This is a genomic window from Pseudobacillus sp. 179-B 2D1 NHS (assembly GCF_045370945.1).
In the GTDB taxonomy this organism is placed as follows: domain Bacteria; phylum Bacillota; class Bacilli; order Bacillales; family Domibacillaceae; genus Pseudobacillus.
Map to the genome: position 1 here is coordinate 1 of NZ_JBIQDP010000015.1, position 57,671 is coordinate 57,671.

At 41.6% G+C, this 57,671-nt stretch carries 48 protein-coding genes, 2 pseudogenes and 2 riboswitches; of the genes and pseudogenes, 14 read left to right on the forward strand and 36 right to left on the reverse strand.

Translation table 11 applies throughout. The features are described 5' to 3' along the window. Nucleotides 1–115: 115 nt before the first annotated feature. Nucleotides 116–316: a cold-shock protein gene (locus ACH0BF_RS15065; RefSeq protein ID WP_049660218.1), complete on the reverse strand. Its 201-nt coding sequence runs from the start codon at nt 314–316 to the stop codon at nt 116–118. 192 nt (nt 317–508) lie between these two features. On the opposite strand from ACH0BF_RS15065, the gene ACH0BF_RS15070 reads away from it, so the two are divergent. From ACH0BF_RS15070 to ACH0BF_RS15080, 3 genes are read left to right on the forward strand one after another with little or no spacing between them, the layout of a single operon-like run. Then, nucleotides 509–1,045, forward strand: a complete 537-nt coding sequence (locus tag ACH0BF_RS15070) for a sigma-70 family RNA polymerase sigma factor (protein WP_406909578.1) — start codon at nt 509–511, stop codon at nt 1,043–1,045. 2 nt (nt 1,046–1,047) lie between these two features. Next, on the forward strand, nt 1,048–1,470 hold the full coding sequence (locus ACH0BF_RS15075) for a PadR family transcriptional regulator (protein ID WP_406909579.1): 423 nt from the start codon (nt 1,048–1,050) through the stop codon (nt 1,468–1,470). Then, nucleotides 1,463–2,740: an FtsW/RodA/SpoVE family cell cycle protein gene (locus ACH0BF_RS15080; protein ID WP_406909581.1), complete on the forward strand. Its 1,278-nt coding sequence runs from the start codon at nt 1,463–1,465 to the stop codon at nt 2,738–2,740. The genes ACH0BF_RS15075 and ACH0BF_RS15080 overlap by 8 nt, the downstream gene beginning before the upstream one ends. 65 nt (nt 2,741–2,805) lie before the next feature. Here the strand turns inward: ACH0BF_RS15080 and hemG are convergent, their stop codons facing one another. Both hemG and ACH0BF_RS15090 read right to left on the reverse strand, forming a co-directional pair. After that, a complete protein-coding gene (gene hemG / locus ACH0BF_RS15085) occupies nt 2,806–4,188 on the reverse strand; it encodes a protoporphyrinogen oxidase (protein WP_406909582.1) in 1,383 nt (460 codons plus the stop codon). A 78-nt stretch (nt 4,189–4,266) separates the two neighbouring features. Then, nucleotides 4,267–6,306: a Na+/H+ antiporter gene (locus ACH0BF_RS15090; protein ID WP_406909583.1), complete on the reverse strand. Its 2,040-nt coding sequence runs from the start codon at nt 6,304–6,306 to the stop codon at nt 4,267–4,269. Between the two features lie 406 nt (nt 6,307–6,712). On the opposite strand from ACH0BF_RS15090, the gene ACH0BF_RS15095 reads away from it, so the two are divergent. The 3 genes from ACH0BF_RS15095 to ACH0BF_RS15105 all read left to right on the forward strand — a co-directional run bounded on the left by ACH0BF_RS15095 (nt 6,713) and on the right by ACH0BF_RS15105 (nt 11,851). Continuing rightward, the gene (locus ACH0BF_RS15095) at nt 6,713–9,763 is read left to right on the forward strand and encodes an efflux RND transporter permease subunit (RefSeq protein ID WP_406909584.1); all 3,051 of its coding nucleotides are present in this window, start codon (nt 6,713–6,715) and stop codon (nt 9,761–9,763) included. Nucleotides 9,764–10,095: 332 nt separating this feature from the next. Next, a complete protein-coding gene (locus tag ACH0BF_RS15100) occupies nt 10,096–11,295 on the forward strand; it encodes a NupC/NupG family nucleoside CNT transporter (protein WP_406909585.1) in 1,200 nt (399 codons plus the stop codon). A 40-nt stretch (nt 11,296–11,335) separates the two neighbouring features. Continuing rightward, complete coding sequence (locus tag ACH0BF_RS15105) at nt 11,336–11,851, forward strand: cupin domain-containing protein (protein ID WP_406909586.1); 516 nt, start codon at nt 11,336–11,338, stop codon at nt 11,849–11,851. A 68-nt stretch (nt 11,852–11,919) separates the two neighbouring features. On the opposite strand, the gene ACH0BF_RS15110 is transcribed toward ACH0BF_RS15105, so the two are convergent. Next, a complete protein-coding gene (locus ACH0BF_RS15110; protein WP_406909587.1) occupies nt 11,920–12,186 on the reverse strand; it encodes a hypothetical protein in 267 nt (88 codons plus the stop codon). A 195-nt stretch (nt 12,187–12,381) separates the two neighbouring features. Here ACH0BF_RS15110 and ACH0BF_RS15115 point away from each other — a divergent pair, with 195 nt between their 5' ends. Then, on the forward strand, nt 12,382–13,668 hold the full coding sequence (locus ACH0BF_RS15115) for an Nramp family divalent metal transporter (RefSeq protein ID WP_406909588.1): 1,287 nt from the start codon (nt 12,382–12,384) through the stop codon (nt 13,666–13,668). A gap of 81 nt (nt 13,669–13,749) precedes the next feature. On the opposite strand, the gene ACH0BF_RS15120 is transcribed toward ACH0BF_RS15115, so the two are convergent. Together ACH0BF_RS15120 and ACH0BF_RS15125 are read right to left on the reverse strand one after the other, a co-directional pair. Beyond that, entirely contained in the window at nt 13,750–14,091 is a 342-nt protein-coding gene (locus ACH0BF_RS15120) for a YusW family protein (protein WP_120036253.1), read from the reverse strand. Between the two features lie 75 nt (nt 14,092–14,166). Then, complete coding sequence (locus ACH0BF_RS15125; protein ID WP_406909589.1) at nt 14,167–16,110, reverse strand: GTP-binding protein; 1,944 nt, start codon at nt 16,108–16,110, stop codon at nt 14,167–14,169. A gap of 187 nt (nt 16,111–16,297) precedes the next feature. On the opposite strand from ACH0BF_RS15125, the gene ACH0BF_RS15130 reads away from it, so the two are divergent. Then, a complete protein-coding gene (locus ACH0BF_RS15130; protein WP_406909590.1) occupies nt 16,298–17,551 on the forward strand; it encodes an erythromycin esterase family protein in 1,254 nt (417 codons plus the stop codon). 765 nt (nt 17,552–18,316) lie between these two features. Further along, on the forward strand, nt 18,317–19,255 hold the full coding sequence (locus ACH0BF_RS15135) for an SDR family oxidoreductase (protein WP_406909591.1): 939 nt from the start codon (nt 18,317–18,319) through the stop codon (nt 19,253–19,255). 31 nt (nt 19,256–19,286) lie between these two features. Here ACH0BF_RS15135 and glsA read toward each other — a convergent pair whose 3' ends face one another. The 11 genes from glsA to ACH0BF_RS15190 all read right to left on the reverse strand — a co-directional run bounded on the left by glsA (nt 19,287) and on the right by ACH0BF_RS15190 (nt 30,366). Then, complete coding sequence (glsA, locus tag ACH0BF_RS15140; RefSeq protein WP_406909592.1) at nt 19,287–20,216, reverse strand: glutaminase A; 930 nt, start codon at nt 20,214–20,216, stop codon at nt 19,287–19,289. 308 nt (nt 20,217–20,524) lie between these two features. Beyond that, entirely contained in the window at nt 20,525–21,592 is a 1,068-nt protein-coding gene (gene mtnA / locus ACH0BF_RS15145; protein ID WP_120036248.1) for an S-methyl-5-thioribose-1-phosphate isomerase, read from the reverse strand. Next, nucleotides 21,549–22,832, reverse strand: a complete 1,284-nt coding sequence (gene mtnK / locus ACH0BF_RS15150) for an S-methyl-5-thioribose kinase (RefSeq protein WP_406909593.1) — start codon at nt 22,830–22,832, stop codon at nt 21,549–21,551. Before mtnK ends, mtnA begins: the two co-directional genes overlap by 44 nt. Before the next feature lie 14 nt (nt 22,833–22,846). Continuing rightward, nucleotides 22,847–23,851 (reverse strand): ABC transporter permease, encoded by a 1,005-nt coding sequence (locus tag ACH0BF_RS15155; RefSeq protein WP_406909594.1) that lies wholly within the window; start codon nt 23,849–23,851, stop codon nt 22,847–22,849. Continuing rightward, a complete protein-coding gene (locus ACH0BF_RS15160; RefSeq protein WP_406909595.1) occupies nt 23,852–25,348 on the reverse strand; it encodes a sugar ABC transporter ATP-binding protein in 1,497 nt (498 codons plus the stop codon). It lies immediately after the preceding gene. Nucleotides 25,349–25,431: 83 nt separating this feature from the next. After that, nucleotides 25,432–26,538, reverse strand: a complete 1,107-nt coding sequence (locus ACH0BF_RS15165; RefSeq protein ID WP_406909596.1) for a sugar ABC transporter substrate-binding protein — start codon at nt 26,536–26,538, stop codon at nt 25,432–25,434. A gap of 29 nt (nt 26,539–26,567) precedes the next feature. Then, complete coding sequence (locus tag ACH0BF_RS15170; RefSeq protein ID WP_406909597.1) at nt 26,568–26,951, reverse strand: VOC family protein; 384 nt, start codon at nt 26,949–26,951, stop codon at nt 26,568–26,570. Nucleotides 26,952–26,976: 25 nt separating this feature from the next. Beyond that, nucleotides 26,977–27,609, reverse strand: coding sequence for a methylthioribulose 1-phosphate dehydratase (locus ACH0BF_RS15175; protein WP_406909598.1), 633 nt, complete (start codon nt 27,607–27,609; stop codon nt 26,977–26,979). Nucleotides 27,610–27,673: 64 nt separating this feature from the next. Beyond that, a riboswitch (SAM riboswitch) is annotated at nt 27,674–27,776 on the reverse strand. 106 nt (nt 27,777–27,882) lie between these two features. Next, nucleotides 27,883–29,076, reverse strand: a complete 1,194-nt coding sequence (locus ACH0BF_RS15180; RefSeq protein ID WP_406909600.1) for a 2,3-diketo-5-methylthiopentyl-1-phosphate enolase — start codon at nt 29,074–29,076, stop codon at nt 27,883–27,885. A 44-nt stretch (nt 29,077–29,120) separates the two neighbouring features. Next, nucleotides 29,121–29,633 carry a 1,2-dihydroxy-3-keto-5-methylthiopentene dioxygenase gene (locus ACH0BF_RS15185; protein ID WP_406909601.1) on the reverse strand — a complete coding sequence of 171 codons (513 nt, stop codon included), beginning with the start codon at nt 29,631–29,633 and terminating at the stop codon, nt 29,121–29,123. Between the two features lie 67 nt (nt 29,634–29,700). After that, nucleotides 29,701–30,366: a 2-hydroxy-3-keto-5-methylthiopentenyl-1-phosphate phosphatase gene (locus ACH0BF_RS15190; protein WP_120036240.1), complete on the reverse strand. Its 666-nt coding sequence runs from the start codon at nt 30,364–30,366 to the stop codon at nt 29,701–29,703. 105 nt (nt 30,367–30,471) lie between these two features. Next, nucleotides 30,472–30,575, reverse strand: a riboswitch (SAM riboswitch). A 276-nt stretch (nt 30,576–30,851) separates the two neighbouring features. On the opposite strand from ACH0BF_RS15190, the pseudogene ACH0BF_RS15195 reads away from it, so the two are divergent. After that, a pseudogene (locus ACH0BF_RS15195) lies at nt 30,852–32,896 on the forward strand (molybdopterin oxidoreductase family protein). Between the two features lie 76 nt (nt 32,897–32,972). On the opposite strand, the gene ACH0BF_RS15200 reads toward ACH0BF_RS15195, so the two are convergent. Further along, nucleotides 32,973–33,680 (reverse strand): MOSC domain-containing protein, encoded by a 708-nt coding sequence (locus ACH0BF_RS15200; protein WP_406909602.1) that lies wholly within the window; start codon nt 33,678–33,680, stop codon nt 32,973–32,975. A gap of 228 nt (nt 33,681–33,908) precedes the next feature. On the opposite strand from ACH0BF_RS15200, the gene ACH0BF_RS15205 reads away from it, so the two are divergent. Further along, the gene (locus ACH0BF_RS15205) at nt 33,909–34,409 is read left to right on the forward strand and encodes a phosphatase PAP2 family protein (protein ID WP_406909603.1); all 501 of its coding nucleotides are present in this window, start codon (nt 33,909–33,911) and stop codon (nt 34,407–34,409) included. Between the two features lie 102 nt (nt 34,410–34,511). Here the strand turns inward: ACH0BF_RS15205 and ACH0BF_RS15210 are convergent, their stop codons facing one another. Next, entirely contained in the window at nt 34,512–34,844 is a 333-nt protein-coding gene (locus ACH0BF_RS15210; protein ID WP_406909604.1) for a hypothetical protein, read from the reverse strand. A 244-nt stretch (nt 34,845–35,088) separates the two neighbouring features. On the opposite strand from ACH0BF_RS15210, the gene ACH0BF_RS15215 reads away from it, so the two are divergent. Next, nucleotides 35,089–36,270, forward strand: coding sequence for a YeeE/YedE family protein (locus ACH0BF_RS15215; protein WP_406909656.1), 1,182 nt, complete (start codon nt 35,089–35,091; stop codon nt 36,268–36,270). 41 nt (nt 36,271–36,311) lie between these two features. Here the strand turns inward: ACH0BF_RS15215 and ACH0BF_RS15220 are convergent, their stop codons facing one another. The 7 genes from ACH0BF_RS15220 to ACH0BF_RS15250 all read right to left on the reverse strand — a co-directional run bounded on the left by ACH0BF_RS15220 (nt 36,312) and on the right by ACH0BF_RS15250 (nt 44,703). Beyond that, on the reverse strand, nt 36,312–37,880 hold the full coding sequence (locus ACH0BF_RS15220; protein WP_406909605.1) for an NAD(P)H-hydrate dehydratase: 1,569 nt from the start codon (nt 37,878–37,880) through the stop codon (nt 36,312–36,314). 75 nt (nt 37,881–37,955) lie between these two features. Further along, a complete protein-coding gene (locus ACH0BF_RS15225; RefSeq protein ID WP_406909606.1) occupies nt 37,956–38,810 on the reverse strand; it encodes an STAS domain-containing protein in 855 nt (284 codons plus the stop codon). A gap of 265 nt (nt 38,811–39,075) precedes the next feature. Beyond that, nucleotides 39,076–39,576, reverse strand: coding sequence for a PTS sugar transporter subunit IIA (locus tag ACH0BF_RS15230; RefSeq protein ID WP_406909607.1), 501 nt, complete (start codon nt 39,574–39,576; stop codon nt 39,076–39,078). Nucleotides 39,577–39,613: 37 nt separating this feature from the next. Next, nucleotides 39,614–41,053, reverse strand: a complete 1,440-nt coding sequence (locus ACH0BF_RS15235; protein ID WP_406909609.1) for a glycoside hydrolase family 32 protein — start codon at nt 41,051–41,053, stop codon at nt 39,614–39,616. Further along, complete coding sequence (locus ACH0BF_RS15240) at nt 41,053–42,012, reverse strand: aminoimidazole riboside kinase (protein ID WP_406909610.1); 960 nt, start codon at nt 42,010–42,012, stop codon at nt 41,053–41,055. Before ACH0BF_RS15240 ends, ACH0BF_RS15235 begins: the two co-directional genes overlap by 1 nt. A gap of 34 nt (nt 42,013–42,046) precedes the next feature. Next, entirely contained in the window at nt 42,047–43,447 is a 1,401-nt protein-coding gene (locus ACH0BF_RS15245; protein WP_406909611.1) for a sucrose-specific PTS transporter subunit IIBC, read from the reverse strand. Between the two features lie 260 nt (nt 43,448–43,707). Next, nucleotides 43,708–44,703, reverse strand: coding sequence for a LacI family DNA-binding transcriptional regulator (locus tag ACH0BF_RS15250; protein WP_120036232.1), 996 nt, complete (start codon nt 44,701–44,703; stop codon nt 43,708–43,710). A gap of 316 nt (nt 44,704–45,019) precedes the next feature. Between ACH0BF_RS15250 and ACH0BF_RS15255 the strand changes: the two genes are divergently transcribed. Further along, nucleotides 45,020–46,654, forward strand: coding sequence for a histidine kinase N-terminal 7TM domain-containing diguanylate cyclase (locus tag ACH0BF_RS15255; RefSeq protein WP_406909612.1), 1,635 nt, complete (start codon nt 45,020–45,022; stop codon nt 46,652–46,654). On the opposite strand, the gene ACH0BF_RS15260 is transcribed toward ACH0BF_RS15255, so the two are convergent. The 6 genes from ACH0BF_RS15260 to ACH0BF_RS15285 form a co-directional block, all read right to left on the reverse strand. Continuing rightward, nucleotides 46,647–46,937, reverse strand: a complete 291-nt coding sequence (locus ACH0BF_RS15260; protein ID WP_120036230.1) for a YxcD family protein — start codon at nt 46,935–46,937, stop codon at nt 46,647–46,649. The two genes, ACH0BF_RS15255 and ACH0BF_RS15260, sit on opposite strands and share 8 nt — an antisense overlap. Next, nucleotides 46,925–47,371 (reverse strand): hypothetical protein, encoded by a 447-nt coding sequence (locus ACH0BF_RS15265; protein WP_120036229.1) that lies wholly within the window; start codon nt 47,369–47,371, stop codon nt 46,925–46,927. The genes ACH0BF_RS15260 and ACH0BF_RS15265 overlap by 13 nt, the downstream gene beginning before the upstream one ends. Nucleotides 47,372–47,862: 491 nt before the next feature. Next, nucleotides 47,863–48,834, reverse strand: coding sequence for a cation diffusion facilitator family transporter (locus ACH0BF_RS15270; RefSeq protein WP_120036228.1), 972 nt, complete (start codon nt 48,832–48,834; stop codon nt 47,863–47,865). Between the two features lie 159 nt (nt 48,835–48,993). Further along, the gene (locus ACH0BF_RS15275; protein WP_120036227.1) at nt 48,994–49,809 is read right to left on the reverse strand and encodes a cytochrome c oxidase assembly protein; all 816 of its coding nucleotides are present in this window, start codon (nt 49,807–49,809) and stop codon (nt 48,994–48,996) included. Beyond that, entirely contained in the window at nt 49,802–50,305 is a 504-nt protein-coding gene (locus tag ACH0BF_RS15280; protein ID WP_406909613.1) for a DUF2243 domain-containing protein, read from the reverse strand. The genes ACH0BF_RS15275 and ACH0BF_RS15280 overlap by 8 nt, the downstream gene beginning before the upstream one ends. Nucleotides 50,306–50,501: 196 nt before the next feature. Then, nucleotides 50,502–52,031 carry a DHA2 family efflux MFS transporter permease subunit gene (locus tag ACH0BF_RS15285; protein WP_406909614.1) on the reverse strand — a complete coding sequence of 510 codons (1,530 nt, stop codon included), beginning with the start codon at nt 52,029–52,031 and terminating at the stop codon, nt 50,502–50,504. A gap of 192 nt (nt 52,032–52,223) precedes the next feature. Between ACH0BF_RS15285 and ACH0BF_RS15290 the strand changes: the two genes are divergently transcribed. Then, on the forward strand, nt 52,224–53,108 hold the full coding sequence (locus ACH0BF_RS15290) for a TetR/AcrR family transcriptional regulator (RefSeq protein ID WP_406909615.1): 885 nt from the start codon (nt 52,224–52,226) through the stop codon (nt 53,106–53,108). Nucleotides 53,109–53,258: 150 nt separating this feature from the next. Here ACH0BF_RS15290 and ACH0BF_RS15295 read toward each other — a convergent pair whose 3' ends face one another. The 4 genes and pseudogenes from ACH0BF_RS15295 to ACH0BF_RS15310 all read right to left on the reverse strand — a co-directional run bounded on the left by ACH0BF_RS15295 (nt 53,259) and on the right by ACH0BF_RS15310 (nt 57,388). Beyond that, nucleotides 53,259–54,272 (reverse strand): DUF1646 family protein, encoded by a 1,014-nt coding sequence (locus ACH0BF_RS15295; protein WP_406909616.1) that lies wholly within the window; start codon nt 54,270–54,272, stop codon nt 53,259–53,261. Between the two features lie 275 nt (nt 54,273–54,547). Beyond that, a complete protein-coding gene (locus ACH0BF_RS15300; RefSeq protein WP_120036223.1) occupies nt 54,548–55,255 on the reverse strand; it encodes an ABC transporter permease in 708 nt (235 codons plus the stop codon). Then, nucleotides 55,255–56,099 (reverse strand): annotated as a pseudogene (locus tag ACH0BF_RS15305) (ABC transporter ATP-binding protein). Before ACH0BF_RS15305 ends, ACH0BF_RS15300 begins: the two are co-directional and overlap by 1 nt. Nucleotides 56,100–56,272: 173 nt before the next feature. Further along, nucleotides 56,273–57,388 (reverse strand): LytTR family transcriptional regulator DNA-binding domain-containing protein, encoded by a 1,116-nt coding sequence (locus tag ACH0BF_RS15310; RefSeq protein WP_406909617.1) that lies wholly within the window; start codon nt 57,386–57,388, stop codon nt 56,273–56,275. Between the last annotated feature and the right edge of the window lie 283 nt (nt 57,389–57,671).

The window sequence follows — 57,671 nt, forward strand, 5'->3', positions numbered from 1 at the left end:
AGGGCTTTAAAACTACCGAAAAATCAAAAGGGGTTCGGAATAAGACTATTCCGAACCCCTTTTGTCGACAAACTGACAGGCTCATGTACATGAGTCTGTTTTTGTATGCAGTGAATTATACCGGCGTTACATTTGCCGCTTGTAGGCCGCGTTGGCCTTCCTCTACGTCAAATGTTACTTCCTGGCCTTCATCTAAAGTTTTGTATCCCTCAGTTTGAATAGCCGAGAAATGAACGAATACATCTTCTCCGTCTTCTCTTTCAATAAATCCGAAGCCTTTTTCACTGTTAAACCATTTTACTTTTCCGTGTTCCATTTTTGTTGCCTCCTAGCATGTAAATAACAATCAATCTTACGTACTTATTGTATCCAATTATTTATTTTTTAAACATAATTAACAAAGAAACTAACGCATAGAAGATGGAATGTTTTTGTTACACTGCTTTTTTCTTTTTAACTGAACCCTTTTGTGTTTTTGCTTCGTCTAATAATTAGGAGGGGAAATGATGTGGAAGAAATATTTGCTGAAGCACTTCAAGCCGATGATTATGATTCACTCTTTCATCAGGTGATGACCGCGTATGGACAAGACATTTTGGTGCTTGTCTATTCCTACGTAAAAAATAAAACGGTTGCCGAAGATCTAACCCAAGAAATTTTCGTTAAATGTTACCAGTCCATTCGCACCTTCCATCACCAGTCAAAAATGAAAACATGGCTGTGGAGAATTGCTATCAATCATTGTAAAGATCATTTAAAAAGCTGGCATACTCGTAACGTAGAAACAGTGGACACGGATACTATACATTCTCCTGTCTCTGTGGAAAATGTAGAAGGACAAGTAATAAAAAAAGACGAACAGTCGGGGCTGATGGAAGCTGTCTTGCAGCTTTCTGTTCCATACCGTGAAATTATCTATCTGCGCTATTATGAAGATTTGCCTTTAAAAGAAATCGAACAAATAACCGGCATTAAAATGAACACAGTTAAAACACGACTGCGCCGTGCCAAGGACTTGTTAAAAAAACAACTGGAGGAGCGATAATAATGGACGATCAATTAAAGAGCTTAAAAAAGCTCTCTCATGAGAAAGCTTTTCCGGGACTGCAGTTTACCTCTGAAATCCAGCAGAACGTATATAAAGAAATTCGAAAAAAGAAGGAAAAAGACGAGGATATTTTATTGGCCATTTTTCAGTTACTCAATGAAAAAAAGACGGGTTTCGAATTATTGTCTCACTTGCGCAGCCGTGGAGTCACCAAGTTCAATAAGAATGAGGGCTTTTTATATGCGCTTCTCCATTCATTAGAACAAAAAGGATACATCATGGCGGAATGGCAAGAAGACAGGGACAAATATTATATTCTGCACTCTAAAGGAAAAAAGATGCTGCAGAAGCTAGAAAGAAAATCTTCCGTCATCCCTCTATCCTTACAAGAGATTTGGAAAGGAGCGATGATGCATGGATAAACAGTCATTTATTGAACAAACGATAAGCGGTATACGTTCAAAAGAGACGAAACGTGCTGTTGCTCTGGAGTTAACCCAACACCTGGAAAAAAACATCAGCTACTATATGCGCCAGGGACTAACAGAAGCGGAAGCTGAAAAAGAAGCCATCCGACAAATGGGAGACCCTGTCAAGCTCAGCAAAAAAATGAAAAAAGTCCATAAACCCAAAATAGAGTGGGGGATGATTGCTCTCTTTACTACCGCTTTATGTCTCGGCTTTTTCCCCTTATTCGCGCTTGATCAAGAAAACCCACTCTTTATTACTAAAATAGTTGCTTCGCTGGCTGGTATAGTCGTTTTACTTGTCTGGATGCAGTTTGATTATAGAAAATTGCACAGATACAGCTGGTTCTTTTATTGTACCGCTACAGTAGCACTATTCCTTGTATTTGGGGAAGGTCTACTATCTGCCAGAATGGTAAATGGAACTTATTATTTGAGTATGGGCCCTTTTAAAGGTGACTCAACAATTGTGCTGCCTTTTTATTTTTTGGCCTGGGCGAGCTTTTTATCCGGCAGCTCTCTAAAGTGGTGGAAGACTGCAATCTTATTTATTCTTCCTCTCGTTCTCTTTCTGGAAGCCCTTAGTTTAGTCAATGCAATGATTTACACAAGCATGGTTCTTGTTATGTATGGCTGGTCCATTCGCAAGAAGCCAAAAGCTCTGGCACTTTTAGCTGGAAGTCTCCTTCTGCTTGCAGGGGGTGGTGGATCCGTTTTATGGCTCACCGCTAAGAGCTATCAGTTAGGAAGAGTACCATCCTTTCTTTATCCTGAAGAGAGTTACTTCTATACCCAATTAAAAAAAATCATTAGTGAGGCTGGCTTGTTTGGAAAAACGATTGACCCTTCACAATTTCATCTTTCCGTTCCAGAGGCACAGACAGACATGGTGCTTGTGACAACGATTTATGGTTTAGGCTGGCTTTTCTTTTTATTCCTTCTCTTGATTCTTATGGCTTTTTCTGTAAGAGTACTCTGGCTAATAGGCAAGATAAAAGATTCTTTTGGACAGTTTCTTTTAGTGGGCTGTTTCGTGCTTTACACATTGCCGCTCGTATTAAATACAGGAATGACATTGGGATTACTTCCTTATATGGGTATATTTGTTCCCTTTATCAGTTACGGGACGATTACTATTTTACTTTATTCGTTCCTCACGGGTGTCATTTTAAGCATCTACCGGCTGAAAGATTACCCGTTAAAAGAAAAACCAGTGAACGAATAAAAAAGTGGGTCTCCTAAAACTTTAGGAGACCCACTTTTTCGATAATGCGGTGAAATATAATCGTTTTAAAAAAGATCGATAATCCCTTTTGCCGTAGCTTCTCCATTCTCGATGCAATCTGGGATGCCTACACCGTAATAAGAACAGCCAGCCAACAAAATACCCGGATAAGAAGCTGCCAAGTCCTTCTCAAGTGCCTGGACTGTTTGCGGATGGGTGATTAAATAGTTCGGCATACTATCAGACCAGTTCGTTACTTCACTCACAATTGGTTCAAGCTCCATGCCAAGCCCTTGATGAATGTCTTTTATGGCCACTTGAAGCAGTTCTTCTTCGTTCATTTCCTGCAAGGAAGCGAATGCCGGGTGACTGCTTTTATAGAATAAACGCACGAGCAGATTGCCGCTTTCTGATGTATGCGCCCATTTGCGGCTTGTCCAGGTGCATGCGTTACATGATAACTCATGAGTATTCGCTGTAATAAAACCTGTTCCATCTGCTGGAAGCAAGCTGTCAGGCACGTTGAAACCGGCATATACACTAATCAAAGAGCTGGTTTTCAAGCGGGAAAATTCTCCAGCAAGCGCCTGGTCATTAAATAGCTTTTCTGCAGCTGTATGGGGAATGCTGAGTACCACGTAATCGGCTTCAACCACTTCACCATTTGCAAAAGAGACTTTATAATAATCCTTTATTTTTTTTATTTTCTCGGCCTTCATGTTCTTGCGGATTTCCGCTTCCTCAATCTTGCCTGCAAATGCCTCAATCAATGTATCTAAGCCATTTTTAAAAGAAAGAAACTTTTTCCCGCTGCTTTGAAACTTTTCCTTATTTGCTTCCAATCCTTTAATAATGCTTCCATACTTCTCTTTATAATCCAGCAAGTAAGGGAGCGTAGAAGCAATAGTCAAATCGCTGAGATTACCGGAATACACGCCGGAGAGAACGGGAGCAATCTGTTTTTCAACCAATTCCTTCCCGAAGAAGTGCTCCAAAAACTTGCCGATCGAGTCGTTTTTTGTAAAGGTATTATTTCTAATATAAAAATCTTTCAACGCCTCTACTTTTCCTTCTGCCGATACAAGTGTACTTTTGGCGAGCGACTCCACGCTTGCCGGAATACCAAATACGGCATCGGCAGGAATCGGTTTTAACTTTCCATCTGTATAAATAAACGAGCGTCCCGTCGCATTATAGACCATTTCATTTTGCAAGCCAAGTTCTTCAATAAAGGCCATGCTGCTCGCTTTGCGTGTGACGATGGAGTCAGCACCTGTTTCCATCATAAATCCGTTGCTCTTTACTGTGCGGATCTTTCCGCCGAGCTCACCAGCTGCTTCTGTAAGCACTAACCTTACATCTGATTGTGTTTGCTGTTTCCATTTGTGCAATTCATACATAGCGGACAGCCCTGTAATGCCACCGCCAATAACTAAGACCGTTTTCACTTGTGCACACCTCTGTTTATAATCCGTTTTCACTCTTTTCAAGTGTACCACAATGAGCTTTCAGCGAATCATTTCTTCTCATACATTTAAATTATTTTCCCCAATCCAGTAAGTCTCCCTTATATTGATTTGCTGGCGGATTTTTCTTGTTATGTCTAATGTAATCTTTCCTCTTTCATATAAGCTTTGCACTTCATCTCTTTCTGCCTGAAAGGCCTTCACCTGAAGTTCGCGCCCTAAGCGAGTAAAGTTTTTAGAGGTGCCATTGTTCCTTATTAATTTTAGCTTCGCAAGCAGCTGATTATATTCTCCCATCACAAGAAATGACACATTTTTATTGTTGGCGTTCATTTCGTTCTTCAATACTTCAACGGCGTATTCAACCATTTCGATTTTTAACTCGAGCATCTTTTTATACTTTGTTCTTTGGCGCTTTCTTCTCTCCTGACTGCCAGGCAGTAAAACTTGTATAAGCTGGAGAACACTCCGTCTTAATAACGTCCAGAAAATAAGCATTTTATACCTCAAACGGTTTATTACTGCTATTTCCCGCCGATGAATATATTCTTGAAGCAAATAAGCCATTTCCTTGCTTATTCTTTTTTCTTTTATGAGTTTGCCAAGGTATTGCGCTTCTGCTCCAAGCGCTCTTAGGCGAGTATCTGCTTTCTCTTTTTCCCACTCAGAAGAATCTGTTTCATCACTTTCAAAAATCAGCTCACTGATCGTTCGATTATAGGTGGCAATGACCGCTAAAGCAGCTTCTCGGTTTTCCTCATCGATCACTTCGCGAATGGCACGGATAGCCGCTTTTTGGGTTTGAATAAACGCCGACTTTTCCAGCTTTTCTTTATTCTCCTCTCCCTTCTCTCTCACTGGCTTAGCTAAAATCGGCAAGACAATACTCGCTGTCGTCAGCGTCATTAAAATAACACCAGCGGCAATAAAAACAATCAACGCACGTTCAGGAAAGGGGCTGCCATCGGCCAGTGTATACGGGATGGTGAAAGCACCCGCGAGCGTTACAGCTCCTCGTACTCCGGAGATCGTAACAATTCCCACAGATCTGAGCGACGGCCTTTCCACTTGCTGCTTCCGCAGTGTCCATCCGCCCCACCAAGAGAAATAGACCCAGATAAAGCGAAGTAGAAAAAGTGCTGAACCGATCAGGAGAATGTATGTAATAACTTTGACATTATTGAATAACGGGCTTTGGAAAATTTCATTTAACACAAGCGGCACTTGTAAACCGAGCAGCACAAACACTAGACCGTTCAGTATGTATAAAATGACAGTCCAGGTACTCTTTGATACTACTTGCAGCTGCACGGCCGGCGATTGCTCTCTGTCCCGTTCAATCGCATGAACAATACCGGCGGCAACTACAGCTAAAATGCCCGAAACATGCACATGTTCTGCAGCTAAATAAATGAGAAAAGGCGTGAGAATTTGAATGAGCATGTGGACTGTCACGTCTTCCATTCCAAGACGGCGGATAAAAACTCTGAGGCGGATAACAGCAAAAGCAAGGACCGCTCCGATAGCAAAGCCGCCAATAGCAATAACTAAAAAACTCCAAACGGCTTCTCCCAGCGAAAAAACACCCGTTACTGTTGCAGCGACTGCGAATTTGAAAGCAACCAGTCCAGATGCATCATTCATGAGGCCTTCCCCTTCAAGCAGATGCATGATTCTTTTGTTCAAGCTGACTCTGCTCGATACAGCGCCAACAGCTACGACATCCGTCGGTGATAAAATAGCAGCTAAGGCAAATGCAGCAGGCAGAGGAATGGAGGGGATTAACCAATGAATAAAACCGCCGATAGCAAATACCGTCACAAATACAAGCCCGAGGGCAAGCAGTAAAATTTGGTTGCGCATTTTCCATAAAGCTGCCCTTGGCACGTTTCTTCCGTCATTAAAGAGCAAGGGAGCGATAAATAATACGAAAAACAGTTCGGGTTCCATTGGTATATGGAGATTGGGCAGAAAAGCTACAATCGTTGCCCCCAAAGCAACTTGTACGAGTGGTACAGGAACAAACGGTATAAAATGATTCAATACATTAGAAAACCCAATGACTGCTAGAAGCAACAATACGACAAGAAAAAACTCCATCTGTTTCTATCTCCCTTATTAATTCAAATACGAAAAGGGCCAATATATTCCCCCTCGTATCATTCATTTCTTGCTCACACAAAATTTATCTAACGCTGTGCATTATTTCTAGTTTTCCCTTTTAATTATTTTTCAAAACGGCTGCCTTATTATCATTTCTCTCAGACCAAAGTCTGAGAGAAATATCTGTCTGTAGTTCATTATGAAGATCCATAAATGGGGATAATATGGAAATACAAATAGCGCTCTTTAAGGATACATACTGCCAACGCCTACCACCCTCCCTTGAAATTATTCATTCCCGTATTCCTTCCAAAGGAGTTTATCCTGAGTGGGTTATCCTCCTCATTTTTGAGCATAAGATCAGTACTTGGGATGTCTATTACCACATCAAAATAAAAGGAGAATGATTGTGAACCTTGTAAAATTTATTGTTCAAAGAAAAATTTTAATTGGGTTATTGACAGCTTTAGTGGCAATAATCGGAGCATATTCCATTCTAAAACTAGATAAAGAACTGCTTCCCTCCATCGGCATGGACGGTGCTTATATAGAAATAAGTGCTGGGGAAATGGCTGCTATCGAGGTCGAGCGGACCATTACGACCCCGCTCGAACAAAAACTTGAAGCTATCGACGGCATAGAGAGCACCCAATCAACAACAAACATTGGCCGCAGCTCCATTCAAATCACCTTTGAGCGCGGACGGGGAAAAGAGCTGTATAGAGAAGTCGAAGCGGCCGCTAACTCTTTAAAAACCGAAGTCTCCAGTATCACTGATATTTCGGCAGGTCAATATGGAACGAATCAGAGCTATGAGTTTTTCATGGATGTATCCGGTGGTGACATCGGGAAGATGACTTCTTTTGCAAAAAACGTGCTGGAACCGCGTTTAGAGGCGCTACCCGAAGTAAGGGATGTCTCACTTTCAGGCGTGGTGGAGTATGAAGCGGCCATTGAATTCGACCGGCAAAAAACGGTAAAAAACGGAGTGGATATCCAGCAAGCGATGGAAGCCATCCAACAAGCAAACAATGAAGCGTCTTTAGGTGAATTAAGCGGTGACAAGAACTCTCCTTCACTGCGCTGGAATACCAAGCTAACAAGTATAGAGGATATCCAAAATATTCAGCTTCCAACTCCAACCGGCTTCATTAAATTAAAAGAAATTGCTCATGTTTCACTTCAGCCGCTTGAAAGCTCCTCTTTCGTCTGGAAAAACGGTACAAAAGATTTTATTTTTGTCCAAATCGGCCGGTCCTCTGATGTGACACAAATAGAGATGGCAAAAGCTGTGCGGGCAGAGGTTGAGCGCATGAAAAAGGAGCAGCTTGTCAAAGGGTTTCAGTTAAATGAAATTGTAGCGCAAGCGGACTATGTAAAAGAATCTTTGGACGGAGTAACAGATAACATTTTAATCGGTGGAATAATCGCCATTGCCGTGCTTCTAATCTTTTTGCGCAACCTCCGGGCTACCTTTATTATCGGCTTGTCCATTCCGACCTCCGTCTTACTTACATTTGCTGCTATGTGGATGTTTGGTTACAGCTTTAACATGTTGACATTGATCGGACTTGGTTTAGGGATCGGCATGATGGTAGATTCTTCCATCGTGATTTTGGAATCAATCTATAGAAAAAAAGAACAGGGACTCACTAATCTTGAGGCAGTAATAACAGGCACAAAGGAAGTCGCTGCTGCTGTTATTGCCTCCATGCTGACAACCATCGTTGTATTTCTGCCAATTGGGCTGATTGGCGGTGAAATGGGGCAATTTATGATGATGCTGTCAGCAGTCGTCGCGATTACACTCATAAGCTCTGTGATTATCGCCTTTACCCTTATTCCTTCACTCTCGGAGAAATTACTAATGCTTCGAAAGCCGAAGAAAGATTTTAAAGAGGGACCTTTCATGCAGGGCTACAACCGGATAGTCACCTGGACAATTAAGAAAAAGCGACGCAGTTTCACAATCATCGTTCTCTTTTTCATTATATTTGCCGGTTCACTATCCCTTGCTGGAAAAATTCCGATGACCATTATGCCTGATATGTTTAATCGCTATACCGAACTAATGGTCAATTTAGAAACAGGCCTTTCCTCTGAAGAAAAAGAAAAAGCTGCTCAGAAAATAAATGAAAAATTAAGCTCTATTGAAGATGTTGATTCCAACTATGTAATGGATAATGGGGGAATGTTTTATGCCATTATCAATATGACAAAGGGAGATCAAATAAAAAAAGATCAAAAAACAGTCAATGAAGAGATTTTAAAATCATTGCGCGATCTTCAGAAAACCGAGCCAATCAAAAATGTACAAAGTGCCATGTCCGGCGGCGGTGGTTCCCCTGTTCAAGTAAATATTAAAGGAGAAGATTTTAACGAACTGCAAGCTGTAGCAGATGACTTTATTAAAGAGCTTTATTCCATTGATGGAATCGTCGGTGTAGAAAATTCTATGAACCGCACTTCCGAGGAACAAGTGGTTGCTCTTAATAACAAAGAAATTGAGAAGGCTGGATTATCCCAAAACCAAATTAAACAACTCATTGAACAGGCTCTTCTGCAGATACCTGCCGGTGAAATGAGAATTAACGATGAAAACGTCCCTATAATGATGAGATGGTCTGAAAAGACAAACACGCAATCTTCCCTTCTAGATTTAACTGTGCCAGGCAAAAACGGCGAACAACAACTGTCTGCTTTTATCGAGCTGAAGAGTGTGAAAACACCTAACGAAATTTCTCATATAGATGGTGAACGCTTTATGTCTCTATCGGCTGACATTGAAGGAAAGGATCTCGGAGCCGTTAACCGAGATGTACAAAGGCTAATCGAAGAGTTTAAAGCGCCTGCTGGATATACAATCGGCGTAGCAGGAGATCTCGAACAGCAACAAGAATTAATGCTGGATATGGTTCTCGTGTTAGCGATTGCTCTCTTCCTTGTATATGTAGTCATGGCTGTGCAATTCAACCATTTAGGCCATCCGCTTATTGTAATGTCAGTGATTCCGATGACAATCACCGGCGTTCTTTTAGGATTATTTATTACCCAAAGAGAATTAAATCTAATGTCTGGAATCGGAGTAATCATGCTTATCGGCATTGTATTAAACAACGCCATTCTGCTTATTGACCGCACGAACCAGCTTCGCAGAGAAGGTTATTCTGTTGAAATTGCCCTTGTCGAAGCAGGAAAGAACCGTATCCGCCCGATTTTCATGACCACCTTAACAACAGTAGGCGGCATGATCCCTTTGGCTTTGGCATCCGGCACTTCAGGAAATTATCAGGCACCTATGGCAACCGTTATCATATGCGGCCTCCTGTTTGCTACCTTTATCACTTTGCTGCTCATTCCAGCTGTGTATCGTTTGTTTACCGCTAGACGCCGGAAAACGAACAACCAAAGATCAAAAGACGATATGTCTTCCCTATCTAAACATATAGGTTAACCAACATCCCTTTCGACTCGGCAACAGTCGAAAGGGATTTTTTTGTAGAAACATTCGTCTTCTTCCCTCCCTGTCAGATGGAAATTTAAAACAGTTTGTCACTTACCTAGATTGAACATTCTAATAAGAAGTCCTATATCTCATCAGCTGTCAAATCAGGCAGGGCAACCAGGTTAAGCATGACTTAACTGCATCGTATAAACTAGCTTACCGAAAAACAGCACACTTTCCTTATTTATCGCTCTAAATCAATACAGCAGTTTATTAAAGAATAGGGCCGCGTTTTAAATTACGAGAAGTGTACACACTCACTAAGTAAAAGGAGTAAACCAATGTATTTTGTTATTAATGTAATTGGGATCCTGGCAGTATTGACTTTGGCTTACGTTTTCTCCCTTAATCGTTCGAAGGTAAATTTTAAACCAATCATTATATTGTTCGTTTTACAGTTAGGTGTTACCTGGTTTATGTTATCCACTGGCATTGGCGGGAAAAGCATTACATTCATTTCTGACTTTTTTCTTTGGCTGATCAACAGCTCCATGGTTGGGATTAATTTCGTATTTGGAAACTTGGCACCTGTTAATAGCTCGGCCTTCACTTTTTTCATGAATGTTTTGATGCCGATTATTTTTGTCATCACTTTTTTTGATATTTTAACTTACTTTGGAATTTTACCGCTCATTATTAACGGCATCGGCTGGTTCTTTTCCAAAGTTACACGAACTCCCCGCTTTGAAAGCTTCTATTCCATTCAAGTGATGTTTTTGGGGAACAATGAAGCCCTTGCCGTTACCCGTGAACAATTAAATAAAATGGATAACACAAGGCTGTTAACTGTCTCAATGATTAGTATGTCTTGTGTAAGTGCGGGAATGCTCGGCGGTTACTTGCAGCTTTTAGATGCAAAGTATGTATTAACAGCTATTCCCTTAAACGCGATCGGCGCTTTAATGATTACCTCGCTGCTAAATCCGTACACTGTTTCCAAAGAAGAGGATATCGTCTACGCTCCCTCTAAAACAGCAAAAGGAAATTTCTTTGATGTCATTTCAAACAGTATGTTAACAGGGGGAAAACTGGCCCTCATCATTGCCGTCATGCTTATTGGTTTTGTTTCCCTTATCACCGCTACCGATAGTGCATTAAGTCTGATTCATCATCAGCTGTCACTTGAGAATGCTTTTGCTGTAGTATTTTCCCCATTAAGCTTCTTAATGGGAGTGGAATGGGCTCACGTATTTAAAATTGCACAATTTATGGGGGAAAAATTAGCCGCTAATGAATTTATCGCAATGACGCATTTAAAACCCGAGCTTGCGACACTAAACGCCCATACAAAAGCGGTTATCTCCGCCTTTCTTATTTCCTTCTGCAATTTCCCGACCATCGGGATTATTCTCGGAAGCATTCGCTCTTTATTTGGGCAGGAAAGATCCGCTTTTATTGCCGACCATACATGGAGATTGCTATTTAGTGGTATTCTTGTCTCTAGTCTGACAGCTATGATTGTAGGGCTCTTTGTTTGGTAATTAAAAAGGAGTGGAATATATAAGGAGGTTTATCATTCATATGAGTACAATACAATCGTTAATTTCAAAGCTTGGACTGTCTCCCCATCCCGAGGGAGGGTATTACAAAAGGACATTTGCATCCGAAGAGCAAATATCCGCTAAAGAGCTCCAAGCAGCGTTTAGAGGTCAGCGAATGCTTTATACAAGCATTTATTTTTTGTTAACGTCCAATGCCGTTTCCCATTTTCACCGTCTTAAATCGGATGAATTATGGTATTTTCACGCTGGGAGCCCTTTGACGATTCATGTCATTCATGAAGATGGAGAATATGAAGAAATTCAATTAGGCATTGATCTAGAAAAGGGAGAAATCCCCCAGGCACTCGTTCCAAAAAATTCAATTTTTGGCTCTTCTGTTAATCAGAAAGATGCTTTTTCTTTAGTCGGCTGCATGGTTTCTCCGGGTTTCGAGTTTGAAGACTTTGAATTATTTACCCAAAATGTGCTTTTGCAAAAATATCCTCAGCACCAGGATATTATTATGAAGTTAGCCTACGAGAAAATCCCAGAATAAAATATAAGGACGGTTTCCCAATAAAGGTAAAACCGTCCTTTTTATTACCACTAGATCAGCTTTTTCTATTACTTATTGGACTCTAGCTGTTCCAGCTGCTGCTTATTCCGATTTAGCTGCTCCTGCAGCCTATGAATGGGCTCTAAATGCTCACTTTTTTCAAGAGCATTCGCTAGAGCGCTACCTGCCTGGTCAATCGTATTGCGCGCTTGCTGGATGGCCTGCTCTGTAGGGTTTGATTGTGCCTGGCCCATTGCCGCTATGACATTGTCTATAGAATTGTGCAATTGAGAAATAACATTTTCATTTTTCCAGCTGGCTTTCGTGTGATCCATCAGAAAGGTCCCCTCCTCTATCAAATAACTGTATGCCTCTACTATGGCAAAGCGGAAGCTGTTTTATTCAGCTAATCAGTTAGAAATAAAAATAATTTACATTTCTACATTTATTGCATAAAATAGACATAATTATTTTTACTTAAGGCAACTTTATTGCTATTCACTTACAATTAGGCAGGGAGGAAAGAAAAATTGGTTTACAAAGAAAGCAATCTAAAGGTAAATAAAACGACCCAATCTGCCGAAGCTGTCCTAAGAGGTGAGGCAAAAGGAATTAATAAAATACTTCCTTTTCTCGGTCCGGCATTTATTGCTGCCGTTGCTTATATTGACCCGGGAAACTTCGCAACAAACATTACAGCAGGCTCAAAATACGGTTATCTGTTATTATGGGTCATCGCTGTTTCCAATTTGATGGCTGTTCTTATCCAATCTCTATCCGCTAAACTCGGAATCGCCACTGGAAAGAATTTGCCTGAAGTGGCACGTGACCGCTTTCCGAAAGGGGTTTCGATTTTTTTATGGATACAAAGTGAACTTGTCATCATTGCAACCGATCTCGCTGAATTCATCGGCGCTGCCTTAGGATTGTATTTGCTTTTTCATATTCCGATGGTGCCAGCCGCCATTATTACAGCGATAGGTTCCTTTGCTATATTAGAATTACAGCGCCGGGGATATCGGCCACTTGAGACAGGGATTGCTGCTATGGTTCTGATCGTTGTGCTTGCTTTTGCTTTTCAGACCTTTTTAGCTAAGCCGGATATCAGTGAAGTGTTGGGAGGCATGCTTATCCCTAAATTTGAAGGAGTAGACTCGATTGTATTGGCTGCTGGCATTCTTGGCGCCACCGTGATGCCACATGCGATTTATCTCCACTCATCACTTACACAAAATCGGGTTGTCGGCAGAGATGAAGCAGAAAAACGCAAAATATTTAAGTTTGAATTTGTTGATATTGTCATTGCTATGATTGTGGCAGGAGCCATTAACATGTGTATGCTAATTGTGGCTGCAGCTTTGTTTTCTAAAAAAGGAATGGTTGTAGAAGACTTAGATGTAGCATTCCAGGGATTCCATGATTATATCGGTCCAGCAGCTGGTATTTCTTTTGGTCTTGGTTTGTTAATTGCCGGCTTGTCCAGCTCGGCAGTTGGCACAATGACTGGAGATGTAGTTATGCAAGGGTTTATCCGCAAGCATATCAATCTCTATTTGCGAAGAATGATTACAATCATTCCCCCGCTTGTCATTATTATCTCAGGCATAAATCCTACAGGGGCCCTCGTCATGAGCCAGGTTATCCTTTCATTTGGAATTGCGTTTGCCCTCATTCCGCTCATTTTGTTTACGAGTAACCGAAACATCATGGGAGGGCTTGTTAACCATAAGATTACAACTATTGCTGCTTGGGGAATTGCTACACTCGTTATTATTCTCAACCTCTTCTTGTTAGTGGAAACGCTAGGAGGATCCTAAGAAACAAAAAGCCCTTTCGGGTGGCAGCAGATAGCCGCGCGAAAGGGCTTTTCATATAGGACTGATGGCAAATAAGCTATTTTATCTCTCATCTTCTATTTCTAATTTGCTCCCATCTTTAAACACAATCTCAATTTCAAACTTTTTATAGCCGGCAGGCAAGCCGAAAGCGCCAAGTGCTTTTCTAATTGCTTGCCGTTTAGGTGTTCTATGCTTAATCTCCAGCTTCTTTAAACATGGGTAGAGAAGTCTAAACGCCTCTTCCCCCTCTACCTCCACACCATTTAATTCATCTTCAATTTTCACTTCAAATGTGTGACTCTTTTTATCTTGTTCAATTTCTGCTTCATACTCTTTATTTTTTCCATAGGATACTTCCAATTCAAATTCTTTGTAGCCTAGATCCGCCATTTTTCCTTTCATGCTTTCACTCCTGCTATTGTTTACTTTTTCCCTAACACTCTTTCCTTTTTTTCTTTTTTTAAACGGCAGAATATATTAGAGACCATGCATTTTTGCTTCTGCCTCATCCCAAGCAACGGTGTAACCCTGCCCTTTTGAACAAAAGATGGAGGACGAACTATATTCAGGATCAGCATTCTTATTATACCCGATTCGTTTAATGACTTCTTCTTCGTTATGACAACGGTAATAGCCTCCAACTATCATATTCATCACGCCTTTTCCTTGTGTAAAAGCAGCAAGCTCTGTACTGTAATTCATAAAGGTTGCTACCGGTGCTTTGCCGGTCAAAAGCGCTTTATTTCCCTCTGTTTGTGGCGGATCAAAACTGCCGTGGGCCGTCTGAATATCAGCAAGCACTTTGCCCATCTGATCCATTTCCACTTTAATTTTAAAATGGTAATACGGCTCCAATAGAATGTTTTCTGCCTTTTCTAATCCTTGTCTCAGCGCCCGGTAAGTCGCTTCTCTAAAGTCGCCCCCCGAAGTGTGCTTGTTATGGGCACGTCCGGTAAGAAGGGTAACTTTCATATCTGTTAGCGTAGAGCCCGTTAACAGACCTCTATGTTCTTTCTCAAAAATGTGATGGCGGACTAAGTTCTGGTGTCCTACTGCCAGATCATTCACATGACAGGCATTTTCAAATGCAATCCCGCTATTTCTTTCGGCAGGCTCAAGTTTTAAATGAACCTCTGCATAGTGTCCTAATGGTTCAAAATGGCCATATCCGTTGACGGTCGAATCAATTGTTTCCTTATAAATGATTTCCGGGTCTCCGAAAGCCACATCCAGTTGAAAACGTTCCTTTACTACTTGCTTTAAAATTTCGAGTTGAATAGCGCCCATTACGTGAATATGGATTTCCTGAACATTCTCCTCCCACGTAACGTTCAAAGCAGGGTCCTCAATATCCAGCATGTGAAAGCAACGCAGAGCTTCTTTTACATGAATAGAAGGATCAATGACCACTTTGGACTTTAAAGTCGGGACCATCTCATACACAGCTTTTTCTTGTAAGACACCCATTCCATCGCCGGCATGCGCCTCTGACAATCCAGTAACAGCAAACAGCTCCCCTGCCCCGGCCTGGTCAGCTGTATGAAACTTGCTTCCATTGTATTTTCTTATTTGAGTTACTTTTTCAATTATTCCATTTCCGTAATGTACTTCGTCACGGACGTGCAATGTACCACTTAGCAATTTCATGAAAGTAATTCTTGTTCCATTATGATCATGCTTTACTTTATAAACACGGCCGGCAAAAGCCTGATCATTTGAATAATGGGTGACAGTTAGCTCGTCCAGCTTTTCCAAAAAGGAGGATATACCAATGTCTTGAAGTGCTGAGCCGCTGGCGCATGGAAATATTTCTCTTTTCTTAATCAATTTAATCATAGTATGAAGCCATACATCTTTTTCGTAGCTGCCGTTTATATATTGCTCCAACAAAGCTTCATCCCGCTCAGCGATAAATTCAATCATGGCCTCGCTCATTTCACCTTTGTTAAACCCCTCTGTTAGATTAACAATGTCCTTTGACAGCTCCGCTCGAATTTCATCTAACACTCTTTCAACATCGGCTCCGATACGATCTATTTTATTGATAAAGAAAAATACAGGAATGCTATGTTTTTTCAGCAGCTGCCAGATTGTTTCCGTATGACCTTCCACTCCTTCGACAGCACTGATGATAATAATGGCATAGTCCAACACTTGAATCGACCGTTCCATTTCTGGAGAAAAATCGACGTGGCCCGGGTTATCAATCAAATAATAAGTAGAATCGCGATAATCCATAACCCCTTGATCCGCAAACACTGTAATGCCTCGCTGTTTCTCAATTTCATGATTATCCAAAAAAGTATCCTTATGGTCTACTCTTCCTCTTTGTTTAATGCTATTTGTATGGTAAAGAAGCTGTTCAGAAAAGGTCGTCTTGCCAGCATCCACATGTGCAAATATACCGATTGTTTTATTCATCCTAGCACCTCTGTTACATTTCTTCGAAACATACAAAGCATTATATCAAAAATCTTTCCTTCTAACTGTCTTCCTCTGTAATTTTGTAGAACTTGTTCGCTTTCTTTGCATAGTGGGTATTGTCCCTGTAAAGGTGCATAATAAATAGAACATGTCCATCAATTTCTCATGAAAAGGAGCTTTTCTGATGAATCAACCTCTTGTCAGTGCGGTAAAAAAATATGCCTTCCCCTTTGAAACGAATGAAGATTTAACTAGGCTTATTGAGGAAATTGGGGATGCCAAGATTGTTCTTTTAGGAGAGGCGAGCCATGGAACTTCTGAGTTTTATTCCGTGCGGGCTGCTCTGTCAAAACAGCTTATTGAGGAAAAGGGATTTTCAGTGATCGCGGTGGAGGGAGACTGGCCATCAGCCCAGCAAGTGAATCGTTATATTAAAGGCTATGAGACGGAGAAGAAAGAAGCCAAAGAGGTGTTGCACGCCTTTGACCGTTGGCCAACCTGGATGTGGGCAAATCAAGAAATCGTCTCTCTCATCGAATGGCTGCGTGCCCATAATGAACAAAGGCCGACAGAGAAGAAAGTAGGTTTCTACGGGATTGATGTCTATAGCTTATGGGAGTCCATGGAGGAAGTGCTGAGTTATTTATCACGGACAGAAACTGCCGGTGTAGATTTGACGCTGGCAAGAAAAGCTTTTTCTTGCTTTGAGCCTTTCAATCGCCAGCCGGAGAACTACGCAATCTCCACTTTAAATATTTCTGATGTATGTGTAGAGGAAGTATCAAGGCTGCTGGCATCTATACGGACACATGAAAAGCATTATAAGGGGAAAGAAGAAGCAGACCTCAACTTAAAAGTGAATGCACTAGTTGCCAAAAATGCCGAAGAATATTACCGTGCCATGGTACGAGATGATTCTCTTTCCTGGAATATTCGTGATGAACATATGGTAGAAGCGATTAATGAATTACGAAGTTACTACGGAGAAAATACAAAAATTATTGTCTGGGAACATAATACCCATATCGGAGATGCTTCTGCTACAGACATGAAGAATGAAGGAATGATTAACGTCGGTCAGCTCATTCGTGAACAAAATGAACCGGAAGATGTCTACGCCATTGGATTTGGCACTCATCACGGCACTGTGATCGCTGCAGAAGAATGGGGGTTTCCATTTCAAAGGATGGAAGTGCCGCCCGCTCAAAGAAACTCTTGGGAAGATGTCCTTCATCAAGCAGGAGCTTACAATAAATGTTTAATTTTTAATGAGCAAAACCGTCATCTGTTTGACAGCTGGATTGGCCATAGGGCGATCGGTGTTGTCTATCATCCTGAATACGAAGCCTATGGCAATTACGTTCCTTCTAAAATTAGCGACCGTTATAATGCCTTTGTATACATTGATCAAACCCGGGCGCTTGTACCGCTGAAATAGAGAAAATTATCACAAAAAGAACGATCCCCGTAAGACCGTGCAAATAAAAAGGGGGCAAAAAATTTCTTCCTTGGAGCCCCCTCTCCCCGACTATGAACCGGGAAAAATTGCCCCATTTAACTCTTTTATAAAAAGACTGATATGTGACCTTGTTCTAGAATTGAATGACGATTTTTTTGACAATGGCTTTACCTATCCAATGTAACTTCGCTTGTTCCGTCTTGTGAAAAACAACTTTCTCCTATTTAGGCTGCAGTATACTCAGTTGTTGATTGCCTCTGCCGGCGGACGCTTTTCCCTTCGGAGTCACCGCCTATCGCTCCAATCGACTATTAAAAAACAACCTTTCTCTTTAACAGAGCCTTTATTTAAAAAATAACTATACATGCGAATGGAATCTGCTGTATCTCCTTCCACTGTTTCGAAATGGGAAATCTAATTATAGAACCGGATAATAGGCCTGATATTTCGGATGACAATAATAAGGAGGACGAGGTCCTATCATAGGCATTTGCCAAGCATGTGGATTCGATGCATAGAGGACTTGCACTTTTTCTTGCGATTGGTTCACTAATAATAATCTTACTTGGGGACTAATATAATATCTCATGGTGCCACCTCCTCAGACTGTCTTATCTTCTTTAAATTATTCAACTCCCTTTAAAATAGAACCGTCTTTAGCTGCTGAAAAAACCCTATTAAAGTCATTGAATTGTCCTTTTTAACATAATGTAATTTGATATTATTTGAAGAGGAGGCTTGATCATGACCCATTCAGCTGATGACAAAAAGAAAAGGCAAGCTTCACAGCGATATCCAATGCATCCTAACTATGGAAAAATAACACGTTACGAAGAAATCGCTGTTACCGTTCCAGAACAACGCCAGTTTCACCAGCCTGGCGTAGAAAAATTCATGGTGCCGAGACCTATTATCGAAAATCCTAATTACAAAGGAAGCGGAAAATTAACAGGAAAGGCGGCGCTTATCACAGGCGGTGACAGCGGGATTGGAGCTGCTGTGGCTATTGCTTTCGCTAAAGAAGGCGCCAATGTAGCTATTTCTTACCTAGATGAACATGAGGATGCCAATCGGACGAAACTAAGAGTGGAGGAACTTGGCAGACGCTGTTTATTGTTGCCTGGAGATGTAAGAAAAAAACAACACTGTGTTAGTATCGTAGAAAAAACGGTTCAAGCCTTTGGAAAAATGGATATTCTCTGTAACCATGTCGGTATTCAGTTTCAACAACTCAGCCTGCTTGACATCACTGATGAACAGTTCGATGATACGTTTAAAGTAAACATCTATTCTCATTTTTACACGACACGAGCGGCGCTGCCCCATCTAAAAGCAGGCAGTTCTATCATTAATACAGCTTCTGTAGTAGCCTATGATGGCAACAAGCAATTGATTGATTATACAGCGACTAAAGCAGCAATCGTTGGTTTCACCCGGGCCTTAGCAAACAGCTTAGTCGGAGAAGGCATACGTGTAAATGCAGTCGCCCCTGGCCGGATATGGACCCCTCTTATTCCATCCAGCTTCTCTGCCGATCAAGTCTCATTAGCGGGTAATCCGATGGACCGCCAAGGCCAGCCGTTTGAACTAGCCCCCACTTACGTGTACCTGGCTTCAGATGACTCCCGCTTTGTAACAGGCCAAACTCTTCATGTGAACGGAGGGCAATGGATGTCTTCTTAAAAAAGAATGAAAAGCTTTGTCGCCTTTTACATTAAAATATACTTAAAGAATACTGTTCAGAAAGCATTTCCAACAATTTCAGTCCCGCTATGCTATTTCCTTTTTCATCAAGGGCGGGACCAAATATCCCAATGCCAAATCGATTAGGCACCGCTCCCATAATTCCACCGGAAACGCCGCTCTTAGCCGGAATGCCGATTCTGACAGCAAATTCTCCAGCCGCATTATACATTCCGCAGGTAACCATAAATGTTTTACATATCCGGACGATGTCTTTAGGGATTAACTGCTCTTTTGTAAGAGGGTCCACCCCGTTCATGGCAAAAATGAGTCCTATTCTCGCGAGGTCCAGGCAAGTCATTTCAATTGCACACTGCTTCGTATAAAGCTCTAAAAGTCCCTCTACTTCTTCCTCAATAATTTGGTGCTCTCTCATAAAGTAGCATAACGCCCGGTTAAGATCCGCCGTATCGAATTCCGACTGTGCCACTTCTTTGGAGTAGCTCATTTCCTGGTCCCCGGTTAATTTTTGAACAAAACTAAGAATACGGGCAAGACGAGCTTCAATCGAGGGCCCCTTGATCATGCTTGTCACAGCTAATGCTCCAGCATTGATCATCGGATTAAGCGGTTTTGAAGGGTTATACAGCTCTAATTTTACTATAGAATTGAATGGGTCCCCTGTGGGCTCATAGCCTACCTTTTCAAACACACGCTCTTCTCCGCAATCCATCAAGGCAAGCGCAAGTGTCAGTACTTTAGAAATGCTTTGCAACGTGATTTTTTGGTCCACATCCCCGGCAGAAATGCACCTTCCGTCGGGATGAAAGATAGCTGCCGACAAGTCATTGGGATTTTCTTTCTTTAGTGCTGGGATATAATCGGCTACTTTTCCCTGTGCTGTATACTTCTTTGCTTCCATTATTAGTCCGTTTAATTTCTCGCTTGAGTAGCAAGGCATGTTAATCACCATCTTTTCTTTCGTTTCGTAAAGACAATATTAGTCTCAGCTAAATAAATTCAGTTTATCCACGCGTCTTGATACAGGTGCCTTTTCTCCCTTTACCCTCTTATCATGTCATAACAACTAAAAGCAGCCGACTTTTCTCCAATAAAGTTGTTTATCGGGGATGACAAACTATTTATCCGGGATCAGTTATTGTATATTTGGAAAAATGATCAACTTATCTAAAGTAAGCGATCCTTTATTAAGAGCAACGTAAAAAAGCAGGTCTAAAGGCTGTAATTAAGCCTTTGACCTGCTGCTTATTATTCTTTCTCTATCAATTCAGCTAAACTTTTTTCAAAAGGTGCGTAAGCAATGCCTTTTTCTGTAACAATGGCAGTAATCAATTCATGATCAGTAACATCAAAAGCCGGATTGTACACTTTCACATTTTCCGGGGCCATTGGTTTTTCATACCATTGAGCACTCACTTCTTCTGCTTTTCTAAGTTCAATTGGAATATCATCGCCTGATGCACATTTTAAATCCACTGTAGACAGCGGAGCACATACATAAAACGGAATGCCATAATGCTTGGCCAGCACCGCTAATCCTGATGTGCCGATTTTGTTAGCTGCATCCCCATTGGCAGCCACCCGGTCACAGCCGACTAACACCGCTTGCACCTTGCCCTCTTTCATAACGAGAGAAGCCATGTTATCACAAATTAACGTGACATCTACTCCAGCTTGCTGTAGTTCCCATGCAGTTAAGCGGGCCCCCTGGAGAAGCGGTCTTGTTTCATCCGCATATACGCTGAAATTGTACTCCCGTTCCTGCCCCAAATAGATAGGCGCCAAAGCCGTTCCATATTTAGCTGTTGCAATCGTGCCTGCATTACAATGAGTGAGAAGCCCCCATCCCGGTTCTAATAACGAAAGCGCATGTTCGCCGATGGCCAAGCACACCTGTTCATCTTCCTCACGGATCGTTTCGGCTTCGTCTCTCAACGCCCGCTTAATAACGGCTACATCCTTATCTGCTTCAATGTGCAAGCGGTCTTCCATCCGCTGTAAGGCCCAAAACAAGTTGACAGCTGTTGGACGGGAGGATTCCAGATACTTTTTTACTTTTTCAAATTCAGTTGCCAGCTCGGTAAAGGTTACTGCTTCTAATCGCTTTACGCCCAAATAAACACCATAAGCTGCTGCAATGCCGATAGCAGGTGCTCCTCTCACTTTTAAATGATAGATTGCATCCCAAATCTCTTCTACCTTTGAAAGCTGAAGAAAAACCTTTTCATTTGGCAGCAACGTCTGGTCAAGAAGAACAAGAGCATCGTTATCATCATCTAACCGGACTGATTGAATGGCTGCTACTGGTGTTGTCATCGCTGATTGCCCCTTTACTAAACTGATTTACACTCTGGCGCAGTACCTGCACAAAATCAGTGCCTGCCCGAATACCTGCTCGCTGAAGGATAAATGCTTTTCCGGCCGTTAAGCAAATTTTCTCTGCTGTTGCCCGGTCTTCTGCATAAGAAATCGATGTCAAATCCTTCACGTGAGCAATACCGATTACTCTCCGGCACAGTTCAAGTCCAGCAACCGCAGCGGTATCTTCAAGAATGGAATCCAAATACCACTCTTTAAAGCTTGGTAGAGTTGCTGTCTGCTCTGTCACTGTCTCATCCCACAACTGGATAAACTTCTCTGCAAACAGCTCAATCACTTGAATAATTGTTTCTTCTAAATATTGCAGGTAATCGTTTCTTTCTTCGGTTTCTTCTATTGTATAGCTCGCATGAACATAGGCAAAGATAAGATTTGCTACTACATTCCCGATATCATAGCCAGCCGGCCCATAAAAAGCAAACTCAGGATCAATCATTTTCGTAGAATCTTCTTTAATAAAAATCGAACCGGTATGAAGGTCGCCATGAAGAAGAGATTGGGCCTTTGTCATAAAATCAAACTTTAGTTTTGCTGTCTCCAGCTTAAGCGTTTCATCATTCCAAATCACTTCACGGGCAAATTCCTTCGTTCCCTCAAATACATCGTTTTGCTCACAGTCATAAAATGGCTCTGTATAAACCAAATCTTCGCTAATTTCACAAAGTTCAGGGTTTGTAAACTGCTGTACCCTCTGCTTCTTTTCTTTATGTCCCATGACGACATCTGAGGTAAGCAGCAAGGTACGGGCAAGAAATGTCGTAATATGATCAGCGAATAACGGGAATTTTTTATGCTTTAAAAGAGCGGAACGCATGATTTCATGATCAGATAAATCATCCATCACACAGCAGTTCATAATAGGATCATAGGAATAAACTTTTGGCACAAAGCCGGGAGCCAATTCGCCTTGCAGCGCCAATATTTCACTTTCAATTCGATTGCGGTCCGGAGAAACCTTAAAGGCATCAGAAATACGAGCTACTGGTCCTGCCTGCTTAATAATGATGGACTGGCCGCTTCGACGGTCAACGACCTTAAAGACATAATTCAAATTGCCATCCCCGATTTCACGGCATTCCAAATCGGCATCCTCAGCAAAAATATCTAATCTTTTTTGCGCATATTCTACTGCATCTGCTTCATTCATCGTAAAATAAGCTGAAGTAAAATCTTTCAAATAAGTCCCCTCCATTATCTCTGCTTATAGTAAGTCAGCCCTAATGCAAAAGCCAAAACGGCTCCCTTAACAATGTCCATCGCATAATATGGAACAGACATCATCACAAGCCCATTTTGCAAAATTCCAATCAGCACAGCTCCAATAAATGTGCCAATTGCATTCGGCTTGCCGGCCCCGAATACAGCAAATCCAATAAAAGCGGCAGCCACAGCATCCATTAAATATGGAGCACCTGCATTAATTTCCGCAGTCATCACTCGGGCTGCAAGCACCGTCCCTCCAATGGCTGCACAAACAGCGGAAAGCAAGTAAGCAATCATTTTGTACTTATTAACCGGTATCCCTGATAATCTGGCCGCCTCTTGGTTGCCGCCGATCATATACATGTATCTTCCATGCTTTGTGTAAGATAAAAAGATGTGTACAAGAACAACAGCAAGGACCATAACGATGATAATCCAAGGCACCTGCCCTGCTTTTTCAAATAACGGGCTGATCGCTCCTGCGGCGAATGTGCCATCTGGCATAACCATGTTTTGTGTAATCGTTGCCCCTTTTGTGTAGGTGAGGGCTACCCCTTGAATAATAAACATCATAGCCAAAGTCGTAAGCATATCAGGAATCTTAAATTTCACAATCAATAAAGAGTTCAATGCTCCCACGATAAGCGCAGCAGCTAACACAGCAATCAATGCGATAAAGATGTTCTGGGAATACCAGACAAACATTGAAATTACAATGGCGTTCGCCAGAGATGCAGTCGAACCGACAGAAAGATCAAATCCATTGATCGACAGAGAGATAGTCACACCAATGGCAATGATCGTTACAATGGAGATCGACCGTAAGATATTAATAATGTTTTCCCCTTCAATAAAGGATGGGTTGGCCCAGGTAAAGATGACGATCAAAAGCCCGATCGTCACAATCGTGCCATACTTATATAACCAGTCAAACAATTGAAAAGACTGTTTCACGGACTGAGTTTTCACTGCGATGGTTTGTTCAGTGTCCATCTACTTTCCTCCTGTTGAATAATATAGAATTTCTGCTTCGTTTGTAGAACCTGTTTCTATTTCCTTGACCACTTCTCCGTCATAGACTACATATAACCGATCTGTCATTCCAAGAATATCCACCAGTTCACTTGAAGCGTAGATAATCCCTTTTCCTTGCTTCGCCAGCTCGGCAATCAGCCCGAAAATCTCCCGCTTCGCTCCAACATCCACACCCTTCGTGGGCTCATCGAAAATATAGACATCGGCGTCGCCCATCAGCCACTTGCCAATGACCACCTTTTGCTGGTTCCCGCCTGATAGATTTCCGATTGTTGTTTCTATAGATGGAGTGACAACACCAAGCCGTTGGACCATTTTTTCAGCTTCTCTTTTTTCTGCCTTAAAATCAATTAAGCTAAAAAGCTTGGAGAATCGCTTCATGCTAGAAACCGTTAAATTCGTTGTTACAGATTCAGAAACAACCATTCCCGCTTTTCTTCTTTCCTCCGGAACAAGAACCATTCCATGCCGGACTGCATCAGAAGGAGAAGTGATTTTCACTTTCTTTCCTTGGATGAACACATCGCCTGATGTTTGCGGAGAAGCACCAAACAACGCCTGGCAGATCTCCGTTTTGCCTGCGCCGACAAGACCGGCGATTCCAACAATTTCTCCTCTTTTTACTTGGATATTCAAGTTTTTTACCATGCCATTGTCAGACAGGCCTTTCACTTCAAGAATGGTTTCTCCTGTTGTTGGCTGATGAGGAGGATATTGCTCTTCTAATGATTTTCCAAGCATTTGTTCAATGACATGTTTAGGAGAAGTAACAGCCGTTTCCTCTTTCATCACAAGTTCACCATTTCTCATGACAGTTATTTCTTCACAGATAGCAAACAGTTCTGGCAGGCGATGAGAAATAAAAATGATCGCTACTCCGTCTTGCTTTAATAGACGGATTAAACGAAATAACTCTTCTGTCTCTGCCTGGCTTAATGGGGCTGTTGGCTCATCCAGCACCAAACATTTACATTGATCGGAAATCGCTCTGGCGATTAACACCATTTGCTTTTCAGCGAGTGTGAGTTCATCGACTCGTTGGTAGGTGGAAATGGCTACATGCAAACGGGTCAGGATAGCAGCTGCCTGCTTATGGATCGATTTCCAGTTGATGAGCTGCTTTCGGCCCATGCGATGAATCATTTGCTCCAACATGATATTCTCGCCAACCGTTAGATAAGGAATAAGAGCTGTGTCAACTTCTTGATACACCATTTGAACGCCTAATCGTTTAGCGTCTTTTGGAGAGCGAAGTGTCACTTCTTCCCCATGAAAATAAATTTCGCCCCGATAATGGTCGTAAGCTCCGGATAGGACTTTCATCAATGTGGATTTTCCCGCTCCATTGGCACCGATCAAGGCGTGGATTTTTCCTTTTTCCACATGAAAATTCACATTCTTCAAAGCCGCCACCCCTGGGAAATCAATGGAGATGTTTTTCATTTCAATCATCATGTTCGTTCCCTTCTCATGAAATGGGTATGGCAATTAGGAAAAACGGAAGCATCCGCTAAAAACTAAGCGAATGCTCTTTTTTCTTAATAATGTTCTTTCAATGTCTTCATCCACTCTTCTTCAAATTCATCCGATTTTCCCCAGTTCGGAACAACGTTCTTTAAGCTTTCCATATTCACCGTCTCTTTAGAGGAAGATAATTCTTTTTGCGAAATTAAACTGGCATCTAATGCATATTCTTGCGGTGTTTCTTCTCCTGCAAGTTTCTTCGCCAAAATTCTCATATCAATTTTTCCGATCAGCGCCGGATCTACTGCGGCTGTATACTTCCAGGAGCTTCCTTTTTCCTGCATGAGTTGTAAATCGGCATTGGAAACATCAATTCCATAAATTTTCACTTCATCGCGACCTGCTTCTTTAATTGCACGCGCGGCTCCGATGGCGAATGCATCCCATGTGGCATAAATGGCATCCAACTTTCCTTTCGGATATTTCTTCAGCATGGCTTGAACAGCATTTTGTGTTTGAACGGATGTATCAGCAGCCGCTACTCCGAATCTTTCTACCTCTTTAATGCCTGAATTTTTCTTTAAAGTTTCTTCATATACGGCATTCCGGCGAACCATTGGCGGGAAACCGTCTACCCACAGGTAAGCAATTTTTGCTTTGCCATTGAAATCCTTCACCAATTGGTCCAAGCTCAAAGTGGCCAATGCTTTATCATCTTGAGAAGTTAGTGTCACACCGTCTACGCTCTTTAAATCTTCCACAGAATCAAAGGTGACAACACTCTTGCCTTTCTCTCTTAGCTTTTTCACAGCATCTACTGTTGCTGCATCATCTCCATGAGAGATAACTACTCCGTCATAGTCCTGATTGGCAGCTTGTTCAATGGCATCGTGGAACTTCGCTGTGTCACCGTTTGCTGTGAAGACATCCACTTTGAAACCGAGATCCTCCCCCTCTTTTTTTGCGCCTGCTAAAAATTGCGCTGTATGATCATCGCCGCCAATTTTACGGATGACCTTTACCTTTACCTCTTCACCATTTGCAAATCTCTCAGGTACATTTTCAATCTTTCCTGGCTTCTTTTCGTTTGACGAAGCACCTTGTTCGCCCCCTGAACAGCCCGTCAGCAGCAATGTTAAAGTTAAGCCGGATACGGCCAGTTTCTTAAATATCTTTCTCATCCTAAACTCCCCCTGATATTTTCTGTAAATTAATTAGTTTCGAATAATTCAAGCCACTCGCCATCCGGCCCTTCAAAGAACATATAGCGGGAGCCATTCGGCAGCGTTGTAATTTCCTCATCAATGAAACGGACACCCGCTTCCTTCAATCTTGCAATCTCTTCTTCAATCCCATCCACCTTCAAAGCAAGATGATGAACTTTTCCTTCGGCCGGCAGCGAATCATTATAACCTTCCAACAGCTCAATTTGCGTGCCATCCGTACCTTCTATTCCAATAAAGGCAATTTTTATTCGGCCGTTTGGATGGTCAAGACGCCCCAAAAGTTGAAAGCCGATTATATCTGTATAAAATGAGATTGATTTTTCCAAATTCTTCACCATGATTCCTGCATGCTCAATTCTCTTAATCAACTTCTTTCCCCACCTTTCTTTACGGTTATTTGACCGCCTGTAGATTTGCCTTTGCTTGAAGAAGGGTGAGCTGATACTGAAATAGAAATTCGCATGCTTCAAGCACTTTCTTTGCTTCAAACCCATCTCTTCCCCAGACAGTAATCCCATGGTTCCGGATAAGCACCGCTCCCTTGTCTTCCTTTATGAATGGAATCATGGCAGCTGCCAGCGTCGGGATATGAGCATAGTTATAAATAATAGGAATTTCCCACTCCGCGTCTTCCTCCCAGCGGCCAAATGCTTTGATCAGTTCCTGTCCTTTGAAGACGACTTTTCCTTCATCACCATAAATTTCAGAAATCACATTGTTAGCTACCGTATGAACATGAAGGCTGCATCCGGCATTTGATCTTCCATAAATTTCACAATGAAGCAGGGTCTCAGCCGATGGTTTGACATTCGTTTCACCAATCGGATTTCCTTCTTTATCAACGATTAAAAAATCTTCAGCTGTTCTTTTTCGTTTATCTTTTCCACTGGCTGTTACAAGAAATTGCAGCGGCTCATCTTGAACTTTTATTGCTAGATTTCCGCTGGTCCCCATAAACCAATCGCGTGCCGCTAGTTCATCTTTAATATCTGCCAATTCATGAGCACGAGTGATAAATATACTCAATCTCCATCAACTTCCTCTCTGCAAAAAAACCTCTTCGATAAGAAGAGGTTTTCAAAAAAACAACTTCTTATCTTTCAGCATTGCTGCTGTGAGAATTAGCACCGTGCTTAAATAAGTCGGTTGCCGGGCTTCATAGGGCTCATCCCTCCGCCTGCTCTTGATAAGATAGAATTATTAAATTAATTATTCGCATAAATTTACTAGGATTATGTCACGTTCATCAAAAACTGTCAAGATCTTTTTATAAAGTATCTCCAAAACTGGAAAGGCAACCTAGGAATTAGCTATAACTCCCCATTCTTCAATAGCACGTTTTAGAGGCGCTGATGTTTCAGCAGCTTCGAACAATGAGATATCGTTTACACTTGCATCAATTGCAGCCCGAAATGCTTGTGCACCATTTATTGGGCCATCTGGATGGCCGAATACGCCTCCCCCTGCATTAATAATTAAACTTTCTTTACCGAAATCCCCTAACAGCTGCGGCACCATTCCTGGATGAATGCCGGCTGAAGGCACAGAAAATGTTTGTTCAAAGTGGCTTCCTTCCGTAAGCGCCTTGCCAATCGCCAAGGCGTCAGCTGACGGGATCGCTACATTGCCATACGGGCTTGGAAATAAAGAGAAATCCCCGCCTGTCATACGCGTCAATTTCCCTACCAGCAAGGCATAGGAGTAGCCACCAGGCTGTCCGGCCAACACACCCGATAAAGCCGAGTGAGCCATAATTGGCAAACGAATGTTGTTGTTTTCACGCAAAGTTTGTAGCGTATCTAATCCATAAGCGTGAACGTTAAACAACAGTGCATTCGCTCCCAACTCCTGTGCCCGCTCTGCTTTTTCATGAAGTCTATTTGACCTCCCTGATAAATTCACCGCATATAAAGCACGTTGACCTGTATTCTCGTAATGACGGCCAATAATTTCTTTGGCTGTTGTTATTCTCTTTTCAAAGGGTGTAAGTTCATTGTCAAAAAGAATCTCATCGTCCTTAATCAGGTCAATGCCTCCTGCAAGCAGGTCCTCCAATTGAGAAGAGAAAAAGGACAGATCCCTTCCGATGACTCCCTTAAAAATCGCCATTAATAACGGGCGATCGTGTATATTTAACTGCTCTCTCACACCTTTCACTCCAAACCGCGGACCGGGGAATTGAGAGAGCAGTTCATCATCAAATGTTAGGTCAATTAACTCATGGCCTTCAAAGAAAGAAAGCTTCCCATATACAGTAGTTAAAATAGCGGGAAGATCAGCGGAAAAATTGGCGGATGGATAATGAATCTTTACTGTATCCTTTTCCTCTCCTTTTTCTACTGATACAACTTCTCCTTTATTTTTTTGTAATTGCTGCCGCTCAAGATGTGGAATATCTGTCCAAGAACCGACCGTGAGACCTAAAGCATATTGTTCTGCTTTTTTTTCCTGATCAGAATGTGACGGGAACAGATAAGTAGCTGTTACACCCATGCAATTGTCCTCCTCTGTCATTCTGTGGCTTTGTTCATTAGGTTTTAGTAGACTGGCACCCAGCCCTCTTCTGTTACGAAAATGCGGACGGCAACTACTTTACGGTCGTCAGATAAGGTAAAGTAATGACGGACACTTTCAGGGACTGAAATAAGATCTCCTGGATTCAGATGCACTTCAAAGAACCGGCCATCCTTTCCTTGGATAACGAAAACACCGTGTCCGCTTGCAATAAACCGGACTTCATCATCTGTATGATGGTGTTCACGCTGGAAGTTTTTCAATAGCTCCTCTAAATTTGGAGTATGGTCCGCTAATGAGATCACATCCCACGCTTGGTACCCTCGTCTTTTGGAGATGTCTTTAATTTCCGTATCAAAAGCATCTAAAATCTCCTGTTTCTCTTCATCGCTTAGAATATATTTTTCTTGTAAATGTGCAGGAAGTTTTGAAATGTCCCAATGCTCATAAATAACGTCCTGCTGCTGCAAAAAGGAGACTACCTCTTCTTGTTGTTCAATCACTTCATTTGTTCCCTGAATTTTGATAGTTGTCATGACTATCCCTCCTTATTTTTTATAAATATTCCAAATTTATCTATTAGTCTGTCAAAAGCACAGCTGCTTACTTTATGTTTACTTTTAGTTTCTCTAAAATTTCAATGCAATCATAAAATGTTTCAAATGACTGAAAAGGAATAGAAAGTTCTTTGCACTTTTCCAATAAGTAATCTCTAGCAATAACAGAATCGGCAATTTTTGCTGCTTGTAAGTCTGTCACTGAATCACCAATCACAACGCTGTACATATTCGAATTTGCAGTATGGCGAATGATGGCTGGTTTGCAGCAACCACAATTTTGATTCGGGCATTCTTGATCACAACCGTGCGGCCAGCGAATATGAATATTCTCCCCGCTGAAATCTGCTTCATTACAATATAGTCCAGCAATAGAATCGAACGGCTCAAGCATCGGTTTTACAAAAAAATCAATGCCCCCGCTGACAATATAAAGGGGAATCCCCTGGCTTTTCGTATATTGCACAAACTCGCCGAACCCTTCTCTAATCTGCGCCGTATTTACAACATACTCAACAATGTCTTTTCGAAGGGAAGATGGGAGAAGCGCAAACATGTTTCCGACGCCTTCCTGAATGCTGACAGATTGGGAAAGCACCCCATCTTTCCATTTCTCCCACTCAGGCGGAGCAAATTGCTTCATAATGCTAATGATGTTATCTTTTTTAGTCACTGTACCATCAAAGTCACAAAATATGACGGGTTTTCTCAAGGTGCCACCACTTCTTTCCTTTTACTGTACAACTAAAATTTATATTTATGTTTTTGTAACAAACAAAAAACCTCTTCAATAAGAAGAGGTTTTAATAAACACAACTTCTTATCTTCCAGCGTTTATGCTGTAAGAATTAGCACCGTACTTAAAATAAGCCGGTTGCCGGGCTTCATAGGGCTCATCCCTCCGCCTGCTCTTGATAAGAGTTTATTTCGTATTTTTATATTCCTATAACTTCACTAGGATTATGCCACGTTCTCCAAGACGTGTCAATGTTTTTTTAATAAGTAGACTATTCAATCTTTTATGCTGATAGAAGCCTTTACGGAAAAGAAAGCGAACGATGCCATCAAATATAGCTTGTTTCAAATAGAGAATAGGAAATAAATCAAAAGAAAGCAATCAAATTTTCATAACATTCTAAATGTTCCATTACTGTGTTATAATCGGAAAAGTAATCTTTATGATGGGGGATACTGAATATGCAATCATATATCGACATAGAAAATGGTGTGGTCCCTTCAGTTTGTTCGCTTGACTGTCCGGACCAATGCGGGCTGCTTATACATAAAAAAGATGGGAAGATCGTAAAAATTGCAGGTGATCCTCAACATCCAATAACGAAGGGGAATATTTGCAATAAAGTAAGGAATATGGGCGAACGCCTCTACGATCACAAGAGAATAAAAACACCGTTAAAGCGCACTGAAAAAAAGGAGAAGGCAAGTTTGTTCCTATCAGCTGGCAGGAAGCGATTGAAACGATTGCCTCCCAATGGAAGAAACTTATTACCGCGGAAGGCCCTGAGTCGATTCTTCCGTACAGCTTTTATGGAAATATGGGAAAGTTGAGTGCAGAAGGCATGGACCGACGCTTCTTTTATCACCTTGGTTCAAGTCAGCTTGACCGGACGATCTGCTCTATTGCCGGCTCTGTGGGATACAGCTATACAATGGGCGGAAGCTACGGAACGGACCCTGCGGAAATGGAAGAAACCAAATTATTTGTTATCTGGGGCATCAATGCCGTCAGCACAAACATGCATCAAATGGCGATTGCACAAAAAGCACGTAAAAATGGAGCAAAAATTGTTGTCATTGATGTTCACAAAAACCAGACAGGAAGGATGGCTGACTGGTTCATCCCCATCCTTCCCGGCACAGACGGCGCTCTTGCACTCGGCATTATGCATATCCTTTATAAGGAAAATTTAGTTGACCGCTCATTCCTACAAGAATATACCGTTGGATATGCGGAACTCGAGAAGCATGTAGAACTCTACGAGCCACAGACTGTCTCCGACATCACAGGCGTTCCTGTTGATGATATATATAAACTGGCTCGCATGTATGGCACTGCTTCTCCTTCCATGATCCGTATTGGCAACGGCTTGCAGCACCATGATAATGGTGGAATGATCGTCCGTACGATCGCCTGCCTGCCTGCTTTAACAGGACAGTGGCGAGTAAAAGGTGGCGGTGCCCTTAAATCAAATTCTGGTTACCTAGCTTATAATACGAGAGCACTGCAACGCCCGGACCTTTTAAAACAACCAGCGCGGGTCATCAACATGAACCTTCTGGGAAACGCCCTGCTCGAGCTGGAGAGGCCGATTCGTTCGTTATTTGTCTATAATTCCAATCCAGCCGTTGTAGCACCAGAGGGCAATAAAGTTCGGGCCGGATTAGCACGGGACGACCTGTTCACTGTTGTGCATGATCTATTTTTAACAGAGACAGCCATGTTTGCTGACATTGTGTTGCCAGCGACATCCTCTTTTGAAACCACAGATTTGTATACATCTTATTGGCACAACTATCTTCATTTACAGGAACCGGTCATCCCTCCTTATGGAGAAAGTAAATCGAATCCTGAGGTTTTCCGTTTATTGGCAGAGGCAATGGGATTTGATGAGCAGGCCTTTAAAGACACCGATGAACAGTTAATTGAACAAGCGATAAGTAATGTAGATAATCCTTACTTCCCTGCTATTACCTATGACGAGCTTAAGAACCGGCGCTTTGTGAAGGCAAGAAATATAAGTAAACCGTTAAACAACTTAGGCACACCTAGTGGTAAAATCGAATTGTATTCTGAAAAGATGGAGGCAGATGGCCACCCGGCTCTTCCTACATACACACCGTTAGTACAGGAGCCAGATTTTCCTTTTCTCTTTGTGCCTGGACCGAATCATAACTTTTTAAATTCTACTTTTTCTAATAATGAGAAGCATATAAAACTCGAAAAAACACCTAAGTTATTTATGAACCAGCACGATGCCGACCGATTAGAAATTAAAGATGGCATGATAGTTCGCATATGGAATAATCGAGGAGAATGTGAGTTAACGGCGTCTATAGGCAACCAAGTATTGCCGGGTGTTGTGGTAAGCCAAGGGCTCTGGTCAGACATTTCTGGAAAGAAACACCTTGTCAATTCTTTGACACCGGACCGGATAGCGGATATGGGCGGCGGAGCTGTCTTCTTCTCAGGCCGAGTGAATGTGGAAGCAACAAACGTAAAGTGAACTGATTATTATGAGCAATAAAGACAGCGGGAGTTTCTCAACAGCCTTGGATCACCGGCTTTGCCGGTGATCTTCATTATTCATTCGGTCCAAAAACTCTCTTTCGTATATCGGAAAATTCTCCTTTTTCCACACGCTTATTTAATGTTTTCCTCCAGTTGGGCGCAAGCAAGCCACATTGTGCCAACTCACTTGCTCCTTCTATATTTTGCTTCTCTACATGCATTATTTCATTGCACCTTGCAACGGTCCATTGCGGAAGTGGACGCTCCAATAAAGTAAAGCTGTGGCCTTTTTCTACATAGCCTTCCTTTAGCACACGAAAATACCAGCCGGTCTTTCCGGTATTTTGCAGCAATAATGCCAAATTCTTCATTCCAAAGCGGCGTGCCGGCTTCCAGCAGGGCTGCCTTGGCTGTGATACTTGCACAACGGCCTCCCCAATTTGGAACGTATCCCCAATTGCAATTCCCTCTTCTGTTCGATGTTCCATTAAGAAATTTTCGCCCATGCCGCCCGGAACTAGCCGATGTGTTCCAAGCTCCTTCTCCCAATAAGAATAATGTTCAACAGGATAAGCAAATATAGCTTTTTCAAGGCCGCCGTGATTTTTTAAATCGGCTTGTCCATCTCCCGTTAATTTTGTTTTTCCAAGCCAAATGGGACCTTGCACAGGCTCTTTAAAAATTCCGCTTCTCCACTCTCGTTCCATTGGGTTCTCGGCCTCTTTTTCTCCGATTGTTTTCGGCAAGCCAACAAAGACCTTCTTTAAAAAGGGCTCCATTTCCTCTCCTCCTTTAGCCTTTAAGAAACAGCAGTAATTACTCATTTTTAGAAAGCCTTTCTTTGCATTCTCTCTTTATTCATCCTCTTTTCTCTTATACACTATGAATATACAAGGGTTCGCGAAATTTTGGAAGACAATTGCCAATCACATTACCTAGCAGCTTTTTTAAAACGACTAACAATCAAGAAGAAGCTGAATAAAAGACTTTATATAAAGGAGAAAAAGATGGACCGAAGCCTTTTTTATTATATTAATGGCTTAGCAAGACACAATATGCTCTTAGATAAGATAATGATAGGGCTATCTAAATGGCGCATCTATGCTTTTATATTTCTTATTCTTCTTTCTATTTTCAAAAAAGGACGGAAAATACAAGTGATTTATGCGCTTCTCTCTCTTGCTGCCGCCTTAATAATTAGCCGCATTTTAAAATATATTATCAATCGTGAAAGACCGTTTTTGACGGAAGATGTACACTTACTCTTCCTGAAATCTCCTTCTCCGTCTTTTCCAAGTGACCAGGGGGTTATTTGCGGTCTATTTGCTGCATTTGTGTGGGCTGTTTTTCCAAAATGGCGTTGGCCTGCCGCAATCCTTGCTTTTCTAGTCTCTATTTCTCGTGTATATGTAGGACATCATTACCCATCTGATGTGACCGCCGGATGGTTCATCGGTATCCTATGTTTCATGGCCATTTATGCAATCAAGCCAAAAGAAGACGTTTAAAAAATGATTAATTTTTGTGATATACAATTCTTAACATTCGACACGGGCAGCTTTTCAGCTGCCCGCCTGCATTTATTTCGTTTAAACTTTAAACTTCCCAACTCATCCGTTCATTACCTCAGCTAATATTGCCAGCTGTCTTGATCCTGCCGCCACCTCTTCCATCGTGGCGCTCGACTGTTGGGTTGAATCGGCTGTCTCCTTTCCCCCTGCCGCCGCTTCTTCCGCAACCAATGCTATTTCTTCTACACAATCAGTCATGCTCCAGGCGCTTACTGTACTATCGGATAAATTGCTCGAAACGGTTTTAATACTGTTAACCATCTCCGTTACAGCTGAATTAACTTTATCGATCATCTCGCCGGATGTCTGTATTTGCCCGCTTCCTTGTTCTACTTCTGCATCACCATTTTTTAATGATTCGGCTATAATCACTGATTACCATTCCTGCCTATAGCTAATTAAGCTTTTATAGATCATTCAAGTAGCTTCCAACTGAGTAACGAAAAGGAATCTCACACTCTATTTACATTTCGTCAAAAAAGAGTTATTATAATTAACGTTAATCCCAACTATTTAAATAGGATAAGAGGTGGAATAATTGACACAAACAACTTTACCTACACCGCCGCCAAATTGGGATCATCAATCAACGACGGTCGTTACCCGGCTAAATCCGATGCAAAAGCCGTTGGCATTAGTCGGTATTCTTATAGCAATCATTCTTTTGGCTTCTATTGTAAGTATGACAAACTGGACACAGGGAACCTTATTTATCATCGGCATTGCCTTAGGGGTTACCCTGTTATATGCCCGCTTCGGTTTTACTTCTGCTTTCCGCCGGTTAATGTCGGTTGGAAATGTTCAAGGACTGCAGGCGCATATGATTATGCTGGCGATTGCTTCCGCCCTGTTCGCCATTATACTAGGAACAGGTTTTAGCTTTACCGGTGTCACACCTGCGGGCTATGTGTCGCCGGTTGGTACAAGCTTAATCTTCGGTTCATTTATTTTCGGAATTGGCATGCAGCTCGGAAACGGCTGTGCCTCTGGAACATTGTATCAAGTAGGTGGCGGAGCCTCTTCAATGTTGTTAACACTTCTTGCTTTTATTGCAGGCTCTGTTCTAGGCGCTTACCATTTTACTTTTTGGATGGAGGACACGCCGTCACTGCCGCCTATTTCCTTAGCTGAATCAACTGGACTGGGTTACTTTGGAGCTTTGGTCATTCAATTAATTCTTTTTGCAGCGATCTATTGGATCACCGTGCAAATCGCCAAGAAGAAAAACCCACCAATGATGAAGCCACTGCCAACTACTACCGGATGGAAAAAAGTGTTTCGTGGCTCTTGGCCATTGATCACAGCCGCCGTTGTATTGGCTTTGCTAAATGCACTAACCTTGACTGTTAGAGGAACTCCATGGGGCATTACTTCTGCTTTCGCTCTTTGGGGTGGCAAGGCGCTTATGGCTATGGGAGTGGATGTATCAAGCTGGGGCTTTTTCTCAGGCCCTAATGGTGAGGCACTTAAACAAACCGTTCTAGCCGATTCTACAAGCGTGATGAACTTCGGGATTATTTTAGGCGCTTTTATTTCAGCCGCTTTCCAGGGAACGTTCAAGCCGAAAAAAATTCAGCCGAAAGTCGCTGCGGCTGCCATCGTAGGCGGACTGTTAATGGGTTATGGCTCCCGTCTCGCCTTCGGATGTAATATCGGAGCTTATTTCGGCGGAATTGCCTCCTTTAGCCTTCATGGCTGGGTGTGGATGGTTATGGCTATGCTGGGTACGTATGCAGCCTTATTTATCCGGCCGCTTTTTGGATTAAAGAACCCAAAATCAACAGATACATTTTGTTAATAAAAAGGAGTACTAAAGTTTCTCACTTTAGTACTCCTTTTTTATGATTGCGATTCTCGTTGCTCTATTTCCCTAAGCTGCTCACACACCCCATCGATCATATCGAAAGGCATCACTCCATAATGAGATAGAGCTTTAGCTTTTTTCTCCCCTGATCTTGCATGCAAATAACTGGCCGAAATGAGTGCCTCTAAAGGCTGGGCTCCTTGGGCAAGAAAGGAGGCAATCATTCCGGTCAGCACATCACCGCTCCCGCCCTTTCCAAGTGCACTGTTGCCAATTGGATTGATATATACTTCCCCGTTCGGTGTAGCAATAACGGAGCGGTGTCCTTTCAGCAATAAATAAAGCTGGTGCTCTTCAGCAAAAGCACGGGCTATCCCAAGGCGGTCAGCCTCAATCTCTTTAACTGTTGTATTTAATATTCTAGCCATTTCTCCTGGATGAGGTGTAAAAATGACATGGCCCTCATACTCACGTACAATATCCCATTCATTCCGAATTAAATATAAAGCATCTGCATCCACAACAATGGGCTGGGAATGCAGGGACTTTATTAATTCCCGAATCCATTTTTCACCGTCAGAAAACCGGCTCATTCCAGGGCCAACGGCTATACTGTCAAATTCATGAAGGCGTGGGGCCATTTCACTAATCGCTTCTATTGAAAAATGACCATTCTTTTCTGGCAACGGCAAAAATAATAGTTCTGGATGCTTGGCCGCAACCATTGGATAAATGTTTTCGGGTACAGCCATCGTGGTTAACCCGGCCCCGCTGCGCAGCGATGCTATAGCTGAAAAAACAGGTGCCCCTATGTACTGGCGGGAGCCCCCTGCTACAAGAACATGACCGAACGTTCCCTTATGGCCAGTTGCCGGCCGTCTCGGCAGGCTGGCCCTGACGAGCGATTCGGTAATTAACCGTGGCATCGAGAGGCCTAGAATGGTTGCCGCTGAAGGTGGAACAGAAATATCTACTGCCTTCCATTCTCCAATGTAGTCCGGACCATCATTCAAAAAGAATCCTTTTTTCGGGAATACAAAGCTGATCGTCTTGGAAGCTTGCACGGCTGCTCCCTCTACTTTTCCGTTATCACTATTTAAGCCTGATGGGAGATCAATAGAGATAATGCAGCGCTTTCCAGCATGCTCGTTGACCATGGAAATCACTTGAAGAAAAGGCTCTCTGACCGGGCCATTTATCCCCGTTCCTAACATCGCATCTACAATAATATCAGCCTCGTTTAAATGATTTTGAAGCCTGTCCAACCCTTGCTCATGAAGATAAAAAATGGGCAGCCCCCGGTTAACATAGGCTTCCAGATGGATTTTGGCATCACCTTTTACACGTTCAGGGTTGACCAACAGGCAAAGAAGCGGCTTCAGCCCTTGATCAAATAGCTTGCGGGCAACGACAAAACCATCTCCGCCATTGTTTCCTCCTCCGGCGAGCACAATTACTTTCGAATGCTCGGAGCAAGAAGCTGAAAGAACCTCTTCAGCTATCGTCGCTCCCGCGTTTTCCATCAAGACAACACCGGGAAGCCCAATCTTTCCTATTGTATACTCATCCATCTGCTGCATATCCTTTTGTCCAGCGATAAACATGCACAGCCCTCCTGAGTTCGTGATTATTCATTCTTGCTTCCGACTCGTTACTTAGCTCTTTCTGCCATCAGCTGATCACTCACCTAACTTTTCGGATGAGTGCTTTCCTAATGCTTGCTGCAAGGAGCTAAATGAGTCTACTCCAGAAAAATCGATACCCAGCTGTACGGCCGTTTGAGCAATTTCTGGCCGGATTCCTGTCATGGTTGACTTAATGCCCAATAAGCTTAGAACCTGAATGATTTGAAAAATCTGATGGGCAACCATCGTGTCAATAATCGATACGCCCGATAAGTCAATGAATAAATGAGAAATTTTTGCTTCTACACACTTTTCAGGTATTTGTTCTAAAATGCTCTTGGCACGCACCGTATCGATATCACCAACTAACGGCAGTATTCCTTTAGAAGCCGCAATCGGAATAACAGGGGAGCCCAATTCTTCAATTAAACTCTGCTGAGCCGAGAGTCTTCTCATCATCAATCTAAAATACATTTCAGAGAATTTAATATTCAGATCATCAAACGCCGCATGCAGAACCGTTCCCCACCTTACAATATCCTCATGAGTCACTTCGTTCTCATTTAACTCTATAAACTTCTTCACAAAATGCCAATACACGGTTCTTGCTGAACGAAGCGCAGCCTGCACTTCATGAATCGGCGTATTGCTGTCCACTCTGCTTTCTGCTACTTCCCGGGCCCATTGATCTTTTTGCTTCTTAAATGTCTCTTTTTCTTCAAGAAGAGTGCTAGCTACCGTTAAATTAGTTAACCGATTTTGTTTTCGCAGTAATTCTTCTATCGACTCACCAACATCAGCCGAATAAACTGAGCCTTTCTTTTCTTCTCTTGCAGCTAGCCACTTATCTGTAATATCGTTCGAGTGATCAACCAAATAGTCGTAAAGCCGAGAATCTATCTTGCTCATTGTCCTTCCACCTCTATGGCTAAGATTTAGTCTGTATACATTTTCCACGTGTGTTTGCTCTTATAAATCATATCACTTTTTTAGAGAATGACCCCATTATCAGGATTTCCGCTACTTTGTAATTAAAAAAACAACTACCTTCTTTCAGCAGTTGTTTAGAATATAGGCAGGGCCTAATGGATATATCTTCCCTCGATCAATGACAGTAACTGACAATGAAGGAGACGAGCTGTTTGTCAGCAGTCTGAACCGGTGGATTTATTCCTTAAGAGCAAGTCACTGTCATGATCTCGCTTTGACTATTAGTGACTTCATCGAAATTTCCTTTCTCAATCGCTTCCATATCATCTGCATTCGTTACAACGATCGGCGTGACAATGCTTTTTGCTTTTTCCTTAACGAGCGGCAAATCAAATGTGACTAATGTATCTCCAGGTTCAACTTTGTCTCCTTGTGATACATAGGTTGTAAAGCCTTCACCGTTCATTGAAACAGTTTCCAACCCAATGTGAACGAGGAGCTCTGCGCCGTTCTCTGCTTTAATGCCAATAGCATGCTTCGTAGGGAACACTAAAACAACCTCTCCTTTGACAGGTGAGACAATTTTCCCTTCAGAAGGTTCAATAGCCATGCCGTCCCCCATCATTTTTCGCGAAAAAACAGGATCGGGTACTTCCTTTAGAGAAAGCAGCCGGCCATTTACTGGCGCAAGTATAGTAACAGTCTTTGGTGGTTCCTGCTTCTTGCCAAACATTTTCTTGAACACTTTTGTTCCTCCTTTTACCTATACAGTGCTGGATGACTCATTCTCCTAGCTCCCATTTCTCAACAAACATCTCTACCTGTCCACTTGCTTTAAACACAATGGATTGATTGTCAGGATTGGCAAAAAATCTAGCTGTAAACACTTCCTCTCCTCCGTTAATAAAAACTTCAATAGAGCTTCTATCTAAAAAAATATGCATGTCTTTTAATTGCAAGAGTTCACAGGACCGACTCTCGAACGCTCCCCCTTTGAACACTTCCCTTTCCAACGTAAAGATGCCCTGACCGGGATAAAAATAAAGATGGACGTTGTTGCGAATAACTATCTCTACCTTTTCCGCATGGACATAGTCAAATCTTACTTTGACTTCGCTAACCTCCCCGTGAATCTCCTCGTATGTGTTTACGCCATCTCTTAAAGAAACCGTACCGTGAAAATCTTTTTTTCTACGTAACTTTACCAGTTCTTCAACTGGTTTTTGATAAAGCTTTTCTCCTTCTAAGATTAATTGGCGCGGGATTGTTAAGGCGTGGATCCATCCCTGTTCAATTGTGGGCTGGAAAGATTCATTTTCATCGGTTATTCCCATCCATCCAAACATAATCCTTCTTCTCTTTTCATCCTCAAACGTCTGCGGTGCATAAAAATCAAATCCGCGATCTAGCTCCAAAAAATCTCCATGATTAAACTCTGTGGTACCCACCTTCCATTCCCCAATGAAATAACCAGACTGAAACAAATTTTGATAGTGGTACCCACTCGGCTCCAGCCCTTGAGGTGAGACTAGTAAAATATCTTTCGAACCTATTTGAAAAAAATCCGGACACTCCCACATATACCCGAAAGCATTCAAACCATTCATATAGCTTCCCGCAATTGGTCCTCTATACTCCCAATGCTGCAAATCTATCGATGAAAAAAGCACTACTGCTCCTTCCTTCTCACAGGTTTGTGCGCCAACCACCATGTACCAGCTATCATTTCTTCTCCACACCTTCGGGTCACGAAAGTGGGGAGTAAAGCCATCAGGAAGAAAAATAACCGGTCCTTCCTTTGCAAAATCCATTCCGTTATCGGAGACAGCTACGCATTGGTATGTTTCTCGCTTTGCTTCATCTTTTACATTCCCAGTGTAAAATAAGAGTAACTTCCCCCCGACTTCAATGGCACTTCCAGAATAACAACCGTTTCGCTCATACCATTCTGTCGGTATCAGTGCTGGAGGATGATCCTCCCAATGAACTAAATCATCAGAGGTATAATGCCCCCAAAACTTTGGTCCATGTGATGTTTCAAATGGATTCCATTGATAGAAAACATGATATTTATCTTTATACTGAATGAGCCCATTCGGATCATTTAGCAACCCGATCGGCGGCATAAGATGAAATTGAAGACGATAGGGATCATTTTTTCTCTGCTTCTCGTTTTCTTTTATCTTCTCAGATAAACGACCAAGTAACTCTTGTTGATTCATTATAAACTCCTATTTTTTGTTAAAGTTTTTCGAACTTCTTTCAGTGTAGGCAGCGCAGTCATCGCACCTTTTTGTGAAGCGGCGAGCCCTCCGGATACAGAAGCGAAACGGGCGAGATCTGCTGCCTCCTCCAATGAAATCGAATGGATTCCCTCCGTCCGTTCGTTAAGACCGTAAAGCAAACCGGAGACGAAGGCATCCCCAGCGCCCGTTGTATCAACGACATTCACCGGCAGCGCCCCTATTTCAGCCCATCCATTTTTTGTGAATACAATACTCCCTTGTGCCCCCTTCGTTAAACAAACAAGTGAAAGATCATATTCTTTGATCCAGCTTTTAACCGTGTTTATATCTATGTCCCCTGTTAAAAACAATAGCTCTTCCTCAGACAGCTTTAACACGTTTGCTTCTGCCATCATCTTAAAAATCATATGTCTAAGCCGCTCCTCATTCTCCCATAAAGCCAAGCGGACATTTGGATCGAATGAAACAATCAATCCGTGCTTCTTTGCATAGGAAAGCGCCTGCAGTGTAGCCGTGCTCGCTGGCTCTTTTAAAAGTGAGATCGTTCCGAAATGGAAAATTTTTTTATCAATAAACCATGTTTCTTTTATTTCCGGTTTTTCCAGAAAAAAATCAGCGCTTTCTTTTATATAAAAACTAAAACTGCGCTCTCCTATTTCATCTAACATGACAAATACAAGTCCTGTACGATAGCGTTCTGTCAGGATGACAGCGGAAATATCTACTCCATATTTTTTGAGCGTTTCCTTCAAAAAAACGCCTAACACGTCCTTGCCTACTTTTCCGATAAAGGTTGCTCTCATCCCTAGACGAGCAGCTCCAACCGCTACATTGGCTGGAGCGCCGCCAGGGCTTTTTATATATGCCATGTTCTCAGAGTCCATCGGGATAAAATCGACCAAAGCTTCGCCAAGCGTGAGCAGTCCTTTTTTCACAGGATATTCTCCTTTTCAATCAAAATAGATAGAATTATTTTTGGCTTTTCAACATCTTATCATTGAATCCAAACATCCAAGTTAATATAAAGGCAACAGCAATGGCTGCAACATTAACAAGTAAGTAAAGAACAATTTGCCCATTTAGATAGAGTAGGGTGCCTGGAATAACAGTGATGGCCATTCCCGTTCCTTTCAAGCCAAAGAGCGAGGCAAGAAACCCGCCTACACCGCCTCCAATCAGCCCCATGACGAATGGTTTAAAATAGCGCAAGTTGACACCAAAAATAGCCGGTTCTGTAATGCCTAATAGTGCAGATAATGAGGATGGAAGAGCCAATGCTTTCAGTTTTTTAGACTTTGTTTTCAATCCTACTGCTAATGCAGCTCCTCCTTGTGCAGCAACTGAACAAGTAACAATAGCGTTATATGGATTGTTTCCGAATTTCTCAAGCAGCTGAATTTCTAGCATATTGAATACATGGTGGACTCCTGTGACAACAATAATTTGATTTAGGAAGCCAATGATAAAGCCACTAATTCCAAATGGCCATTTTAAAACAGCCACGGTCGCATTTAAAATAATTTCTTCTACACTATGGAAAATAGGGCCAATAACGAACAAAGCTAACATAATCATTATGAGCAATGTTAAAAAGGGTGTCACAATTAGATCAAACGTATCAGGAACACGTTTGCGAATTTGTTGTTCAAGCTTTGCCCCTATAATTCCTGCGATAAACGCCGGCAGCACAGATCCCTGATAACCTACAACAGGGATAAAACCAAAAAATTTAATCGCTTCAGCCTGCTCGCCAGCCACTTCCCAGGCATTTGGCAAGGATGGACTGACAAGCATCAGACCTAAAACTAAACCGATGATCGGTGAACCGCCAAATACTCTAAATGTGGACCAGGCAACTAATGCTGGTAAAAAGATAAAAGCAGTATCTGTTAACACTTGTGTAAATAAAATAAAGTTTTCTGGAACATGATCAGGTGTTATACCAAACACAGAAAGAATTTGTTCCTGCATAATCAGACCGCGGACTCCCATAAATAGCCCTGTTGCTACAAGGGCAGGGATAATCGGAACAAACACATCGCCGAATAACCGAATAGCTCTTTGGAAAGCATTTCCGCTTTTAGCGGCTTCTTTCGCTTGCTCCCCTTTAGATGAACTTTCAACACCCAACCGGATCACTTCTTCATAAATTTTGTTGACTGTTCCTGTACCGAGGATAACCTGGTATTGACCTGAATTAAAAAAGGCTCCTTTAACCCTTTCGATATTCTCTACTTTTTCTTGATCAACTTTTTCTACGTCTTTTAACATCATTCTTAAGCGTGTAGCACAATGAGCAGCTGACACTATATTTTCCTGTCCACCAACGGCCTCAATAATTTCTGCAGCTATCTGGCGATTATCAGCCATACTTTCACACCCCTTTTTTAGTCATCCATGCCCTCAATAATTAGAAGTTAGCCACCTTGTGGGATCGATCCCACAAGGTAAAAAAATACAAGGAATCGATTTTGCTCTGTAAAAAGATAAAGCCGATTCCTCTAAAAAGAAAACAATCACGATAAAACAACGACTCAATGATAGCTTATTAAACCGGGCACCGCCTTCGGTACCTTCAAACCATTAAAAATAACGGTTGGTATTAGTCTATGAAATCGATTTCATAATTATTATACACTATTGCCTTCAATTACTCTATAGTTCAAAATTAATTTTTTTTGGCCTTCACTGTTTTTTTCAATTTGTTCCAATAGAATAACAGCTGCCTCCTGTCCCGCCCGTTCATTTCCAAAATCTATTGTCATTAAAGCAGGCTGGACATACTTAGAAATATCAGCAGCTCCCATACCAGCAATGGCTATTTCTTTAGGGATGCTATACCCTGCTTCCTTTAAGTATTGCATAGCGCCGATCGCTATCCGGTCCGTCACCGCAAAAACTGCATCAGGGCGGCTATCTTCTGTAGACCTGCCCATAATTTCTTTCATTGCTTCAAAACCAGAAGAAATATTAAAATCTGCTTGCTCCATCCATTCTGGATAAACAGGAAGCTTATGCTCTTTCAGTGCCTCTGTAAATCCTCGCTTACGCTGGATACCTACAGAGGGGTCTGATTCATCCACACCGATAAATGCGATATTTTTATACCCTTTCAGAATAAGACGCTTTGCTATTTCTTTGGCTGCATGGCAATCGTCAAATATCACACTAGAGGCATGCGGGATGTCCTGGCCGATCGCTACAAATGGAATGTTCAGCTGACTGATCTCTGCCACTAGCTCTGAATTGACATTAGTAGCAATTAAAACAATTCCGTCTACTTGTCTGCTCTTTAATAGACGCAAGTATTCAATCTCTTTTTGAGGATCGAGATTTGTTGTTGTTAAAAGAATTTGATACCCTTGCTCTTGAAACACTTCATTCAGTCCGTTTACTACACGCCCTGAAGTTTCCGTGCTAATTTTCGGGAGGATCACTCCAATTACCTTCGTTCTTTTTGTCCGAAGTGCCTTTGCATGCTGACTCGGCATGTACCCAGTCTCCTCAATTACTGCTAAAACACGATTGCGTGCCTCTTCACTCACATAGCCTGAATCATTTAATACACGCGAAACAGTTGATCTTGAGACTTTTGCCATTTCAGCAATTTCCTTAATCGTCAACATTCCAAACCCTCCACTACACATAATAAGCATAAAAATATCATAGCATCAACTTCCATAGCCATCTACTTCTTACTATCTAAAACAAAAAATATAACGGCCGGATCATGAATCAGCCCTTTCTCTTTAGATAGGGGTGGTTGTCTGTTTCCCTCTCCTCCATTCTTATAAAGAGGCAATGGTGAAAAGCATATGCCAATAAATGAACTGTAAACTATCTTAATGTTTCTAAGTTTTTAATATAATTGACAAAAACTTTGTTATAATACTTCAATAATAGAGAGAAACAATCTATTTATTCTACTTTCGGAGTTGGACGATGAATTCAGAAATCTTCCGTTATATTGTTATTGTCTCTGTATCAGGTGTTTTATCCATTATTCTGACAATCTATGCCTATGTTAAACGGCACTTATCTTCCAGCAGTACAACGTTTATTTGGATGTCATTTTTTTCAGCCATCTACACATTTGGACATGCTTTTGAACTGGCAAGCAGCACTCTGACAGAAATTTCTTTTTGGTTGAAGTTCCAGTACCTAGGATTGCCCTTTATCTCTCCATGCTGTCTCATTCTAGTTTTGCAGTATGCAGGATTAGATAAATTTCTCAAGTTAAAACAACTTTTAGTTCTCTTTTTAATTCCATTCATTACTTCTTTTATGTGTTTAACAAATAATTTTCACCATCTATTTTACCGCTCTGTCTATTTACGTCCAAACGAAAACTATGCACTGGCTGATGTGGTTGCTGGACCTTGGTATATCGTGCATGGCAGCTATACATTTGGTTGTCTCCTGCTCGGTGTATGTATTTTATTATGGTATTGGAAGCGGACAAAAGCCGTTTATTGGAAGCAAATTTCTCCCTTGCTATTGGGTCTTGTTATTCCAATGATTTCTTCCTTTTTATACTTAGTTGGCCTTTCTCCCCATGGAATGGACCCAGTACCTGTCGTCATGTGCTTTACCTCTGCTTTATATCTCTGGGCGATCTTTTCCTCTAAGCTGCTCTCCCTATCGCCGATAGCAAGAGACCGAGTTTTTGAAAGCATGCGGGATGGCGTACTTGTTGTAAATACAGCCTATCAAATCGTAGACTATAACGAAGCCGCTGAAAGCATTCTCTCTAGGCTTAATGCTTCATCTGTCGGGAAAAACGTTGAATTACTCTGGAGAGATGGGGGAAGCGAGCTCACTTTTTATGAGAATGATATCCCGGAAAGAGAACGGTCATTTGAGTGGTTGAACGAAGAAAACGATAAATATTATTACGTTCGAATCACACCTATATTCAAAGCCGGAAAAACGGTGGTCGGCAGCATCATCGTTTTAAGTGATATTACTGCTCAAAAAATGCTGGAAAAACAATTAAAAAGACTGGCCTATACCGATGGGTTAACTCAAATTTATAACCGTTCCTATTTCATCAAGAGAAGCGAGCAGTATTTAGAGCAATCGATTAAAGCAAATAAACCACTGTCTGTTCTTCTCTTTGATATTGATTATTTTAAAAAAATCAACGATCGCTATGGTCACAGCATTGGTGATTCAGCCATTCGCCACGTCGTATCAATCTGTCAAAAGCATCTGCAGCCAACAGACATTTTTGGCCGGTATGGCGGAGAAGAATTTGTCATTTGTTTGCCTGATATAGATATTAATGAGGCGAGCAAAAGAGCAGAAAGCATCCGTGCCCATCTTGCTGCTTCTCCTTTGGAAACAAGCAAAGAATCTCTTTCTGTTACTGCAAGCTTTGGAGTTGCTGCTGTGCAGGCCCGTACAGATACACTTGATACCCTCTTGGAGGCGGCTGACCAAGCGTTATACACTTCTAAAGAAAACGGCCGTAACTGTGTGCATATAGCTTATAAAGATTCTCCTCCACTCCCTGTCCAAAGCGAAAAATACCCCCTGCTGCTAAAAAACAGCAAGGGGTATTTTTTTATTATCTAACCCAGGCAATAATTCCTTCATGATCATCAAGTACTAATTCAATTCCTGCCGCGAATGGGTCCACATGCAATTCAGTGTCGAGCCAAAAGCGAATAGCTTCAATTATACTGACAGTCGCTAAAATTTGCTTCCGGCCTGCCACATGGGATTCAGCCGAAAATCCATATTCATCATCAAACATCAGTTCCATATCAACCTCATAAGGAGACACTTCCTTCTTGTCTGATATATATAAGCAAAGAGCATTAATGATATCTTGCTCAGAAATCTTTATCTGTTCCATGAATCATGGCCCCTCTGCTTGTTTTTAAACAAGGAAACAACAATTTTCCGGATCACCATCACAATAGCAATAAGAACAATCATGTTGACCAAAAACCCGAGCATGGAACCTAAAAAGCCTAGGTTACCAAGCAGACTTCCAAATAATAAACCAGCTACCCCTCCAAGAAACAGACCTTTTAGAAAACCGCCTCTATTTGATTTGGAAGCCGTTGATTTCTTTGAATAATTAGTAGTTGATTTCTGTTTGTTGACTTGCTGATCTTGATTTTTCTTAAAAAGTGACGGGCTATTGCTGGCAGGCGGACTGTAGGATCTTTTTCCGGATTTGTATGATTTAGCGCTTGCCACCTGAGAGTTATGATCCATCACATGTCCGACGGGAGCTAAACACAAACCGAACACTAACATTGCTGCCATTATTTTTTTAAACATATAAAAACCCTCCATGTACGTTTATTTTTGTAGGCGAGTCAGCCAGCTTGCTGGCCGTTTACAGTGTCTGCATATTTCTCTTCCAATTTCTTCTCAATTTTTTATAGAAGACTGATCTTTTAGCTATTCTTCGTTCTTTTCCACCGCTCGTTGGAATAATAAACATCTTTCTTCATGTTTTCCCTCCTCACTTAATAGACTGGTTAGTTACACACACTTAGCAGGTAAACTAAAAAGGCCTGTACCACCATCGGTACAGGCCTTATACAACAAAAAAGACCTCTACCGTTTGGTAAGGTCTTGCTAACAACGTTCATCGCTGCCAACAAAGCCGAGAGCGGGCTGCTCTGTAATGACGACTTTGCTGTAAAAGCTACTCCCCTTAAAAGGAATATTGAGTTTATACTAATATAATAATTCAGTACATAACTTGTGTCAAGCGCTAATTCGAAACATGATCCCCTCTTCCCGCAAGTAAACAGAAAAGCTGCTTACTTCACTGGACCAGGCCACGTAGTGACACGATCATCTTCATCAAATTCAATAATCACATCTGTCACATTGGCTACGTTTTTCTTAATATTTTCTTCAATATGATCTCGAATATCATCTGCTACTTTAATTGTCATTTCTGGATCTACTTCCAGCCGGAGCTCCACATGAAAGTCGTCCCCTTCTTTAATCACATCTAAGTCTTGAATATCTTTCACTTGTGGATGCTGAAGAACCCGAGCGCCAATTTTTGCTTGCAGTTTAACATCTGCGACGCCAAGCGCTCCTGCCGCATTATCCAAAAATATCCGACCGACAACTAAGATCAGCATCACTCCAATAATAATGGAGGCATATCCTGTAGCGCTGTGAAAGGGTGTATAAGTAGCGATAATAATAGCAATCAAAGCAAGCAGCGCACCGCCAACAGCCACATTATCTTCTAAAAAGACTAGCTTTGTGGCTGGCTTGGCACTTTTTACATGCTTATAGCTCTCAGGGATCATTCTAAAACCTTTGACTTTTTCTGGAGGGAGATGCTCTGTAATTTCTTTCATTGCCTTATAAAGAACGGTGGCTTCTAAGACGGCAGCCGCTCCAAGCACAGCAATATTTAACCAGAGCCAGTCTTCAGAATGGGCTGCCTCTGAAATATGATGAACACCTTCCTTAATAGTTTCATAAGCCAATACACCTACAACTAACACAGCACCTAAAAGCACAAGATTGACTAACCGGCCAAACCCTCCTGGAAATCTTTCCGTCGGGGCTTTTTTACTTAATGAGGAACCGATAAAAACGAACAACTGATTCGCTGCATCTCCAAAGCTATGCATCATTTCAGCAAACATAGCGACATTTCCTGTAATGAGGTAAGCTGCCGTTTTAATAAGAGCAACAATCGTATTAACAATTGTTGCCCATAAAGCCGATTTACTTCCGGATTTCAACAATCGTAAGAATTCATTCACACTGTCCTCCCCTTTCTTATTCTCGAATCTTTTTCCGCTTTCTTTACCTATTTCATTTCCCATAGTATGTACGTTAAAAACGCAAATTTATTAGTAAGCCCTAAGAAAAAGAAGGTGAGCCAAAGTTAACGATCCCCTTGTCCACCTTCTTGAGACTATTTAGGTAGCTTCCGGTATCCTTCCCTCTACATACTCTCTAGGACGAGCCGATCTGTACCATTGCAGACAAAGAATAAAAACAAGTATCAGATCAATTGCATCGCCGCCATAGTACATTAAGATCCCTCCAGCTTTTGCTTGCCCTTCGGCAACACCAATCGGAGGATGCGCATAAATATACTTAGATAAGATGCCATGACCAGCTAGAGCGATAATCAGCACAATCGCTCTATATATAAAACTTTTTCTATGGGGCATTGGATCAATATAAATCATGGCGGCAGTAAAAAGATAGCCAGCCAAAAATACGTGTATGTGAACAAATAAGTGAAGGAGAATGTTCTGATGCATCGCCGTATATAAGTCAGTGGTGTAAAGAACCCACAACCCTCCAACATTAAGCAAAGAGGCGACTACCGGATTGCTAAGGAGCTGAATCGGCCAACTTTTTAACAAACGTACGAACCTTCTCGCTAAATGTACCGGCAGTGTCCGCAGCATCAGGGTCATCGGTGCAGCGAGCACAAGAAAAAGCGGAGCGGCCATGCCGAGAAACAAATGCCCCGTCATATGTGCTGTAAAGTCGATATGAGCCCGTTCTGCAAGTGGACCAGCTACAGAACAAACCGCCAGCAGGACACCTACAATACAAGAACATGTACGAAATAATGGCCATTTCCTGTGCCGGCGGTTAGAAACTAGGGCAGCTAAAAGATAGAGAAATAGAACGAGTAGAAAGGGGAGCATCAGAAGCACTTGTGGAACAATCCCCGCCAGTTGCCCGCCAGTATAACAAATATCTGTATAACTACTCATGTTGAGCTCTCTCTTCTAATGATTGTTTGGGTCGCGTGCGAAAAAGAAGAACAACACCAATTACAATCATAGCAATGGCTGTAACATTCCAAATCGCATCATAAACCAGCACATTTTCCACATAGCGAATTTGATGAATGCGCATAACCTTATGCTGGATCGTCCCATCGTAAAGCTGAAAAACTCCAGCTCCAAGCAAGACGCCACCCCACCACCTTGTAAGCCATAAAGCCTTCCTTCGGCGAAGATCAGCGAATAAAAACAAACCGCCAATCGTGGCAAACCAGCTAAACGCGTGGAACAAACCGTCAGAAACTAGGCCAATATCTGTAGTCGATTTATCGTAAAAATGGTGCCAGTGAAGCAGCTGGTGAAAAACAGCTTCATCAAAAAAAGCAATGAAGCCCACCCCAAACAAAAAGCCGGACCACAAATTTTTTGATGAATAAATATCACGGTTTCGATGAATGTCTTGAGTATTCATTTCAGCAGCCATAGGAGCCCCCTCTATCCTGTTGATTCTAATTTATATTTACTCTCATCTTTCCACGAATAAACAAGTTATAATCAAAATTTCGAGGTTTATATACCACCTTTTATAATCCTGTTTCTCCATAAATAAAGAGCTATCTTGAAAAAGATAGCTCTCAATCTTCTCTTACACACCTGCTGCTTGGAATGAAGCGAACGACTTATCCTTCTGCCAGCTCTTGTCTAGTTCTTTTGCTTTGCGGGCTTCCCTTTAATGGATCTTCTGCCTGCTTAGAACGCTTAATAAAGAGGGCCAGAACAAGTGCAACAGCAGCAATTAAAGCTGATACAAAGAAGGCATCATTAATGCCTTCCAGCATGGCTTTCATCGCAATTTGCTGTTTCATTCCAGCAATGGCCGCTTCTGATGGCTGGACAGTTGCATGCTTCATTGCATTAGCAGCCAGTTCCTCCGCATGTGTTTCTGTACGGGTAGACATCACCGTGACCAGCAGCGCTGTACCGATGGCACCTGCCACCTGATTCAACGTATTATTCATTGCAGTACCGTGTGGATAGAAACGTGTTGGCAATTGATTTAAACCATTTGTTGAAACAGGCATCATCACCATCGACATACCAAACATTCGGATAGCATTTAATATAACTAAGTGGGTGTATGTTGTATCCAGCGCCAATTTGCTGAAATAATAAGTCGTAATGGTTGTAATGGTTAATCCGGTAACGGCTAAAATGCGACCGCCGAACTTATCAAATAACCTTCCTGTAACAGGAGACATAAGAGCCATGACAAGCGCTCCAGGCAGCATCATCAGACCGGCATCCATCGGAGAAATTCCCCGAATGGTCTGCACGTAAATAGGAATCAACAGCATACCAGAAAACATCGCCATGTTAACAACCATTGTGATAGACGATGATAAGGCAAACATCGGGTACTTAAAGATTTTAAAGTTAAGCATTGGCCGTTCCATCTTTAATTGCCGCAAAATAAACCATATTAGCGAAATAGCCCCTATAAGGATTGTTCCATACACTTGTGGACTACCCCATCCTTTGCTTCCCGCAGAACTGAAGCCATACAACAGACCACCGAATCCTACGCTAGATAGGAGCAAAGAAAATAAATCAAGGCGAATGTCCACTTTATCTTTTTTATCTTTAAGCAAAAAGAAGCCAATCAAGAGAACAACAATTCCGATCGGTGTCACAAAGTGGAAAAGCATTCTCCAATGATAGTGTTCAATAATCCAGCCTGACAAAGTTGGGCCAATCGCTGGTGCAGCCATTAAAATTAAGCCAAACACCCCCATTGCAGCCCCCCTTTTTTCTATTGGAAAGCTAACGAGCATCACGTTCATCAAAAGCGGCATCATAATTGCTGAACCAGAGGCTTGAACCATGCGTGCCATCAGTAAAAGCGGGAACACATGAGCTACTCCAGCAATGATCGTTCCGATGGTAAATAAGCCCATAGCGACCAGGAATAGCCGGCGCACAGAATATTTTTGAATCAAAAAGGCAGTGGTTGGAATCATAATTCCATTCACTAACATGAACCCTGTCGTCAGCCACTGAACCGTTGAGGCTCCTACGTCTAAATCCTTCATGATTGAAGGCAGTGCAATATTGAGAAGTGTGTTATTTAAAAATGCAATAAAAGCTCCAATCATCAAAACAGCAAGAATTCCGTAATTTGGACGATTAGTCTTTTTTATCGATTGATCCATTCATTTCCCTCCATAGATGATAGACATTCGGTCCATAATTTTGTACCATCGTTTCACACAAAAGATATCATATACCATAAGTCCAAATACCGCAACATATAAACCGCCTTTTTTACAGAGTTTGTACTAGTCTGAAAAATGATGTACTATAATATTTGGACAGCGAGTCCAACTAACTATAAAGGTGATTAAATGAACGATAGAAAGCAGCATGTTATAAAAATGGCCCATCAGTTATTTGTTGAGAAAGGCTTTCAAGCTACATCTATCCAAGACATATTAGACTATAGCGGGATTTCCAAAGGAACGTTTTATAATTACTTTTCCTCCAAAAATGAGCTGCTCATGGCTCTTTTCAAGACCATTTATAAGCAGCTTGAAAAAGAACGAAATGAGCTACTTATTGGCCAGGACCCTTCTGACATTGACATTTTCATTAAACAAATTGAATTACATATGAAAACGAATAGAACTACTAAGTTAATCTCTCTTTTTGAGGAAGTAATCGTTACAAATGACACAGATCTCAAACAATTTATGAAGAGAGGACAGTTACTCACTATCCGCTGGATGTACAAACGGTTAGTAGACATTTTTGATGAAAGCAAGCACCCTTATTTGTTTGATTGTGCAATTATGCTTATCGGAATTTTGCATCAAACTCTCAAATATTATACTTTGGTGCAGGAATCAGGCACCGGCATTCACCAAGCAGTGCGTTACAGTGTATTGCGGGTAGTAAACATGGTGAATGAAGTAGCGGAATCAAAAGATCAGTTAATTCCTCCTGAGTTTCTAGACAGGTGGCTACCGGACTGTGAAAAGACCGACCAAACTTTTCAACAGAAGCTGTGCGACGCCATCTTAACACTGAAAAAGGATGTAAAGCGGAAGGAAGAGAAGCACAAGTATATGGAGTTGCTGGACTTTATCCAGGACGAGATTCTTCACTCTAAGAACCCGCGAAAATTTCTTGTGGAAAGTGCCCTCTCTTCATTGAAAAGAAGTAGTGACTGCTTGGAGGATGAACCTCTCCGAGCCCTTGATCAACTCATTACTAGTTACTTTACCCAATAAAAAAAAGAAAAAGCCCTCAATCTAGATAAAGTCTGTTTTCCACATTGGTAGGCTGACGGAAATTCCTCTTCTTAAAGGCATAATTAAAATACAATGTTGATCAATAAAAAAAAGCTTAAGAAAATTTTCTTAAGCTTTCTCTCATCAGTCTTATAAAAAGGTCAGAGCAACAAAGAAAACAACCATGAACGAGAGCCCAACAGGCAGTCCAAATTTTGCCCATTCCTTGCTGGTGATTCCTAGTTTTCCAGCTGAAATGATATTTGGAATATTGCCGGGCACAAGCATCCCTCCGCTGATAAGAAGGCCGAGTAGAATCGCTTTTACTGTTTCCCCTTCCATGGAAGGGCTAATTTCAGCAGCGCTGAGAGTGGCATTATCAAGGATAGCTGAGATCATGTTGATCCAATATAAGATGCCTGTATGAACGTCTAGCAGATAACGATTAATTAACGGTTCGAATCCTGCACCAAGAAGGGTCAGCCCCATGACAAACAAATAAATTTTAATCGTTCGGACGATGATTTCTTCATATGATTCACTCTTTTGATTATCATTTAGACCTTGCTGGTTCCTTTTTGGATGCACAACGAACATAGAAAGAAGCCCCAACAGCCAAACGGCTGCTAACACTTCAGGTCCCATCAACCGCAGAAGATAAAAGAAATCCTCTCCCAGCTTGCTGATGGCAATGGTTGAAAGCGGTTCTCCAATCGGTGTTAAAGCGGCTCCGAGCCCAATCGAAAAGCAGGCTAAGACGACAAGCCGAACCTCCGACTGGCGATCAAGGTTCAAAACGCTAACAATTAAAACTAAAATAAGGGCGGCAATGATTGCAGTAATCACACTTGACAGCAAGCCCAATATAATAATGATCATCGCAATAAACAATCGAAAAGGCATCATCCTGCTAATCCGGTGAATTCCGATTTCTAAAGGCGTCCGCAGCCATTTAAACAACAGTCCTGCTGCCAAAACGGCTATAGTGATGTTGATCGGATCTTTCAATGCCTTAGTCAGCAGAGACCTGTCCAACACTTGGCCAATAATAGCCGCTAAAAAACCCGTAAGAAACAAAAATACTTCTAAATTCTCTTCCACCTGTTTCACGAAGAAAGGCAGAAGCAACACAAGCAGCAGTACAATAGATAGCCCAATAACCATAGATTCCCACCTTTCCGCCTAGCTTTTTCTCATAGCAACCTATTTATATGTGGAAAGTCCAAAAAATATTTAACTCGATATCATTAGTTTATAAAGTCTTGCTCTTTTTTAGAAAAGCGAAAGCAGTAAAAACAAAAAGCAGGCACTTTTATCAAGTGACCTGCTTACGAGTTATCATTTATCTCTTCCCATCAAGAGCAGCTTTCACCTTTCTCTTGACAGCCCAAAGCTTTACTTCAGCTTGTCGCACTCCCTTTCATCGCTCAGCCTATTCCTTAATCAATCCTTCTCTTTTTGTAGATAAGAACGGTAATAAAAAATGAGACGATGGCCCATACCAGCAGTATCATCATGTTCTCAAGGACGACTCTTAAGCCGGCTCCATTGCTTAAATGAGACCAAATCGTATTTAATTGCTCATTTGGCAAATAACTAATCATACGCAAGAGCATGTCATTTTCAATCATTGATTTAAGCATCGAACTCATGCCAAAGATTAACAATACCGGCATTCCAATAATGCTCGTTTCCATAACTGTTCTTGAAAGCAAACCAAGAATTGTTCCGATAGCCAAATAGATCATTAATCCCAATAATATACTAAATGAAAACAGTGGCAATGAAGGGGTTTTATAGTCGGACAGAAAGATGGATCCAATAATAACAATAATCGTCATAACAGCGGATAATGCACTTTTTCCTATGAGGATTTCTACTGTACTGGCCGGTGATAATAATAGCCCTCTCAATGTATTTTTTTCTTTTTCCTCAGCCACCATAGCTGCTTGAATAAAGGCACCTGCAATAACGAGAGATAGGTTGATTGGGTAGGTCGCCAAAAGAGCGTTGTCTTCCCCTATCCGTCCGAGCCATGCAGCAAAAACTAAAGGCAAGGCTAAGGTAAATAAAACATAGGAATTTCTTTGCAAGTCCTTCCAGTCCTTTACAAATATTGCATTTACTCGCTTCAATGAAAATATCATCATAAGTTCCTCCCTGTTAAACGTACAAAAATATCTCCAAGTGTCGGCTCATTGGAATGAATCGTTAAAAGTTGCTCCGTTTTCATATATTCATAGGTTTCCTTTGCGCCCTCACCATCTTTATTAACGACGACTGCACGGCCTCCCTTTAACAACAATAATATGGATGTATTTTTCTGCTGTGCTCTTACATTTTGTGGCGTATCAAGCAGCCTTATTTCACCATTATTTAAGAAAGCCACCCGATCGCAAAGCCCTTCTGCTTCTTGCATATCGTGAGTTGTTAAGAAAATAGTGGTTCCTTCTTGGTTCAATTTTTTTAACCCTTCATGAATATGCCTGGTATTGACTGGGTCTAAAGCCGAAGTTGGTTCATCGAGAAAAAGCAGGTCCGGTTTATGTAAGATGGCCCGTGCCAATGTGACTCGCTGCTTCATCCCTTTGGACAGCTTTTAAATTAACTTTCTCTTCTCTTCCAATAGATTGACAGATTCAAGCACTTCATTAATTCTGCTTTTCTTTACTTCGTACAAATCACAATACAACGAAAGGTTATCGTAGATGCTAAGCCGCTCGTAAAGTCCGCTATTATCCGTTAAGATGCCAATTCTCTTCATATAGGCGGGATCTTTTAATTTATGTATCGGTTCTCCAAACACTGTGACTTCTCCGGCAGTCGGGTTCAACTGTGCTGTTAAAATTTTTATCGTTGTCGTTTTTCCGGAACCACTCGGGCCTAAAAAGCCAATCGTTTCTCCTTTTTTACTTTAAAGTTTACGTTTTTTAAGGCGATTTTATTTTCAAATGATTTAACAAGTTCTTTTACTTCGATAACATTTCCCATTCCATTTACCCCTTTTCTCATTTCCGTTTTCCTGACTCAATCTTATCTGCAACAATGGATAGATGCAGTAACATCAAGGTAAAAAGAGTATAGGAGTAGTTAAATGGCGTTATTTTTCAGCTGAATGGAGCAGATTTCTCACCCAAAATTCACTCTTTTATGTGTGTGTAAAGTTAGATTCCGATAATATCCTTCAGCTCATTCAACTTTCCTTTAGATAGGGGAATAGAGCTTTTCTGTGAATCTTCAAGAATCAAGCTATAGCTGTTTCTAGTCCACGTGATTACCTCACGGACTCTTTGTAAATTAACAATATACGATCGATGACACCGAAAAAAACCAAATGGCTGTAGGCGATCAGATAGCTCGTTTAGTGTAATAGAACAAGGAAAGACTTCCCCATTTACATGAAGCTGAGACATTCCTTCATTGCTCTCAACAAAGACAATTTCTGTTGGATCAAACAGAACAATTTTTTCGTTCATTTTTGCTGGAATCTTTTCAATCCTCAGCTGCTTACGGACTGAAGTTTTTTCTTCTTCACTTTGTTCTGTGTCGTTAGGAAGTGACAGCGCCGTCTCTTCATCCATTTTTTGAAGGTCCATAGAATCATCTTCTTGCAAAGATGAAGGGGCCTCTTTATTTTCTTCCTCTATCACTTCAATTTTCTTTAAGCCTTGTTCATTTAAACGATACAAGTGATTGGTTATAGATATGGCACTTTCAAAATTATTTGTTGTTATTAAAACGGATTTGCCTTGTTCTGTAAAATCTTCTATCACTCTTTGCAGAATAATCTTGCTCTCAATATCAATATTTTGGTCAGGCTCTTCCATGAGCAGCAAATCCGGCTGATGTAAGATAGCTCTGGCAAGCTGTAGCCTTTTCTTTTCTGAATAAGACAGGTTGATAATTTTAATTTTTTCTTTCTTAATTAAGCTAACTTTATGAAGGAGCCCACCTATCTCCACCTCCACGTTATATAGCTTTTTAAAGAAATTCAGATATTCCTTCGGTGTCAATCGATCGTACAATGCCTCATCCAGCAGGAAAATTCCGATACGCTTCGCTATGCTTTTAAAATCATGGGTTAAAGGCAATCCCTCCAATAAAATTTCCCCATTCGAAAGCGGCGCCTGTCCAATAATCATGTTGATTAATTGTTTTCCTACTTCGCTATTACATTGGATGGCGACCGACTCCCCCTTTTGCACAACTAAATGAATCTTCGGAAAAATAATTGTATTTCCTTTATTCATCTCTATCTCACTTATTTGTAAAATACTCATGTAACCGCACACCCCATGTAGAAAATTTATATGATTGGAATAGATATCCCGCCTGCTATACAACAAATGCAAAGAACACTTACGCGTGCTATATAGTAACTTCATCAGAAATAATCTTCCATTTTTATTATATAGCTGTCATGTAAAAATTCCCATATGCACTTTCCATCTCTTACTCTACTGGTGCAGAATCCATACGTCATAAAGTAAAAAAACCGAATTCTCTTTTTAATCACTGAGAATTCGGGTTCTTTAACTACACACTTCTTTTCTTTGTAATTCT

Excerpts from the sequence above, each read along its gene's own strand:
- ACH0BF_RS15185 (WP_406909601.1), bottom strand. The coding sequence starts at position 29,633 with ATGACAACTATCAAAATTCAGGGAACAAATGAAGTGATTGAACAACAA.
- ACH0BF_RS15295 (WP_406909616.1), bottom strand. The coding sequence starts at position 54,272 with ATGGTTATTGGGCTATCTATTGTACTGCTGCTTGTGTTGCTTCTGCCT.
- ACH0BF_RS15275 (WP_120036227.1), bottom strand. The coding sequence starts at position 49,809 with ATGAGTAGTTATACAGATATTTGTTATACTGGCGGGCAACTGGCGGGG.
- ACH0BF_RS15280 (WP_406909613.1), bottom strand. The coding sequence starts at position 50,305 with ATGGCTGCTGAAATGAATACTCAAGACATTCATCGAAACCGTGATATT.
- ACH0BF_RS15155 (WP_406909594.1), bottom strand. The coding sequence starts at position 23,851 with ATGGACACTGAACAAACCATCGCAGTGAAAACTCAGTCCGTGAAACAG.
- ACH0BF_RS15205 (WP_406909603.1), top strand. The coding sequence starts at position 33,909 with ATGGACCGAAGCCTTTTTTATTATATTAATGGCTTAGCAAGACACAAT.
- ACH0BF_RS15065 (WP_049660218.1), bottom strand. The coding sequence starts at position 316 with ATGGAACACGGAAAAGTAAAATGGTTTAACAGTGAAAAAGGCTTCGGA.
- ACH0BF_RS15090 (WP_406909583.1), bottom strand. The coding sequence starts at position 6,306 with ATGGAGTTTTTTCTTGTCGTATTGTTGCTTCTAGCAGTCATTGGGTTT.
- ACH0BF_RS15235 (WP_406909609.1), bottom strand. The coding sequence starts at position 41,053 with ATGAATCAACAAGAGTTACTTGGTCGTTTATCTGAGAAGATAAAAGAA.
- ACH0BF_RS15215 (WP_406909656.1), top strand. The coding sequence starts at position 35,089 with ATGCAAAAGCCGTTGGCATTAGTCGGTATTCTTATAGCAATCATTCTT.
- ACH0BF_RS15125 (WP_406909589.1), bottom strand. The coding sequence starts at position 16,110 with ATGAATAAAACAATCGGTATATTTGCACATGTGGATGCTGGCAAGACG.
- ACH0BF_RS15290 (WP_406909615.1), top strand. The coding sequence starts at position 52,224 with ATGAACGATAGAAAGCAGCATGTTATAAAAATGGCCCATCAGTTATTT.
- ACH0BF_RS15180 (WP_406909600.1), bottom strand. The coding sequence starts at position 29,076 with ATGGGTGTAACAGCTACTTATCTGTTCCCGTCACATTCTGATCAGGAA.
- ACH0BF_RS15250 (WP_120036232.1), bottom strand. The coding sequence starts at position 44,703 with ATGTTGACGATTAAGGAAATTGCTGAAATGGCAAAAGTCTCAAGATCA.
- ACH0BF_RS15300 (WP_120036223.1), bottom strand. The coding sequence starts at position 55,255 with ATGATATTTTCATTGAAGCGAGTAAATGCAATATTTGTAAAGGACTGG.
- ACH0BF_RS15100 (WP_406909585.1), top strand. The coding sequence starts at position 10,096 with ATGTATTTTGTTATTAATGTAATTGGGATCCTGGCAGTATTGACTTTG.
- ACH0BF_RS15200 (WP_406909602.1), bottom strand. The coding sequence starts at position 33,680 with ATGGAGCCCTTTTTAAAGAAGGTCTTTGTTGGCTTGCCGAAAACAATC.
- ACH0BF_RS15255 (WP_406909612.1), top strand. The coding sequence starts at position 45,020 with ATGAATTCAGAAATCTTCCGTTATATTGTTATTGTCTCTGTATCAGGT.
- ACH0BF_RS15260 (WP_120036230.1), bottom strand. The coding sequence starts at position 46,937 with ATGGAACAGATAAAGATTTCTGAGCAAGATATCATTAATGCTCTTTGC.
- ACH0BF_RS15165 (WP_406909596.1), bottom strand. The coding sequence starts at position 26,538 with ATGAGAAAGATATTTAAGAAACTGGCCGTATCCGGCTTAACTTTAACA.
- ACH0BF_RS15160 (WP_406909595.1), bottom strand. The coding sequence starts at position 25,348 with ATGATGATTGAAATGAAAAACATCTCCATTGATTTCCCAGGGGTGGCG.
- ACH0BF_RS15225 (WP_406909606.1), bottom strand. The coding sequence starts at position 38,810 with ATGAGCAAGATAGATTCTCGGCTTTACGACTATTTGGTTGATCACTCG.
- ACH0BF_RS15110 (WP_406909587.1), bottom strand. The coding sequence starts at position 12,186 with ATGGATCACACGAAAGCCAGCTGGAAAAATGAAAATGTTATTTCTCAA.
- ACH0BF_RS15135 (WP_406909591.1), top strand. The coding sequence starts at position 18,317 with ATGACCCATTCAGCTGATGACAAAAAGAAAAGGCAAGCTTCACAGCGA.
- ACH0BF_RS15130 (WP_406909590.1), top strand. The coding sequence starts at position 16,298 with ATGAATCAACCTCTTGTCAGTGCGGTAAAAAAATATGCCTTCCCCTTT.
- ACH0BF_RS15265 (WP_120036229.1), bottom strand. The coding sequence starts at position 47,371 with ATGTTTAAAAAAATAATGGCAGCAATGTTAGTGTTCGGTTTGTGTTTA.
- ACH0BF_RS15105 (WP_406909586.1), top strand. The coding sequence starts at position 11,336 with ATGAGTACAATACAATCGTTAATTTCAAAGCTTGGACTGTCTCCCCAT.
- mtnA (WP_120036248.1), bottom strand. The coding sequence starts at position 21,592 with ATGACAACACCAGTAGCAGCCATTCAATCAGTCCGGTTAGATGATGAT.
- ACH0BF_RS15080 (WP_406909581.1), top strand. The coding sequence starts at position 1,463 with ATGGATAAACAGTCATTTATTGAACAAACGATAAGCGGTATACGTTCA.
- ACH0BF_RS15095 (WP_406909584.1), top strand. The coding sequence starts at position 6,713 with ATGATTGTGAACCTTGTAAAATTTATTGTTCAAAGAAAAATTTTAATT.
- ACH0BF_RS15245 (WP_406909611.1), bottom strand. The coding sequence starts at position 43,447 with ATGGCTGATAATCGCCAGATAGCTGCAGAAATTATTGAGGCCGTTGGT.
- ACH0BF_RS15310 (WP_406909617.1), bottom strand. The coding sequence starts at position 57,388 with ATGAGTATTTTACAAATAAGTGAGATAGAGATGAATAAAGGAAATACA.
- ACH0BF_RS15220 (WP_406909605.1), bottom strand. The coding sequence starts at position 37,880 with ATGTTTATCGCTGGACAAAAGGATATGCAGCAGATGGATGAGTATACA.
- ACH0BF_RS15075 (WP_406909579.1), top strand. The coding sequence starts at position 1,048 with ATGGACGATCAATTAAAGAGCTTAAAAAAGCTCTCTCATGAGAAAGCT.
- ACH0BF_RS15120 (WP_120036253.1), bottom strand. The coding sequence starts at position 14,091 with ATGAAAGGAAAAATGGCGGATCTAGGCTACAAAGAATTTGAATTGGAA.
- glsA (WP_406909592.1), bottom strand. The coding sequence starts at position 20,216 with ATGCCTTGCTACTCAAGCGAGAAATTAAACGGACTAATAATGGAAGCA.
- ACH0BF_RS15285 (WP_406909614.1), bottom strand. The coding sequence starts at position 52,031 with ATGGATCAATCGATAAAAAAGACTAATCGTCCAAATTACGGAATTCTT.